Genomic DNA, 56,264 nt, shown 5'->3' on the forward strand with positions numbered 1-56,264 from the left:
AACATGCCCTCGTGCTCGACCATCCCGGTGACCATCGAGTACTCCGTGCCCTCGGTCTGCAAATCGTGCACGACCGTGCCATCGAAATCGACCGCGAGCACCCACACCGTCCGCGGCGGCTTCGGACGCGCCCACGCGGGCAGCGACCACACCACACGGCGCAGCGCGCCGGGGCGGGGGAGTAGGCGGTCCAGCAAGGCATCTCGCGGCGCGGGCAACGTGATCCAGACCAAGCCGTCGCTGCCGAGCGCCATATTGTCCGGAAATCCCGGCAGGTTCTCGATCAGCCGATCGTGCGTACCGGCTCGCGGCCCGGTCAGCCAGTAGCGGGTCACCCGATACGCGCCGGTCTCGGCCACCAGCACGCACGAGCGATCGGGGGCGAGCACCACGCCGTTGGCGAATTGCAGTCCGCCCAGGAGGGTTTCGACCTTTCCGGAAAGGTCGCGCCGGAACAGGCGGCCGGTGCCGGAATGTTCCAGCAGGTCACCCATCCACTGGTCCAGCGGATAACGGGCCGAGGACGCGGAGAAGTAGATGGTGCCGTCGAGATCGCGAACCACGTTGCTGGCGAACGCGAGTCGCTCGCCGTCCACCTCGTCGACCAGCACCTCGAGTGTGCCGTCCGGGTCCAAGCGCAGCAGCCCGCGCGCGAAATCGCAGATCAGCAGGGAGCCATCGGCATCGGCGTGCAGCCCGAGCGGGCGGCCGCCGGTGTTCGCCAGTTCGCGCACCGATCCGTCGACGGGGTCGACGCTCACGATCGCGCCGTTCGCGAGTCCCGCGATCACCTTCCCGTCCGGCGTGCGCACCACGTCCTCGGGTCCCTCGCCGGGGAGTTCGATGCGGGTGACCGGCGGTAGCGGGGGAGTGCTGCGCTTCGCGCGGGCCCGTTCCGGGGCGGGTGGGGGCGTCCAGCGGTGCGGTTGCATGGTCCAGCCTGCGAGCATGCGGTCAGCGTATCCGTGGGTGGGGTTGGTCTCGGCGAAAACCGACGGCAGAAAATTTAACATCCCGCTATGTAGATATGCGCATCTAACCATGTTTCCTATAGAACCCCAACGCCCGGCGAGCCGGGCGAAGCAAAGACAGGGGGAGGGAAGCGGCACGCCATGCCGGGAAACGATGGGGTGCGATTGGTGCCTTGCGGTGGTGGGCTGCGGCGCGGCAGGTGCTTACCGGGAACATCGCTGTGGTTCTGCTGGCGCAGCCGCGGCCCGGCGGCATCCCGTGAGCTGCTAGTGGATCGGTGAACTCGCAGGGGAGACGCTAGGAGGGCGGAACAGTTCCGGTGCGGACATGAGGTCGGCGAGCGCAGCGAAGCCGAGCTGATTGCGTTCGGCATCGGCGCTCGGTGGTGGCTGTCGGGCTCGTGAACAGGGGAGTGGCGCAACGTCTTGCGAGGCAGCGCACGCGACGGCTGAAGAGTTGAGACCGTCGAGGGGGGCGCTCGCATTCGATGGGGCTTCGGCGGACCTCGGCCGCATGTGGCCAATCGCTCCTTCATTGGGAATCCCGATATCGAGATATGCATATCTAACTACCTACCAACTCTCAACTAGCTGACACTTCTCACGATCTACCGATGAAAGAAGCACAGACAAGGGGAGAGGAGGTGGGCCGACGCAGTGGCCCACCTCGTCCGCTACGGAGTCGTGGTGAAGACGTGCCACAGCACGCCGAGTGTGGCAACGGCGAACAGCGGTGTGAGGATCCAGGTTTCGACCTTGTTCCCGGTTCGTTCGATGATCGGCAGGCAGGTGCGGAGCTTGAAGGGCCAGAAGAGGCGGCAGCCGCGGTCGGTGAGGCAGTCGCCGATGAGGTGGGCGAAGGCGCCGAGGCCGACGCAGAACGGCAGCCAGGCGGGTCGATCGCTGATCCAGTGGTCCATGGCGAAGGTGCCCGCCGTGGCGAGCACGACGATGGTGCCCCAGGATCGGATCCCGTCGCCCGGCGGGTACAGGTGCAGCGCGCGCACCGCCAGGGCAAGCAGGAAGAACACGAGCGCGAGAGTGAATCCCCGGCCGATCCAATGCATTCCGGCCCACGTGCCGTACGCGGCCGCGATCACGAACGCGAACGAATGCGTGGCTTGCCGGTGTCCACCGGCGACTTTCGATATGACTTTGCAGAGGAAATAGGTGAGCGGGCCGAGCACATGCGCGATCGTTCCTTTGGGGTGATCGGCATCGGGGAGCAGCGCCGCGCCCGCCGTGAGAAAGACGCCGAGAACGACGTCCACCGGCCCCAATCGGGCCTCGCTGCTCTGCAATACCGGATAGGTCAACGCCGCGAGAGGCAGCGTCGCCGCCGCCACCGACCAGGCGAACGCGCCGCTGGTCGCATGTGAATGTCCAAGCACTACTTCGAGATTAGTTGAACACCCGACCATTCGACATAATCCCAGCCTTGCGGATTATGTCAACCACTCCGTGCCGCTCTCGAATCGCTTCGGGGGAGTTGGCCTCTGGTCGCCGAGCGGTCCGAACTGGCCGTGCGTGCCGATCGCTGTGGCGCGAGATGGCCGACGCGCTGCCCGGTCGCCGTAGAAGTCGACCATGTTCTCACCGCGGAACAGGGGACCGGCGGGTATGCCCCTCAGGGCGCGGCGATGTGACTCCTCGCATGCGTTCCCCATCTATACGCCACCGTATTTCATGGCTAGCCTCAGCTATACGCAGCCGTATACAAGAACAGGGCCCGGGCGTCGCGGCCAGGCGAACGCATGTCGCGAGGCCGCAGCTGCGGAGTGGAGTCACACGGTTCCACGCACGGAGAAGGGAGTTCGCATGATCAAGTGGGCAGGCTGGCTCATTGTGTTGTTTCCAGGAGTCGGGCACACGGTGGGTGCGCTCGTGGAGACGGCCCCGGACTACGCCACGGACTGGTTCAACGGAGAGGGGTGGAAGGTCGATGCCACCGCGATGAACTATGCCGAGGCCACGTTGTGGTACACCGTATTCAGCTTCGGCGTGCCCTTCCTCCTGATCGGCCTGATGGTGCTGTGGCTGGACCGTCGAGGCATCACGCCGCCAGCGTTCCTCGCGTGGGTTGTGGCTGGTTGGACCCTGGTCACCGTCGCGGTCGGCGGCCCGTCACCCTTGCTGGTCCTCTTGATCGCCGCTGGCCTATTGCTGGTCGGCTCCCGACGCGCCGCCCGTCGCGACAGCCGAATCAGTGCCGCAGCGTCGTGATGGCGATGTCGAGGAATTCGCGCAGGAGCTTGTCGTGGTGGTCCACGGCGACGACCAGGCATGTCTCAGCCCCGGGGGCGTCGGTGACGGGGCGGTGGACGAGGCCCGGGCGGACGTAGGCGCGCGCCACACTCACAGGGACGAGCGCCAGACCGTGCCCGGAGGCGATGAGCTCGAACTTCTCTTCCAGTGACAACGTCCGCCTGTTCCGGATGTCGAGCATCCGCTCACCATCGAGATCGGCCAGGGTGAGTTCCCGGCGCGACGCGAGCGGATGGGCCGCGGGCATACAGGCAACCCTAGGTTCGTGACCGACGGGGATGGCGCGCATGCCGGATTCATCGAACGGTCTTCGCAGGTAACCGATCTGAGCTCGTCCGTCGCGCAGCGGCGCGTCCGGCTCCCACCGGCGCGCCGGGACGACATCGGTCTCGACCTCCGGGTGACGCCTCACGAATTCCCGGATCGCCTCCGACACACGCAATCCGGGGGAGAAGGCGACCACCAGCCGTCGCACGCCGCGGTCGACATCGTGTACGCGCCGCACTGCCGCGTCGACCGCCGCGAGGATCCCCTGCGCCTCCTCGTAGAGCTGCTTCCCGGCGGCGGTCAGTTCCACGTTGCGGGTGGTTCGCACGAGCAGTGCGCAATCCAATTCTTGCTCGAAAGCCTTGATCTGACGGCTCAGTACTGGCTGGGCGATGTAGAGCTTTTCCGCCGCCCGGCCGAAGTGCCGGTGCTCTGCCACTGCGGCGAAGTAGCGGAGCTTGCGCAGATCCAGATCCATACCTTCACGGTATCAATCTGCGGAAAGGGTCTTGGACGCGGCGATGAACTGTCACGAGACTCGAAGCATGATCGTAATCACCGCTCCCACAGGTCACATCGGCAGCAGACTGCTGGACATCCTGCTCGAAACACCCCATCGCAGTGAGGAATTGCGCGTCGTTGTGCGCGATCCCGGAAAGCTCCCCGAGGCGATCCGCTCCCGCGTCGATATCGTCACCGGATCGCACGGCGACGCCGATGTCGTGGACCGGGCCTTCGCCGGCGCGGACGCGGTCTTCTGGCTGGTTCCGCCCGACCTCTACGCGCCGGATCTGGACGCCGCGTTCTCGGGGTTCACGCGCGCCGCCGTGAAAGCGTTCACCACCCACGACGTCGGCCGCGTCGTTGGTGTCTCGGCGCTCGGGCGTGGTACTCCCGTCGCGGGTCGCGCCGGGCAGGTGACGGCATCGCTGGCCATGGACGAGCTCATCGCGAGTTCGGGCGTGGCCTATCGGGCGCTGGCGAACCCGTCGTTCATGGACAACCTGCTGTGGCAGGCGATTTCGATCCGCGACGACGGCGTTTTCACCGGCACCGCCGCCGCCGACAGCAAGGCGCCGATGGTAGCCACCCGCGATATCGCCGCGGCGGCCGCCCGCCTGCTGCTCGACCGATCCTGGTCGGGGAGTGGCGAGGTCGCGTTGCTGGGACCGGAGGATCTGGCGCCGAACGACATGGCGCACACCATGTCCGAGGTGCTCGGCCGCCCCATCCGCTATCAGCGACAGTCTCTCGACGACTTCCGCACCGCACTGACCGCGCGAGGCGTCAGCGATCCGATCGCGACCGCCTACGTCGACATGATGCGCGCCAAGGAGAACGGCCTCGATCACGGCGTGCCGCGCACCGACGCGACCGCGAGCCCGACGAGCTTCCGCGAGTGGTGCGAGCAGATTCTGGCGCCAGCGGTCCGGGCATGAGCACCAAGGCCGTCCGCGTCGTCGGGGTGTCGCGCAACGTCAGTCTCGCCGTGTTCGCCTAATGCGCGACGTGGCTGGCACGTCATTGCCTCCCGAGGGGACGGACGATGGTGCGTCGTTCGCGACATCGCCGGGGATGCGGGCCAGGCCCGAGTCGCGGGGAGTGCATGCGAAACCCTTACTTGACATAATGTCGATTATCGGTGCGAGAACGGCGCCGCTGGAAGGGGTTGGATCTGCTTGCGGCGCTGCCAGTTTGCGTGCTGTGGCGCTGCGTCGGCCTAGTCGGGATCCTTCGTTCGGCGACCACGCTCGCGGGTTCCCGTGCTGCGCGGAACGCCGACGCGGTGTCCCCTTGGCCGCAGATTTCGCTGTCGGAAATTTTCCGGCGTTCCTCGGATTTCATCCGAATATCTAGGGTTTGGCCAAGATTCGACTTGGCGCCACTTCCCCGCGCTGGGACGATCACCAAGCAAAACGTCACTGTGACGTATCACTTGGTGAACTTCCAGGCCTACCCATCTCGGCCTGACGTGCCAGGGATCTTCGTGCTCGGTGGGCCGACCGGTCGGCGAGGTAACAGGCCGGTGCCGAACAGCGCGGCGATCGCGAGCAGAGCGGTCACGGCGAATGCCACCTGCAAGGCCTCGAGACGGGCGGCGGAGTTGACCGCGAGGATGGCGTCACCTGTGGTGTCGCCGACTCCTGCAGTGTCGAGAGCGTCCGTCAACTGGGTGTTGGACAGGAACGGCACTCCGTCAGCCAAATCCGTCGTGGCCTGCTCCTGTACGGAAGCCGGAATTGCTGGATTGTTCTCGATGCCTTCGATCACGGACGACGTGAGCGTGGCGATCAGGACCGACCCGATCAGTGCGGTGCCCAGGGACGCACCGAGAGTGCTTGCGGTGTTCTGCAGTCCCCCGACCTCGGCACTCTCCGAATCGGGAACGGCGGATACCGTGACGGCCCCGAGTTGAGAAGCCAAGGCGCCCAAGCCCACTCCCATCAACAGCATCGGAATCGACACGACACCCGCATGGGCGCCCGGGTCCATACCGGCAGCGAGGATGAGAATGCCGACGATCATCGCGCCCAGACCCACGCGAACGACGCGGCGTGGATTGGCACGCGGCAAGAGCCGAGGGATGCCCGCGGCGGCAAGAACCAGCGCAATCGACAGTGGCAGGATCCGCACCCCGGTCTCGAGCGCGCTGAGCTCGAGCACCACCGACAGAAACAGCGGCACGGAGAAGAACACCCCGGCCTGCACCGCGAACTGCGCGAAGAACATGCTCAGGCCCCCGGCGAGCTGTCGGTTCGCCAGCAGGTCCGGATCAACCAGCGCGTCGCGTCCGTGCTTCGTCAAATAGATTTGCCGCCGCCAGAACAAGTACAACAGCAGTAGGCCACCGATCAGTAGCCAGATGACTGGCGACAAGCCCAGCACGGCAGGGCCTTCTGCCTCTGTACGTACCCAGCCCCATTCGCTGGACCGCAGCACACCGTAGACGACCATGCCGAGCCCGATCACGGAGAGGACGGATCCGACGAGATCCAGCCGGACACGTTCCGCGGGAGCGTCCTCGACCCGGCGCAGAACGAGCAGAATCAGCACGACGACGACCACCTCGCCGAAGAAGACGTACCGCCACGATGCGAACGTGGTCACGGCACCGCCGAGAAGAGGGCCTACCGCGACTGCCATCGCTCCCGCCGCCGCCACCAGTCCGTAGGCGGCGGACCGGCGTTCGGGAGGAAAGTTGCCCGCGACGAGGGCGACGATCGCGGGCATGATCAGTGCGGCGCCGATGCCTTCGAGCAGCGACCAACCCACTAGGAGGATCGGCAGGTTCGGTGCCAGCCCGGTGGTGAACGAGCCCACGCCGTAGATCACGAGGCCGACCCCGAAAGCCCGGCGCCGACCGAGAATGGTGCCCACTCGGCCGCCCGTGATCATCAGTGACGCCATCACCAGGGTGTACAGGGTGATGGCGGTCTGGATTCCGGTGATCGTGGTGCCGACGTCCTGGGCGACAGTAGCCATCGACACATTCATCACGGAGCTGTCGAGAGTCATCAGGAACTGGCCCGACGCCAGCACCATGAGTACGAGGGTGGTGCTGGATCTTTCTGTCGGCACCGGTGCCATGAGGCGCTCCTTCACTGGCAATGTGGATGGCGTCGGCTGACGGTCTCACCGCACTCGGCGTCATCGTCCCATATGAGCGCGGTCAGGTCCGTCGAGCGACGAGTTCGGCCGCGCGCCGCATGGAACGGAATAGCTCTTTCGGGGCGCGGTAGGTTCGTTGTCGTGTACGTGAAGATTTGCGGACTGACTTCCGTTGCCGCGGTGGACGCGGCGGTCGAAGCCGGAGCCGACGCGATCGGTGTGGTGATGAATCGGACCAGCCCCCGGCGGCTGGAGTTCGGCGCGGCTGCCGAGATCGTGGCGGCGGCCTTTGGCCGGGTCGACACGGTCCTGGTCGTCAATGACATGTCCGCCGTGGAGGCCGCGGAAACCGCCGCGAAGCTCGGTGTGACGGTGTTGCAGTTGCATGGTGCGTACACGCGCGACGACTTCACCGATGCGTTGGCGATCGTCCCGCGAGTCTGGCGGGCGACGTCACTGAAGGCGGACCCCGATCTCACCGTTGGCGCGTTCGGTGAGGAGGCGCTTCTTCTCGACGCGCCGAAGCCGGGGTCCGGTGAACGATGGGACCTCTCGGAGCTCGAGGCTCGCAAACCCGAGGGCAAGTGGATGCTCGCGGGCGGGCTGAGCCCCGACAACGTCGTCGAGGCGATTCGCTCGGTTCAGCCGTGGGGCGTTGATGTGTCGAGCGGTGTCGAGGCGAGCCCTGGCGTCAAGGACCTGCGGAAGGTTCGTGACTTCCTCGCCGCGGCACGCAGTACCAGCGAGGACTGACTGCGCCGGCGCGCTCTGGGCAACACCGGGGGTGGGTGCACGCGCCCCCTTGGGGGTCTATTTGCCGAACATTTGCTCCTCGACGATGGGAGTACCCATCCCCGATCGCCCACGCGAGGAAGAACCGGCGCTATGTCCATTGTTCTCGATCAGGCACTGCTCACCCGCACGGCTGTGCACGCGCGTCAGCACACGATGCTGTCGGCGCCGCCGACGGCCGTACCCGTCATCGAGGCGATTGCGACCGGCGCGCCCAGCCTGGTCCTCGACCAATCGGAGGCAGCGGACTGGATGGCTGGACAGTTCACCGATCCGGAGCAGCGAACCCGGGTCAGGCGCATCTTCGGCAAGACCATGATCGACAGCCGGCGATTCGCGGTCGACCCGCTGGATCCTCGACTTCACGCGCCTGGTGGCGAAACGAGGAAGATCCAGGATCGCATGCGCCTGTTCTACCGCCATGCCGTTCCATTGGCGATCGATGTGGCTCGGCGCGCGCTCGATGGTGTCGACCCGGCTGATCTCGGCCTTTTGGTGTTCGCCACGAGCACCGGTGTTATCGCGCCCGGCGTGGATGTCGCGGTCGTCGAAGATCTCGGACTGCCTCGGTCGGTCGCTCGCCTGGTGGTCAACTTCATGGGCTGTGCGGCGGCGATGAACGGAATTCGCACTGCCTCGGACTTCGTGCGGGCCAACCCGGACAAGAAGGCGATGGTCCTGTGTATCGAGCTGAACTCGGTGCATGCCGTCCCCGTCGAAGACATCGACGACGCGGTGACTCACAGCCTGTTCGGCGACGGGTGCGGTGCGGTCGTCATCGGGGCACGGCGAGGGGCGGAGCAGGCCGAATCCGGGACGATCGTCATCCGGGACAAATTCACTCACCTGTTCGAGGGAACCGACGACGGCATCGCGGTCGGCGTCAACCACGACGGCATCAGCTGTGAGCTGTCCGAGAACGTACCCGAGTACATCTACAACGGCGTCGCTCCCGTCGTCGGAGACGTTCTGCGCCGCAATGGATTGCGGCGGCAGGACATCGATGTGTGGGCGATCCATCCGGGCGGGCCGAAGATCCTGCTCGAATCCGCGCGATCGCTCGGCCTGCCGCCGGAAGCCGCGTCGACGAGCTGGGATGTGCTGAGTGAGTACGGGAACATGTCGAGCGTCTCGCTGATCTTCGTGCTGGAGCGGATCGCCGGTCAGGCAGTGACGACCAAGCCGATTTCGACGGGCGTCGCGTTCTCGTTCGCGCCAGGAGTCACGATGGAGGGATTTCTCTTCGACGTCGTTCGCCGCTGATCATGCTGTCTTTGTCGCAGACCCGCACCGGCCGATGACCGCACCGGCCGATGACCCAGCCCGCTGAGCGCAGGCCCCGCCCGACGTGCACGCCCGAGAATCCGGGTCTCGAAAATGTTTGCGCGAGGGCTAGATTGGTGTGCGACCGAATGCGGAATGTGGTGACGATCATGGCGACTGTGCAGAACGCGAACAAGGAACTGGTGCGCGAGATCTTCGATCGGATGGCCCGCGGCGATATGCGCGCGCTCGGCGAGGCGATGGCCGACGATTTCGCGTGGATCTTTCCCGGCGGCTGGTCCTGGGCGGGTACCTGGGCGCCGAAATCGGTTGTGCTGCACGAGATGTTGCGGCCGTTGATGGCGCAGTTCAGCAGCTATCGGCTGGAGGCGGACAGTATCGTCGGCGACGGCGATCGTGTCGTGGTGCAGGCGCGCGGCCACGGCATCACCACGCGAGGCGAGACGTACGAGCAGACCTACTGCATGATCTTCCGCGTCGCTGACGGGCGTCTGGCCGAGGTCGTCGAATACTGCAACACCGCCTTGGTCGAGCGAGTGCTCGAGCCGATTGGTCCCCCGCCGGGCGCGGTAGGTGGCGAGTGAAGTCGGCGCGACTCCCCCGCTGGGCGATTCGATTCGGGACGGGCCGATTTCCCATGTCTGCGGTCCGAAACAACGTCCGCGACCTGTTCGAAGCTCGTGGAAACCGGACACATCGAACCGTGAGTATCTTTTTCACACAACAAACCCCCGGTGACCGGGCGATGTGGCGGCAAGCCTTGTCCCCGTCACCGCGTCGGCGGACCATCGAGGAGAGTCACGGTTGTAAGTCGTTATCGTCTCTCAGCAAAGGAACCATGGAAATGCTCGCCAAGGCTGCCGCGGCGCTCGCCGCGATTGTGATCCCGTTGTCCGTCTGCACCATCGCCGCGCCCACCGCGTCGGCCGCGCCCTCGCCCGAGACCACCCCCGCACTCGGCCCGGTGGTCGTCTGCCTCAACATTCCGCTCGGATCGGTGTCGCTGAGCTTCTGCATCTGAGCCGACTTCTTCGGATGAGACCTGGCTTCCTGGGTGGCCAGGTCTAGGACAATGGGAAGATGCACCCGCACGGGATGCCGCCCGGCTCGGGAAAGGGTCTGAGCAGAGCCGAACTGCTCGCTGCGATATCGCTGGCGATCGACCTCGGTCTGGGTCAGCCGATGGAACACATGCTTCGCTCGTCCTTGATCGCGGCACGGATCGCCGAGCGGATGAGTCTCGACCCGCAACAGCGGGCGACGGTGTACTACGCCAATCTGGTCGGGTGGATCGGTTGTCACGCCGACTCCCACGAGCTCTCGGCGCTCTTCGGCGACGACATCGCCTTCCGGGCCGACACCTACACGGTGGACATGACCGGCCTCGCGTTTCTGCGGCTGATGACGAGTCATGTCGGACGGGGACTGCCGGGCTGGGAGCGCGGCATCCGTGCCACGTCCTTTCTGGTCACCGCCCGCAGCCAAGTCGCCACACTGATCCAGTCCCATTGCAGTTCCGCCGGCGTTCTCTCCGATCGGATGGGTCTGGACGAGCAGGTCGCGAAGGCGCTGGCCCACGCCTTCGAACGCTGGGACGGCCGGGGGTTGCCCAACGGTTCCCGCGGAGACGATATCCCGGTCGAGATCCACATCGCGCACGTCGCGGACGTCGTCGAGGTACACCTGCGCACGGGCGGGCTCGAGCACGCCAAGGATGTCGTCCGTTCTCGGCGCGGCAGTCAGTTCAGCCCAGCCGTGGCGGCGGTGTTCGAGCGCGACGCGGCGGCGATCGTGGACGGGTTGCTCGAAATCGACGTCTGGACAGCGGCGTTGGCCCGAGCGCCGGATCGTGACCGAACCTTGACGGCCGAGGAGAGCGACGAGTTGCTCGAGGCCATGGCCGATTTCGCCGATCTCAAATCTCCGTTCACTCTGGGGCATTCGCGTGGCGTCGCGAACCTGGTGGCCGGGGCGGCCCGGCATCTGGGCATGTCGCCGTCGGACATCACCCATCTCTACCGTGCCGGTCTGGTGCACGGCCTCGGCAAAATGGGCGTGTCCAACCGGATCTGGGAGAAGAAGGGGCCGCTCACCACGGCCGAATGGGAACGGGTACGGATGTATCCGGATCTGACCGGCCGGATACTGAGTCGGGTCAACGGCTTGGAGCCGGTGGTGCCCCTCGCGATGAAGCACCGGGAACGGATCGACGGGTCCGGCTTTCCCCGGGGGATCGCCGGCGCGGAGTTGACCGCGCAGGACCGGCTGCTCGCCACGGCGGACGCTTATCAGCGATTGCTCGAGCCGCGTCCCTACCGGGCGTCGCTCGATCCTCGCGGCGCTGCCGATCGGATACGAGAGCAGGCGCGCGCCGGACGCCTCGACGCCGAGTCGACTGCGGCCGTGCTCGCGGTGGCCGGTTCGCGGAACTCGCGGCGCACGCCCTGGCCGGCCGGGCTGACCGACCGAGAGGTCGAGATCCTGCGACTCGTCGCGCAGGGCCGATCGAACAGAGAAATCGCCGCCGAACTGTTCATCGCCGAGAAGACGGCGCGCAACCACGTCGAACGGGTCTACGCCAAACTCGGCGTGAACAACCGCACGCAGGCCAGTCTCGCCGCGATCGACCGGGGGCTGGCGGGCTTCCCGGTCCATACGGCCGTCGGACAGTGAAACATCCGCTGCCCCAGGTACTTCAGCGGGATGCGCCGGGCCGGGACCGCCGATCCAAGACCCATATCGTGGCCAGCACGAGGCCGACGGCGAACGAGGCGAGCGCGAGGAGACTGGCGCCGGTGCCTCCGTGGAAGGTGTCGCCGTAGGCGGACATGGCAGGCAGCGTGGCGGTGTAGCGCTCGAGATACAGGTCGCGACCCAGCGCTTCGAATGCGTGACGGTTGGACAGGCCCAGACTCATCAAGCGTCCCGGGAGGGCCATTTCGTCGACGGGGACTATGGCGCCACCGAACAACACCTGAGGGAAGCAGAGCATCGGCAAGGCGAGGGCGGCCTGCGCGGCGTTGGAGACCGCGGCCGAGGCGAGCAATCCGAGGGCCAGTGCCGAGGTCGCCTCGATCACGATCGTCACGAACAGCAAGGCGGAGACGTCCCAGCCGACGGCGGGGAGCCGACCGAGCGCCCGCAGCACACCGAGCAGCACCGCGCTCACTCCGGCAAGCACCGGAAGCAGCGCTGTCACCTTGGACGCCACGTAGGCGCCCACGCTGAGTCCGGCCAGGCGCTCGCGCCGGAAGACGGCCATCTCCCCGACGATCTGGAGCAGGCCGTAGGTAAGGCCGAAGAAGAAGCCCGCGAACGCGATCCAGAACACGATCTGGGCCGGGCCGAGGTCGGCCGTGTTGCGCGGATCGAACGCGTCTCGCTGGAACAGCGTCGCCATCATCGCCGTGACGAGCACCGGTGAGCCGAGCAGGACCGCCAGGGTCAGCCGGTTGCGAAGGAGAACATCGACATTGCGTCGGCTGAGTAGCCACCATTGCCGGACCATGTCCGTGCGCTCGACGTCGGAACGGGTGGCGGGGATGGGCGGGAGAGCCGAGCCAGGCCGGTTCCCACCGCTGTCCGCGAATCGCTGCGCCCAGATCTGTGGGGTGTCCTCGTGAGCCAGCCGCTCGTACACCTCGGCGAGATCCTCGACGTCGAAGTAGCGCCGAGCCTCGGTCGGGCTGCCGGTGAAGGCCAGGTGACCGTCGCGCGCCAGGAACACCACCCGGTCACAGCGGTCGATGCCGGTCGGCTCATGCGTCGTGAGGACGACGGTGACCCCGCGCTGGCTGAGTCGGCGCAGCAGACGCATCACATCGGCCGCGGTCGACGGATCGAGCCCGGAGGTGGGTTCGTCGAGGAAGAACAGGTGTGGCCTGGTCAGCAGCTCGACGGCGATACTGGCCCGCTTGCGTTGGCCGCCGGAGAGCGCGCGGACCGGCACCTCGGCCCGATCGGCCAGGTCGAGGTCACGCATCGTCTCTTCGACCACCCGGTCCGCCTCGGCCGCCGAGGTGCCCGCGGGCAGCCGCAGCCGCGCCGCGTAGCGAAGCGTGCGGCGCAGGGGCATCTCGAGGTGGATGATGTCCTCCTGGGGCACGTAGCCGATACGGGAATCGGCGCTGACCCGGACCCCGCGGACGACGCCGTCGTGCCGAACCTCCCCGGCAGAGGGTGGTCGCAGTCCCGCGAGGATCTCCAGCAAGGTGCTCTTTCCCGCGCCGCTGCCGCCGGCGATGGCGACCAACTCGCCTGGTTCGACCGACAACGACAGCTTCTGGAGAATCTGTCGCGCCCCGACACGACGGCTTACGTCGACCGCATCGACTCGCCCGCCGACCGGCGTTCCCACTGAAGTGGGTGTATCGAACCGCTCGACGGTCGCCGATTCGAATGTCGATTCGGTCATGACCGGTGATCTCTGTGCTTCCCGAACTCGCTTCGTCATGCCCTGATCATCGGTCCGCCGCCACCGTGGTCGCATGAGGCGTTTGCCTCAAATCGCGTCCACGCAGCGCACGGTCACGGAACCCGGACATGGCCCGGGTTCCGGAGACCGACCTGGAAAAGACCCGCGATGTCAGCGGGTGGCGATGATGGCCGAGCCGTGGCCGAACAGGCCCTGGTTCACCGCGATACCCGCGCGGGCATTGTCCACCTGGCGGCCGTCGGCCTGGCCGCGCAGCTGCCAGGTGAGCTCACAGACTTGGGCGATGGCCTGCGCGGGGATCGCCTCACCGAAACAGGCCAGGCCGCCGCTGGGGTTCACCGGCACACGTCCGCCCAAGGTCGTCGCGCCGCTGCGCAACAGTGCCTCCGCGCCGCCCGTCTCGCAGAGCCCGATGTCCTCGTACCAGTCCAGCTCCAGTGCGGTGGACAGGTCGTAGACCTCCGCGAGGGACAGATCGGCGGGACCGAGCCCGGCCTCCTCGTACGCGGCGTGGGCGAGGGCGGAACGGAACGGGCGGGGCGGTGCCTCGACGGCCACCGCGGAGTCCGTCGCGAAATCCGGCAGGTCGAGAACGGTTTTCGGGAACGTCGGCGTGACGGTCGACAGCGCCCGGATGCGGACCGGGTCGGCGACGCCGTGCCGGCGCGCGTACTCCATCGAGGTCAACACCAGTGCGGCCCCGCCGTCGCTGGTCGCGCAGATGTCGAGCAGCCGCAACGGGTCCGAGACGATCGCCGAGGCGGCGACCTCCTCGACCGAAACCTCCTTGCGATAGCGGGCATGCGGGTTGTTCAGGCCGTGCCTGGCGTTCTTCACCTTGACCGCGGCGAAATCGTCGAGCGTGGCGCCGTGCAGCGCCATGCGGCGGCGGGCGTACAGCGCGAAATAGATGGGATTGGTAGCGCCGAGCAGGTGGAAACGCAACCAGTCCGGATCATCGCGTCGCTCACCGCCGACGGGCTGGAAGAAGCCTTTCGGGGCGGCATCCGCGCCCACCACCAGTGCCACGTCGCACAATCCCGCCAGGATCTGGGCGCGTGCGTTGGCGATGGCTTGCGCACCGGAGGCGCAGGCGGCGTAGCTGCTCGAGATCCGCGCACCCGACCACCCCAGCGCCTGAGCGAAAGTCGCGCCCGAGACGAAACCGGGGTATCCATTGCGGATGGTGTCCGCGCCGGCGATATAGCCGACGTCGAGGTGGTTCACTCCGGCATCGGCCAGCGCCGCGCGGGCGGCGACCAGCCCGTATTCGACGAAGTTGCGCCCCCACTTGCCCCATTGGTGCATGCCCGCACCGAGGACGGCGATGTCGCGATCGTTCGTGTCAGTCATCGATCGGCCTCCACATCCACACCGTGTGCTCCGCTTCCTCGTCGGCGTACAGCGTGCCGAGGGTCAATTCGACCGGCATGCCGACGGCCAGGTCGTCCACCGTGAGGCCGCGCACGACCTGCCCGAGAATCACCATCTGCTCGGCCTCGAGTTCCACTGCCGCAACGACATACGGCTCGAATGGATCGGGCGAGACATAGGGCGCCGGAGGTTTGTACCGAGCGTCCGCGTACGACCAGATCCGCCCGCGTCTGGAAAACAGATGCTCGACGAGCTCGGAGCCATCCTTCGGACCGGGACACTGCGGGTTGCGGCAGGCCAGCGTGTTCCGCGGGAAATACGGGGTGGCGCAAACCTCGCAGCGACTTCCCTTCAGGCGCACCACGCCGTCGTCCGCAGTGAACCAGTCTGGCACGGCGGGCCGTTGTTCTTTCTGCACAGCCCGACCGTATAGGAACACGTTCTACTTTGGGGTCGAATTCCGCTCCGGCGATCCGCCGGCGGAGGTACGGTCGGTCTGGCTCGAGGACGTCCCGACACCTCGAGTCGATCTGGAGTACCGCAACGCGATGGGCGCCAAAGCCATTGATCCACAGGCAATCCGCAACGTCACCCTCGTCGGCGACCCCGACGAGACCGTCCGGGTGGCCCACCTTCTGCGCCGCCGCTGCGGACAGCCCGGCTCCGGCGCCCGGGTCACGGTCGGTTGGACGACGGGCCGCGTCGAGCACACGATCCGTATCGCCGCGCTGACAAGCCATGCGCCCGTCGCGGAGCTGGAGCGGTCCATCCGGGTAGCCGACGGTGTGATCGCGGTCGTGAACGCCGCCGCGCACCCCACCTCGCGCCTCGAGACGATGTTGCGGGTCGCCGACGACTACCAGGTCGCGCGCCTGTGCTTGATCAACGGACTCGACCACCCCGCCGCGGATTTCGACCGCTGCGTCCGCACGATCGCCGACACCCGCGGCGCGGTCCCACTGGCGCTGCAGATCCCCCTCGGCGCCCACCCCCCGTTCGAAGGCGTCATCGACCTGCTCTCGCTGTGGGCACTCGAACCACTGGCCGCCGAACTCTACGGCGGCCAGTGGGCAGTCGGCGAGCGGTGGTACGGCGAGCTCGTGAAAACGGTGATCGAACAAGCCCCTTCGGATCCGAACGTCTTCCCTGACATCCCGTTCGACTGGTTGCATCACCGCATCCGCTCCCTCACCCGCATCGGTGAGGTCGTACCCGTCCTGTGCGGTGCGGCGCCCACGAGCGATGACAGCGCCACGCTCCTGGACGCCATCGCCCGCTACCTGCCCTCCCCCATAGATGTCTGCCAACCCGAACACGCCCTCGACTATTGACGCACTCGCGCCGGATCGGTGCTCGCAGGTCACCGGAATCCGACCTGGGCAGGAGACCGAATTCCGACCGTAAGTGGATCTACGGCGGCGGGGGTGCGCGGTAGCCTGGGGCCAGCGACCGGCGGAAGGTGTCGAAAACCCATGAGCGCTACCACCATTGCCCGGCAGTGCACGTTGTGCGAAGCCCACTGCGGAATCCTGGTCACCGTCGAGGACGAGCGGGTCACGCGGATCGAAGGGAATCCCGAAGACGTGCTGTCGAAGGGATACATCTGCCCCAAGGCGACGGCGATGGGTGGGTTGCACCACGACCCGGACCGTTTGCGCGCCCCGGTGCGGCGGGTCGGCGCGTCGTTCGAGCCGATCGGCTGGGACGAGGCGTTCGCCGAGATCGGCAGGCGGCTGCGAGCGGTGCGCGCCGAGCACGGACCCAGCGCGATCGGCATGTACCTCGGCAATCCCGCGGCGCACAGCTCGTCGGTGCTCTACGGCGCACTGCTGCGGGCGGTGCTGTTGACCCGCAACTTCTACACCGCGTCCTCGATCGACCAGTTCCCGCAGGAATTCGCCGCGTGGCGGATGTTCGGGTCGAATGTGCTGATGCCGGTGACCGATATCGACCGCACCGACCGGCTGGTGATCCTCGGCGCGAATCCCGCGGTGTCCAACGGGTCGATCACCACCATGCCGGGGGCGAAACTGCGGATCAAGGAAGTGCGCAAGCGCGGCGGCACGGTCGTGGTGATCGACCCGCGGCGCACCGAGACCGCCCGCCTGGCCGACGAGCACGTGGCCGTGGCCCCCGGCGGTGACGTGTATCTGCTGCTGGGCATGCTGCACGTGCTGGTCACCGAGGGGCTGTGCGATCAGGTCTCGGTTCGTGCGCAGTGCTCGGGGTGGCCGGAGTTGAAGTCCCTGGTGGCCGGGGTGACGCCGGAGGCGATGGCGCCGCACGCCGGAGTGGACGCCGAGACGATCCGCAGTCTGGCCCGCGAGCACGCGAGCGCGCCGTCCGCGGTGCTGTACGCGCGGATCGGGGTCTGTCAGCAGGTGACGGGCACGCTCACGCATTGGCTGGTGAACACGATCAACGCCGTCACCGGGAATCTGGACCGGCCCGGTGGGCAGATGTTCGCCACCCCGCCGATCGACGCCGCGCGGTACGCGAAGTATCTGCCGATGGGCTACGGGGCCTGGACGGATCGCTCCGGCGCCTACAAGTCGTTCCGTTCGGAGTTGCCCGTGGCGGCGTTGGCGGACGAGATCCTCACCGAAGGTCGCGGCCGGATCCGGGCGATGATCACCTACGCGGGTAATCCGGTGTTGTCCACACCGCAAGGCGGGCGGCTGGACGCGGCGCTGGAATCGCTGGATTTCTATGTGGCCGTGGACATGTACGTCACCGAGACCACCCGCCACGCCGACATCATTCTGCCGCCGATCTCCCCGCTCGAGCGCGAGGACCTCAACATCCTGTTCCCGGTGTTCAGCGTCCGCAACAACGTGCGCTACGACGCGCGGGTGTTCGAGCCGCCCGCCGACGGGTTGGAGGATTGGCAGATCATGGCCCGGCTGGTCACCGAACTGCTTCCGCTGCCCGTGCGCGGGGTGACCGGGCGCGCGGTGAACGCGGTGTTCGAGCAGTTCAGTCCGGTGCGGCTGGCGTCGGCGGCGATGGCGGCGGGCCCCTACGGTGTGCTGCGGCAGGGGCTGGCCGGGTTGACCCTCGGAAAGGTGCGGGCGGCGGCAGGCGGAATCGATCTGGGACCGCTGCGGCCGCGGCTGCGGACACTGATCGGTACCCGGGACAAGAAGGTGCGTTTGGCGCCGCCGGACTTCGTGGCGGCCGCGCGCCAACTGGTCGAGGACGCGGCGCGCGGCCGGTCGCTGACGGCGCCGTCGGACGGTTTCGATTTGAAGCTGATCGGTCGACGGCATCTGCGCAGCAACAACTCCTGGCTGCACAACGTGCCGTCGATGGTGAAGGGCAAGGACCGCTGCACGGCGCTGATGCACCCCGACGACGCGGCCGAACGCGGGCTCCGCGACGGGGCGCCGGTGACGGTGACCTCCGCGACCGGCTCGATCGTGGTCACACTCGAGGTGAGCGACGATATCCGGCCCGGCGCGGTCGCCATCCCGCACGGGTGGGGACACCGCGAGCCCGGCGTCGGCTGGACGGTCGCGGCGTCGCTGCCCGGCGCGAACGTGAACCTGCTGCACGACCCTTCGTCGATCGACCCGTTCTCGGGTGCGTCGGCGGTCAACAACACCTGGGTCCGCGTGGAACCCGCACCGATCGCGCCCTCCGATGCCCCGGAATCCGAGAAGCTCGCGGAGTCCGCACCGATGACCTGAGTCGTCGAGCGCGAAACCTGCTCGCCACCAACGTCTTCCGACGGCGGCGGCCACGCGTCCACATCCACTCGTGGAGATGCCCGAAGAGATGGCGTGCGCTGGTGGCCGAGCGCCCCAACCGCGGTGGTACCGCCGATGGCCGGTACCACCAGGGTCGGGGCGGTGGTGAATCTGCTGGCGACCGCTCATCGAGGAGGGGCGGAACCTGTCGTCGACGAGCGGAATCCTGGCCGACAGCTCCTATGGTCTGCTGCGGGCCTGACGGATCGGCCTCACCTCAGGTGCCGGGCGAAGAACCGGTTCGCCTCGTCGCCCGCGAACCGCGGGACGCCGGTGTGCCCGCCCATATTGGCGTGCAGCGTCTTCTCTTTGGAGCCGAAGGCGTCGAACAGGTCCAGCGCCATGTGCCGGTCGTTTCCTTCGTCGTCCCATTGCAGCAGGACATGCAGCGGAATGGTGACCTGACGGGCCTCCTCGAACATGGCGCGGGGCACGAAACTCCCCGCGAACAGAACGGCGGCCGAGATGCGCGGCTCGACCACCGCCAGCCGGACGCCGATGGAGATCACCCCTCCCGAATACCCGACCGGGCCACCGATCTCGGGCAGCGCGAGAAGGGCGTCCAGGGCGGCCCGCCATTCCGGGACCGCCTTGTCGACCAGTGGGAGGACGAGCCGGTCGACGATCTCGTCATCGACCGGCTCGCCAGCAGTCACCGCCCGGCGCAGGTCGGCGCGGGCCTGCTCGGCGGCGGGCGAACGGGGCCGGTCACCGCTGCCGGGGAGCTCGATGGTGGCCGTGGCGAAGCCCTCCGCCGCGGCGTGCCGTGCCCGGGCCACCAGCCGGGGGTACATCATGGGCAGTCCGCCGGGGTGGCCGAGCAGGATCAGCGGCGCCGGTTCGGATGCTGATACAGACGTCCACAGAATGCCGGGGATCTCGCCGAGGGTGAACGCGCGCTCCAGGACGCTGTCGTCGAGGCGCTGTTCGGAAACGAATTGCACGGTAGTGCCTTTCGGGAGTGCTGTTGAACGGCGCTCCCGGACGACCTATCGCCCGACCGTGACTCCAGAGGGGAGCACCCATGTCGATACTGCGTTCACGGGTACCACCTCCTCGTTGTCTCTCACGGCCTTCGGAAAGTAGCAGCGGTCGCCATAGTTCGCCAACAGGTTTTCGCGAAGGCCCCGGCGAGCGCGCCCGAGTGGCCAGGTCAGCTGTTCGCCGGACCGATCGAGTCGAGGAAGCGCCTGTGCCACTGCGACGTAGCCGCACGCTCGGGGCGAGTGCGGTGAAACCTTGTGCGCCTCAGGCTGGTTCGATGCGGGCGGGGACGTGTTTGTGCCAGGGTGTGCCCGCGATGGCGTCGCGCAGGGTGACATCGGTGAGTTCGTTGAGTGCGACGCCGGTGCGGGTGCCGTCGGGCAGGTCGAGGCCGAAACCGTTGGGCAGGGAGACGTGGCCGGGTTGCATGCGGTCGGTGAGTTCGACGGTGGTGACGGCGCTGCCGCGGCGGGTGGTGACGCGAGCGCGGTCGTTGGCGCCCAGGCCGAGGCGGGTGGCGTCTTCGGGGTTCATGCGCAGTGCGCCGTCGGGATCGCGCCGACGCCACGTGTCGTCGCGGAAGATGGTGTTGGCGGTGAAGGAGCGCCGCTCCCCCGCGGCCAGCACGAACGGATAGTCGGTGCTGGTGTGGGTGGCGGCAGTGGTGTCCAGTGCGCGCAGGGCGTGCAGCAGTTCGGGGATGGCGAGGGGGATGCGTTTGCCGGGGTGCGGGACGTAGTCCCAGGCGTCGGCGTAGTCGTCGACGGTGAAGGTGACACCGGAGCGTCCGGCGAGGATGGCGTCGAAGAGGGCGTCGGCGTCGCGGTGTCCGGCGCGGCGCATGGCGGCGGGATGGACGCGGGCGACGCGCTGGGCCAACGCCCACAGCACCGCGGCGGCGCGCGCGCCGCCGGGCAGGGTGGGGCCGAGGGTTTCGTAGAGCAGATACGGCGCCAAGCCCGCGGTGTTCTTGTCGATGGCCACCAGCGCCGCGAAGGCCAGCGCGTAGGGGCGCCGGCCGAGGCGGGCGGCGGTGCGCAACAGCGCGAGCCGGGTGCGCGAGACCGCGCCGAGTTCGCGCAGCAGCCGCGCGTAGATCTCGGGTTCGGGCAGCGTGCCCGGTAGCGGGTCGAGCAGCGGCGCGCGCAAATGGAACGTGTTGTGCGGGAATTCGAGAGTGAAGAAGGTGGCTTCCCACTTCTCGAACTGACTGGCCGCGGGCAGCACGTAATCGGCGTGGCGGGCGGTCTCGGTGAGCGCGACATCGATGACGACCACCAGATCCAGCGCGTCGAGCGCGGCGCGGAAGGAGGTCGAATCGGCAAGGGAATGCGCGGGATTGGCGGACTCGACGATCATCGCGCGGAAGCGGTCGGGATGGTCGGTGAGTATCTCCTCGGCGATGGAGTTGCACGGCAGCATGCCGCCGAGGACGGGCGCGCCGGTGACGGGGCTGCGGCGGATGTCGCGGCTGTAGCCGGCCAGCGGGACCAGCCACGAGTGCGGTTGCATCGCGCCCGGTGCGGCGAAATTGCCGGTGAGCAGCCACAGCAGTTTGTTCAGATACGAGATGAGGGTGCTGTTGGGGCTTTGCTGCACGCCGAGGTCTTCGTAGGTGGCGACGCTGGCGGCGGTGCCGATGCGGTGGGCGGCGGTGCGCAGCAGCTCGACCGGGACGCCGCAGCGGTCGGCGTAGTCGGCGATGTCGACATCGCGCAGCGCGGCCACGACATCCTCGGCCTGGCTGGTGTGCGCGGAGAGGAAGTCGTGATCGAGCAGATCGTCGCGGACCAGGATGGCCAGCAGCGCCGCCAGACACCACGCGTCGGTTCCTGGGCGGACCTGGAGGTGGATGTCGGCGAGGTCGGCGGTTTCGGTGCGCACCGGGTCGATGACGATCATGCTGCGCGCGGGATCCTTGGCGATCTGCTGCAGGATGGTGCGGGCGCGCGGCACGCCGTGGGATTGCCAGGGGTTCTTGCCGAGGAACACCGACACTTCGGCGTGTTCGAAGTCGCCGGTGGTGTGGCCGCCGGTCAGGTGGGCGTCGACCCAGCCCTCGCCGGTCTTCTCCTGGGCGAGCGCGGTGGAGCGGTAGCGGCTGCCCAGGGCGCGGCGCAGGGCTCCGCTGTAGGCGCCGCCGAGGTGGTTGCCTTGGCCGCCGCCGCCGTAATAGAAGATCTTGTCGCCGCCGTGCCGGGCACGTACCTCTTCGAGCCGGGAAGCGACCTCGGAAATCGCGGTGTCCCAGTCGATTTCGGTGAAGGTGCCGTCGGGTTCGCGGCGCAGCGGGCTGGTCAGGCGGGCGCCGCCGTTCTGATAGTGGTCCAGGCGCAGCGCCTTGTTGCAGGTGTAGCCGGCGGAGGCGACGTGGTCTTTGTCGCCGCGGATCTTGGCGAAACGGCGACCGTCGAGCTGGATGAGCAGACCGCAGTTGTTCTCGCACAGAATGCAGGCGGTCTTGTGCCACGCTTCGGTGGCCGCAGGGGTGGGTTTCGTCATTTGCTCACCTGGTCTACGCGGGTGCCGTCGACCCATGGTCCGGGGTCGGCGAGGAAGGGTGTGTCGGCGAGGCGGTCGAGGTCCTCGAAGAAGGCTTCGGTGGTGCGGGCGGCCGCGGCGGTGGTGCCGACGGAGACGAAGCCTGCCTGTTCGGCGTCGAGACCGCGGGACAGAGATCTGTCGGTGCCGAAGTAGACGGCACGCTTGAGCTCGGCGACGACGATGGGGTTGCGGGCGGCCAGCCGGGCCGCGGTCGCCTGCGCGGCGGCGAGGAGTTCGTCGGCGGCCACCACCCGGTGCACCACACCGAGGCGCAGGGCTTCCTCGGCGGTGAACGGTGTGCCTTCGAGGATGATCTCGATGGCTTTGGCGGCGCCGAGCAGACGCGTCAGGCGTTGGGTCGCACCGCCGCCGGGGATGAGGTTGGCCAGTGTTTCGATCTGCCCGAGGCGCACGTGGTCGGCATCGGCGGCGTAGCGAAGGTCGCAGGCCAGCGCGATCTCGTGGCCGCCGCCGAGCGCGGGACCGTTGACAGCGGCGAGGTAGGCGACGCCGGAGCGGTTCATCCGCAGGGTGGTGCGTTTCCATCGATAACCCCAAACCAGCCCCGCGCCGAGCCCCCCGCCGCGGCGTTCGACGAGTTCCGCGACACCGGGAAGGCGCAGCGCGGCCGCGCTGGCGCGCAGGAACGGCGCCGCGACGCGGGCAGGAACGAACGGGTGCGGCATGTCGATCATGCCGGCCAGCGCGGCGGGGTCGGCGTGGGTGAGGAAACGACCGGGCAGACCGCCGGTGAGTACGACCGCACCGACGGTGTCGTCGGCATCGACGGCGGCGGTGAAGGTGTCCAGATCGCGCACCACCGCCGGGGTCACGAAGTTCCACGGCGGGGCGACGATTCGCGCGGTGAGGACCCGCCCGTCTCGCTCTAGTTCGATGGTGTCCAGTTGCAGGTCGTCGGCGGACATCGGCGGCTCCTTCGGTGCGCGGCTGCGGTCGGAACGCGAGAGAAAGCGTCAGTGAACACGTTTCGGGGTCGCATCGTCCCGATACCCGACTATGGAGTACACCATAATGGGTGTGTCAAGCCTCCAAGCGTCGCCGCCATGTGTCTGCGTTGCCTGCGTGATCAGCGGGACCGGAGGTGGGAGCCGTCGTTGACCGAAATCCAACCTCTAGGGGTATAGCGGCGTGGGCCCGGCAGGGGTTGACTTGTTCGCATACTCAGCGCGGAGGTCCAAGGTCGAGAAAGGAACAGTCATGTCCGGCAAGACCAAACAGGCCCGCAAATCGGGTACCGAGCCAACCGAGACCGCACCTTCGGTGGCTGAATCGGCGGGAGAACCCTCGGCAACCGAATCGAATATCGGACCCGCCGCGAACGGAGGAGTGCGTGTCCCGATTCCGACGGTCGGAGTGCGGATGGCGCGAGTCCCGCTTCCGCCCGGATCGCGCACGGCGGCCAACGGTGTCTCGTCGGTGACCACGGCGGTGCTGCATCGAGTGCCGGATCGGGAGTCGATGCTCTACTACGGCGGGCTCGGCGCGGCGGCCGCCACCGGACTGGTGTCGTGGCCGGTGGCCACGGCGATCGGGGTCGGTGTCTGGGTCGCGGAGCACGCCCGCAACGCCGCGTCCGCCAGCCGGTAACACCACGTCGAACAGCGAGAGCACGCTGCGGCCTGCGTCGGCCGCGCGGCATGTCCGCGGCCGCTGAACCCGCGCGACGGAAGTCGGTGCGGGAGGTGGTGTCGGCCGTCAGGGTGCGGTGTGCCTCCGGAAATGGCATGGCCGTGCGCGCACGGTTCTCCTATGTTCGGATTCGTGATCTCCGCTTCGCTACGCCCAGCCATGACCGCCGACGAACCCTTCCTCTGGGAAATGCTCTACGAGGCATCGCACGCCGCCGATCAGGGACTGACCGTGGCCGACCTGGAAACCATTCCCGCGCTGTCGCGTTACGTCGACGGCTGGGGCGCCGACGGCGATCTCGGCGTCATCGGCGGCCCGGCCGAATCCCCCTGCGGCGCGGCGTGGTTGCGCTTGCTGACCGGCACGGACGCCGGATACGGCTACGTCGACGACGCCACTCCCGAACTCGCGATCGCCGTCGCACCGCGGGCGCGCGGCACCGGGCTCGGCACGGCGATGCTCGAACAGCTCGTCACCGCCGCCGCCGGACGCTATCCGGCGATGAGTCTCAGCGTGCGCGAGGAGAATCCGGCACGACGGTTGTATCAGCGCTTGGGCTTCGTCGATGTCGACGGCTCGCGCATCGTCAACCGGGCGGGCACCACCAGCATCACCATGGTGCTGCCACTGCGCTGAGGACCCCGCGGTTGCTCGCGGCGCTGGAAGTGCGCGGAGCTCCGTTTCACCGCGAGCAGACCGCCCTCCAGCGCTGCCGCCGACGTCCTCGAACAGCAGCGACCGGGGGCAAGCATCGGCGAACAGCAGCGACCGGGGGCAAGCATCGGCGAACAGCAGCGACCGGGCGCACCGGTCGAGTAGCAGCGACCGGTGCTGCACGGGATCAGCTCGAGTGTCGTTCCGGCGTCCTCACCGTTTGGCGCGCTGCGCATCGGCCAATGTCGCCGCGATCTTGTCCGCGCCCGCGAGCCGCTGCACCCGCGCGGACAAGCCGGGCGCGATGCCCGCGAGCAGCGCGCCGATGCGCACCTGGGCCGGGGCTACGTCGATCTCGCCGACATTGCGTTCCACGGCGCGACGCACCGCGGCCGCCACCTGATCGGGCGAGGAGGTGCCGGTGCCGAAGGCCGGGGGAACGCCCGCGTCGGCGAACATGCCCGCGTCGCGGACGAAGCCGGGGAACACCGTCGAGACGCCGACGCCGTGCGGGGCCAGATCCTGGCGCAGCGCTTGGGCGAAGCCGCGCAGCCCGAATTTGGTGGCGTTGTAGAGGGAGACCCGGGGTGAGGCGATCTTGCCCGAGATGGAGGAGATGAACACCAGATGCCCGCGTCCCTGGGCGACGAAGGGTTCGGCCAGCAGGCGGGCGGTGATGATCGGGGCGCGCAGGTTCACATCGAGTGCGCGGTCGATCTGCTCGAGGGAGTAGTCGGTGAGCAGCCCGCTGGCGGGCACGGCCGCGTTCGCGATGACGATGTCGAGCGGGCCCGCCGCCGCGAGCAGCGCCGCGACCCCGTCGGGGTCGGCCAGATCGGCGGGCACGGCGCGGGCGCCGGTCTGGGCGGCCAGCGGGGCCAGCACGTCGACGCGGCGGCCGGTGAGCACCAGCTCGGCGCCGCGTTCGGCGAACGCGTGGGCGATGGCGTGCCCGATGCCGCCGGTGGCGCCCGTGATCAGAACTCGTGAACCTGCGATCTTCATCGGCTGTACCGTCCCCTGTCGCCGCGGTGCGGAGAACGCGGGTCTGTCCCGCTTCTGGGAGCACGGTAGCGAGCCGAGCGGGTCGAACACATCCACGCGCGGTCGGATCTCCGACTCCGACCGTGGTAGGGGTCGCCGGGTCAGTGCGTGGAGGTCGGGTAAAGCGCGCGCAGCTCGCCGACCGCGTCGTCGAGGGGTTCGATGCTGCGCTGGACCCGGCACAGCGCGATGGCGCCTTCGAAGGAGGCGACGGTGAGCACCGCCAGGCGTCGGGCCCGGTCGGCGGGGACGTCGTGGCGGGTCAGCACGTCGGTGAGCGCGGCGTGCCAGCGCTCGAAGACGGCGGCCGCGGCGCGCGCGAATTCTGGTGTCTCGTCGTTGGTTTCGACGGCGACCGCGAAGATCGGGCACCCCGCGCGGAACTGGCTCTCGCGCAGCGTGGTGCGCCACATCTCGGCGAACTTCTCCAGCGCGTCGACCGGGTCGCTGTCGCGGGTGAGGCGCTCGATGTAGCCGGACATGATCTCACCGGCGGTGGTGACGGCGTCGTTGACGAGCTGGGTACGTCCGCCGGGGAAATGGTGATACACCGAGCCGCGCGGTGCGCCGGTGCTGGCCAGCACCCGGTCCACGCTGGTCGCGCTGGCGCCGTGCACGCGCAGCGAGTCGATGGCCCCCTCGATCATCCGCTGTCGCGCGTTGGGCAGGCGGGTACGAGGGGAACCGTCGGTGCTGGATCGGCGTGCCACGCCCTCATTCTATGGGGTTGCCCATAGTGAAGGTGTGGCGGTCAGCGCACCCGGCTGCGGTGGAATTCCAGGAACGCCTCCAAGGTCCGTTGCGGCGCCTCGACCTGCGGGTAGTGGCCGATGTCGGGCAACTCCACTACGTCGGGGTCCTCGATCAGTTCGCGGTAGCGTTGAACCATGTGCGCACCCGAGACCGGGTCGCGCAGCCCGTCGATCAACCGCACCGGCACCACGGCTTGCTGCAGCGCGCCGACCCAGCGTTCCCGATGCTTGCGCCGCTCGGCCATGTAGCGAATGATCTTGTGGCCGTTGCGTTTACCGTGCCGGGACGACCACAGCAGCCAGAATTGGTGCAGCTCGGCGGCACTGGGGCGGGTGTCGGGTCCGAAGACCGCAGCCAGGCTGCGCTTGAACGCGGTCTCACCGCCGAGAACCCCGACCATCGGTCCCAGCGGTCCGGCCAGCAGCCGCTGCACCCAGCGGGCGCGGTGGGTTTCGGGGAACAGTCCCCCGTTGAGCAGGCACACCGATTCGATGGTCAGCGAGTCGTCGCCGATGGCGCGGCGTTCGGCGTCGCGGGCCAGTAGTTCCTGGGCGACGGTGTCGCCGTAGTCGTGGGCCAGCACGTGGAAACGGTGCACGCTCTGTTCGCGCAGCAGTTGTTCGTGCAGGTCGGCTTGGTCGGCGATGCTGTAGTCGTAGGTGCGCGGCTTGGCCGACCAGCCGAAGCCGATCATGTCGGCGGCGAGGACCCGCGCGAACCGCTCACCGAGCCCGGGCCACACGGGATGCCAGTCCCAGGACGCGGTCGGGAAGCCGTGGATGCACAGCAGGACCCCCTCGGGTCCGCCGCCGCCCTCGGTCCAGAAGATCTGATGCCCGTTATGGGTGAACCGGTGTCCGTTGGCACGCCAATTCGCAAACTCCTCCATACCCGATAAGCATTGCCGGTGCGCGGGCGCGCGGCAGCGATTCCGGGGAATCGGCCTCGCGACCGCGTCGTCCACGGCGCGAACGCGGCGATGGTGGCGTTTTGGGAGAATGCGATGGTGCATGTCGCGATCGGCCTGGTGGTTCTCGTCGCGTCGGCGGCCGCGTTGGCGGCGCTGGCGCGGCGGTTCGGCGTCTCAGAACCGTTGGTGCTGACCCTGGCCGGGGTGGCGGCCTCGTATCTGCCGTTCGTTCCCGCGGCGCACCTGGAACCGGAGGTGGTGCTGCTCGGTTTGCTGCCGCCGCTGCTCTACACCGCGGCGATCCGGACATCACTGGTGGATTTCCGCGCCAATATCGGCACCATCGCCTCGCTGTCGGTGGGTTTGGTGCTGTTCAGCACGTTCGCGGTGGCCGCGGTCGTGTGGTGGCTGCTTCCGGTGCCCTTCGCGGTGGCGGTCGCCCTCGGCGCGGTGGTCGCCCCGCCCGACGCGGTCGCCGCGACGGCGGTGGCGCGCCGGATCGGGATGCCGCGGCGCATCGTCACCATCCTCGAAGACGAGTCGCTGTTCAACGACGCGACCGCGCTGGTGGCGTTGCGGACCGCGATCGCGGCCTCGGCGGGCACGGTGTCGGTGTGGCAGGCGGGCGGTGATTTCCTGCTCGCCGCGGGCGGCGGCGCGCTGGTCGGCATCGCCGTCGCCGCCCTGCTCGCACTGCTGCGGCGGCGCATCACCGACCCGGTGCTCGACACCACGCTGTCGTTCCTCGCGCCGTTCGCGGCATATCTGCCCGCCGAACAGATACACGCCTCCGGGGTGATCGCGGTCGTGACTTGCGGGATGATTCTCGGCCACGGTGCGCCGGTGTGGCAGTCGGCGGCCTCGCGCATCGCCGAACGCACCAACTGGCGCACCATCCAGTTCATCCTGGAAAGCTCGGTGTTCCTCATCATCGGTCTGCAGGTGCGCGCGATCGTGGAGGATGCGTGGAGCAGCGGGCTCGACCACACCACCCTGGTGATCTCGGCGATCGCGGTGTTGCTCGCGGTGATGGTGGCGCGGCCGCTGTGGATCTTCCCGTGGTCGCTGCTGTTCCAGCGGCTCGGACGCTCGACCGTTCCGCTGAGCTATCCGACGGTGGTGTCGTGGGCGGGCATGCGTGGCGTGGTGACCTTGGCCGCGGTCCTGCTGTTACCCGAAGACACCCCGCAGCTGCCGGTGCTGAAGCTGCTGGCCCTGGTCGTGGTGGCGGGAACGCTGCTGTTGCAAGGCACCTCGCTGTCGTGGCTGGTGCGGCGCCTGCATCTGCGCGGTCCCAGCCGCTCGGAGGACGCGCTACAGAAAGCGAACCTGCTGACCCAGGCGGGCGCGGCCGGAATGGCGGCGCTGGACGCCGCAGCCGGACCCGACACCCCGCGGCAAGTCGTGCAATCGCTGCGCGATCGGCTGACCTGGCGCACCAACGCCGCCTGGGAACGGCTGGGCCGCGCCGAGTCCGAACAGCGCACTCCCACCGCCGAATACCGCAGGCTGCGCCTCGAGATGCTGCGCGCCGAACGCGAAACCGTACTGCGGGTGCGGGATTCGGGCGGCATGGACTACGAGATCCTCCAGCACGTGCTGGCACGGCTCGATCTCGAGGAATCGATGATCGACCGGTTCGACGAAACCGAGGAAGAACGCCGCGAACCCCTCGCCGCGCCCGCCGCGGCCGCCGACTGCGACCATCTGCGGGCCGCGCCGCTGCTGCGCGAACCCACCGAACCCGATCAGTGCGCCGAATGCGTCGCCGAAGGCCAGAGCTGGGTACACCTGCGAATGTGTCTGACGTGCGGGCACATCGCCTGCTGCGACTCCTCGCCGGGCAACCACGCCACCGAACACCACGCCGCCACCGGGCACCCGGTGATGCGCAGCGTGGAACCCGGCGAAGCCTGGCGCTGGTGCTACGTCGACGAACTGCTGGGCTGAGCACCCACCGGCGCCGGACGGCGCGCGTGCGAGTAGATCAGGCGGGCGTACTCGGTGAGCAGCCGCCGCAGTGACAGATTCTCCCCGCCCGCCGCGATCTGCTGGTAGCCGATCAGCATCGCCATGCCGAGCGAGGTGACCACGGCGGCGGTCTCGTCGTCGCCGACCACGCCGTTGATCACCTTCTGCACGGTGCGCCGCCGCGACTCGTCGACCCGCTTGACCGCCAGATTCACCGATTCGTCGTTGGCGGCCCACGCCCGGATCGCGGCCTCGGCCGCGTGATGCAGACCCGCCGCCAGATCCGACATCGCGCGCACGTCGTCGTCGGGATCGCCCTGATTGAACTTCAACGTGCGCAGGATCAACACCTGCCGGTTCTCCCAGTGCTCGAGCAGCGCGTCGACGAAACCCTGCCAGCTGCCGAAGTGGTGATAGAACGAGCCGCTGGTGACCCCGAGCCGACGGCACAGCAGCCCGATGTTGAGACCCTTGAACCCGAGTTCGGCCAGCACCTCCAGAGCGGTGTCGAAGTACTGCTCCTTGGTGACCACTCGTGACATGCGGATGCCGTTCTGCTCGTGCGGGCAAGGGGGAGGGCCCGAACAGTACCGCATCGCTTCGCGCGCGCGGGCGGGCACAAGCGAATCCGCTAGGTGACGCGCGGTAGCTGTTACCGCGCGAAATATGCAGTGCCCGTGGCGAACCGAATCCGGGTTGCATAACAGAGCAATTGCTCTGTTATAGTCGGCGCCATGCCACGACCCCGCACCCACGACCCCGGCGCCGTGCTCGACGCCGCGGAATCGCTGGCCGTCCGCGGCGGTCCGGCCGCGGTCACCATCCGCGCCGTCGCCGCCGCCACGGGGGTGTCCAACGGCGCGCTGTACCACACGTTCGGGTCGCGATCCGGAGTGTTGGGGCGCGCGTGGTTGCGGGCCGCGCGGCGGTTTCTCGCGGTGCAGAACGAGTTGATCGAGGCGGCCTCCGGATCGGAAGGCGATTCGAGCACCGGCGCAGGCGAATCGAAAAGTGCTGCCTATCAATTGGATTCGTCGGCCGAGGCCGTGTGGGACGACGCGATCGTGGCCGCCGCCGAGGCGCCGAGCGTGTTCGCCGAGCGATTCCCCGACTCCTCGCGCCTGCTGCTCACCGTCTCGCGCGAGCAGCTGCTCGGTGAAGACCTGCCCGAGGACGTGGCCGCCGAAGTTCGCGCCGCCGAACGCGCGCTGATCGACCTGCTGGTGGGGCTCGCGCAGCGCCGATGGGGCCGCCGCGACCGCCGCGCGGTCGAGGTGCTCACCACCTGCCTGGTCGACCTGCCGACCGCCATCCTGATCCGCCGCGAGCGGATCGCCGAACCCTTTGCCCGCGAACAACTTCGGGCTGCCGTCCGCGCCGTGCTCGCAGTCGGACCGCCCCCCTGATCCGCAAGTCCCGACCACTCTCGACGAAGGAACCCGCTATGCCCACACTGGAATACCACGACAAGATCGCTGTCCTCGACCTCGGCGGCGACGAGAACCGCTTCTCCCCCGACTTCCTCGACGAAGTGAACGCCCACCTCGACACCGTCCTCGCCGACGGCGCCCAGGGCCTGCTCACCACCGCGAGCGGCAAGTTCTACTCCAACGGACTCGACCTGGACTGGCTCGGCGCCAACGCCGACCGCGCCCAGTGGTACGTCGGACGCGTGCAAGCGCTGTTCGCGCGAGTGCTCACCCTGCCCGTGCCCACCGCGGCCGCACTGCCCGGACACGCCTTCGGCGCGGGCGCCATGCTCGCCATCGCCCACGACTACCGCGTCATGCGCGCCGACCGCGGCTACTTCTGCTTCCCCGAAGTCGACATCCGCATCCCCTTCACCCCCGGCATGGCCGCCCTCATCCAAGCCAAACTGACCCCCAAGAGCGCGGTCGCCGCCATGACCACCGGCCGCCGCTACGGCGGCGAGGCCGCGGCCGAAGCCGACATCGTCGACGCGGCCGCCCCGGAAGGACAGGTCACCGCCGCGGCGCTGGAAATGCTGCTTCCCTTGGGCGGCAAGGACTCCGGCACACTCGGCGCGATCAAGAACACCATGTTCGCACCGGCCGTCACCGCGCTGACCGCGCCGTAGACCCGCCGAGTGCACCGGCGGCCGACTCAGCGCGGCGGGGCGTTCTGGCTATCCGCCAAGTGGGTCTCGAAGAACGCGAAGATGCGTCGCCAGGCGTCGGCGGCCGCATCGGCGTTGTGACCCAGGCCGGTGACGCGCAGCAGCCGGTCGCCGGGGAAGGTGTTCGCGAAGCCGTGCGTGACTCCCGGATAGGTCTTGATGTCGTGGGCGACGCCGAAATCGGTGAGCGCGCGCTCGAGCTTGGCGGGTGCGCCGACCAGCGATGGATCGAGGCGGGCGTAGCTGGCCACCACCGGGCAGATGCCGTCGAGCAAGCTGCGGTAATCGCCGTACAGGCCCGGATAGAACGGAGCCGCGGCATCGAAACCGCGCGGCGCCGTCAGCAAGGCGAACCCGCCGCCCATACAGAAACCGATCACGGCCGTGCGCCCGGTGCACGCCGGATCGGGCACCAGGCGGTCGCGGGCGGCGAGAATGTCGCGCACCGGGACCACGTCGGCATCGGTTTTGCCGCCGGTGAACCACAGCGCCCGCATCACCGCCCGCATGCAGCGCGCGCGACCTCGCGAGAACAGATCCGGGGCGATCGCGAGGTAGCCGTGCTCGGCGAGCATCGCGACGTGTCCCTCGAGGTCCGTACCGAGGCCGAGGACATCGTGGACGACGACAACGCCAGGCCAGGGACCCGCACCCGCCGGGCGGGCCAGCAGCGCGGGCAGCGGGCCGTCCGGTGCGGATAGCTCGACGGTGTCCATGATCGGAAATGTACGCCGCGCGGGGCGTGCTCGAGCCGCCTTCGGCGCAGTGCCCGATCACGGCGGCGGTCCGTTCGCGGTCCAGCTCAGCCGGACCGCGGTGACGAGTGTGGCCCACTACAGAAGGGGCGTAACTGGTCGAGAGCGAATCGCTGTTTCTGGCGTACCCACACCGCGGGTCAGTTCGGTTCCACCTCGAGATGCCGGGTGTCACCGAGGCTGGTGACCGCACGGTTGTGGAAGAAGTCGTCCTCGGTGAGCACCGTGATGCTGCCCGGCGCGGCGCGGAAGGCGACGTAGTCCGCCGAGTCGATCGGCATCCCGATCCAGGCCGCGAGCACGAATGTCAGTGCGCCCCCGTGTGTTACGACGACCTGCTGTTCACACGGGTCGTCCACGATCGCACCCATTGCCGCGTAGATACGTTGGGCGAGTTGTAATTTCGTCTCCGCGCCCGCGATTCCCTCGTCGTGGCGCAGACGTTCGCCCACGGCGGGCGGCGGGACGAATCGCCGGTCCAGCCACTCCTGCGGCCTGCCGCCCGCTTCGCCGTAGGACTTCTCGCGCAGTCTCTCGTCGAAGATCGGCGTCACGTCGAGCGCCTTGCCGATCGCTTCGGCCGTCCGCGCGGTACGCAGCAGATCCGAGGAGTGCACCCGCACCTCGGCGTCCTCGGCTATCCGCGCGCGCAGCGACTCGGCGATGGCCGCCGCGGCGCGCTCGCCTGCCGTGGTGAGCTGCGAGTCGTACCATCCGCCGACCAGTCGGTCGACGTGATGGGTCGCCTCCGGGTGGGTGACGACATAGATGTGGCGCATCGAATCTCCTTCTCGGGTGGGACCGCAGCGGCGCACACAGCGAATCGACGGGATCCCCTCCGACTTTCACAGTATCGGCGCGAACTCGAAGAACGTCGGCCCGCCGGACGACGTTCGGCGGGCGGCGCTTTCCGCCTCGACATGAACAAGCGCCTCAACCCGGAGAATTGGAGCGAGACGATTCGCCTTGTTATGGTGACCACGCCCACACCTCCCTGCCCACCACCATCGTGACCACCTTCCTGACACCACAACAGCGCGCCGACCGCACCGCCGCCGCCGTCGCGGCAGCCGTCGGGGCCGGGTGTGAGTTGGGGCTGACCGTCACCGAGCCCACGGTGCTGCACGACGTCTTTTCGGTCGTCGTCCACTTGGCCCCCTCGCCGGTCGTGGCCCGAATTCCCACCGTCCTACCCCGCCCGGACGACCTGGCCGCCCTCGCGCGCCGCCAGCGGGACGAGCTGGATGTCACACGGTGGCTGGCCGACCAGAAAATCCCCGTGATCGCGCCCAGCCCGCTCGTGCAGCGCGAACCCGTGCAGCGCGACGGGTTCTCGATGACGTTCTGGCCGTTCGTCGAGGAGGCCCGGGACAAGGAACCCGACTACGTCGCGAACGCCGAGAGCGTCGCCGACCTGCACGCGGCACTGCGCGCCTACCCGGGCCGCCTGGAGTTCCTGTCCGCGGCCGACCCGGAGTTCATCGCGGACAGCCTCGCCCGGCTCGACCAGCATCCCGACCTGATCGGAGCGGCCGAACTCGACCGGGCCCGCCGCGAATGGCAGTTCCTCGAACCCCTCGTACGCTCACGCAGCGCCTTCGAGGCTCGGTTCCCCGGCATCGACCTCCAACCCATCCACGGTGACTCCCCGCCCGCGAACATCTTCCACGCGGTGGACGGCGACCGCTACGCCGACTTCGAACTGGTCACCCTAGGGCCCGTCGAGTGGGACCTGGCCGCTCTCGGCCCCGAGCACGAAGCCGCCTACAACCGCGGCGCACGACGCAACGGGACGAGGCCACTCGACGAGGAGGTCCTCGCCTTCGTCAACGCCCTGGGCATGCTGCGAGTCATCGCCACCCTCACCCTGGTCCCGCAGCTTCCCGAACTGATGGAGTACCTCGAGCCCGCGGTCGACCACTGGCAGACGACGCCCTTCGCCGCTGGCATGAGCGGCTGATATCAACCGACTGATAACCGGTGACGCCACCGCTGGCTCCGCGCAAATCAATTTGCTAAAGATATGCTGTATCGGTGGTGTCCGCGCCGTCGCCGATGCTGGCCCTCTCCGGACGACCGCCCGGAAATCCGGACGGTTGGGCCTTCGAGATGAAATGGGACGGCATGCGCGCCGTCGCCGCGGTGGCCGAAGGCGACTGTCAGCTCTACAGCCGAAACCGCAAACAGGTCACCCGCTCGTTCCCTGAAATCGCCGCCGCCGTCGCCGCGGCGGTCGGCGAGCATCAGGCCACGATCGACGGGGAGATCGTGGCGCCGGAAGCCGCGAGCGGCGCGCCGTCGTTCTCCCGGCTCCAGCGCCGCATGCACGTCCGCGTGCCATCGGCGCAGCTGATCAGGGATGTTCCGGTGCTGTACATGATCTTCGACCTGCTCGCCCTCGACGGCCACGCCACCACCGCCCTGCCGTACCGGCAGCGGCGGGAGTTGCTCGCCCAGCTCGACATCGCCCGCCCGCCGATCCAGTTGTCGCCCTACTGGACCGACATCGAGCCCGAGGCGCTGTCGGCGGCCGCGGCGGAGAACGGGCTCGAGGGTCTGGTCGCCAAACGCCTCGACTCCACGTATCAACCGGGTGAACGGTCGCGCAACTGGATCAAGATGCCGTTCCGGAAAACCACCGAAGCAGTCATCGCCGGATGGTTGCCCGGAAATGGCCCGTTCGCCAACGCATTCGGGTCGTTGATTCTCGGCGCGCACGATTCGGCGGGACGGCTGGTACATATCGGCAATGTCGGGACCGGATGGAAAATCGCGGAGCGGCGCAGTCTACGCACCCGCTTGGACAAACTCGCCCGCCCCGATACACCTTTCGACGTACCGCCGCCGCGCGCGATCGCCGTGCTAGCGCACTGGGTCGAGCCCGAGTTGGTCGCCGATATCGAATACCGGGAAGCCACCCCCGAGGGACTACGGCATCCCAGCTGGCGGGGTATCCGCATCGACAAATCCCCCGACGAGATCGAAGTGCCTTTGTAGGATCGTTCCGCATGTCGATTGGTACGCGTTCGCGCACAACGCAACAGCGCGCTGCTCGAACTGGCCGGCGAGGTTCTCTGGCCGATCCTGGCGCAGACCACCGGCATGCACATCACCACCGCGGTGCGCTGGAGCACGCTCGCCGCCCGCGTCTGGACGAGAACGGGAATGGTTCCCATCGCTGTGCCCGTCACCAGGGCACTGCTCCGGCGTCGTCGAAGAATCTGCCAGTCGGTCCGTCATCGGGCAGGGTCGCGAGGTGAATCGCGATCGCCGCCCCCTGTTGTGGTGTACGGACGCCTCGGAAGCCATTGAGGTCGGTGGCGGTGAAACCGGGGCACCCGGAGTTGATCAGGATGTTGGTGTCGCTCAGTTCCTTGGCGTATTGGATGGTGACGGCGTTCAGGAAGGTCTTCGATGCCGAGTACGCAGCGAAAACCGGGCCCATGTCGATGCCGGGCGTGGTCTGCAGGGCGAGCGAGCCCACGCTGCTGGACATGTTGACGATTCGCGGTGACACCGAGCCGCGCAGCATGGGCAGCATCGCGTTGGTGACCCGGATGACGCCGATCACGTTGGTTTCCATGACAGCTCGCACAGTCGCGGGATCGACCGTCGTGGGTGTCTGTGGCATACCGCCGGTGATCGCGGCATTGTTGACCAGGACGTCGAGCCCTCCGGCATGGTCGGCGATCAGCTGGGCCGCGGCGACGACACTCGCGTCGTCGTCGACGTCGAGCGGCACGCCGAACGCGTCGGTCCCGGCCGCGCGCAGCTTTTCCACCGCGGTGTCGCGGCGTTGTCGATGCCTAGCGCCCACACCGATTCGCCAGCCAAGGGCGCCCAGGCCCGCCGCGATCTCGTATCCGATTCCTTTGTTCGCGCCGGTCACCAGCGCGATCATCGATTCACTCATGCCGTTGATCATGTTGTGGACTCGGGTGGGGCGTCCAAGACCGATCGGGTGGGTGGCGATACCGCACGGGTATTGGTCGTGGTGAGCGCCGGATACGATCACCACATGGTGGAGACGCGGGAGTTGCGATACTTCGTCGCGGTCGCCGAGGAATTGCACTTCGGGCGGGCGGCACAACGGCTCGCGATGGCGCAACCACCGCTGTCGCGGGCGATCCAGCAGCTCGAACGGCGACTCGGAGTCGTTCTGCTGCACCGCAATGCTCGCGCGATCAGGTTGACCGAGGCCGGGTCGGTGTTGCTGCGGGAGGCCCGGAACGCTCTCGAAGCGGTCGAAGCCGCCGAGCGCCGCACTCGCCGCGCCGCTGCCGACCTGCCCGGTGTCGTGCTGGCCACCAAGGCGGGAGCCTCCAGCGAACTGTTGTCGAAGCTGCTGGACGCCTACGCTGCCGATCCCCGCGCTGTCGCAGTCGAGGTGCTGCTATGCGGACCCGGCGAACCGGAAAGACTGCTACGTGACGGGTGTGCCGACGTTGCTCTGCTCCACCGGCCCTACGACACGACGACCGGCTTCGATACCGAGGACCTGCACACCGAACAGCAGGTCGTGGTCCTGCCCGCGGGGCATCCCCTCGCCAACCGACCTCATATGTCGATGGCCGAGGTCAACGCCCTGACCGACCTGCCCCTGCCGCGCTGGCCCCGACGGGATGGAAGCTATCCGGACGGCCCCGGCCCGCAGGTTCGCGACCATACCCAGTTGGCCCAGCTGATCACCCTCGGACGGGCATGCGCGGTCGTGCCCGAGTCGCTCCGCGCCCAGTTACGCGACGATCACGCCACCGTGCCGGTGCCGGACGCACCGGCCGTCACCACCGTCATCGCGTGGCCACCACACAGTAGATCCAAAGCCATCGCCGACCTTGTCCGTACGGCGATACGCCTCTAGCCGACAACATCCGCGACGAACACTGCAAGTTCGAACACGCCACTCGGGACACCGGATCTCGGCAGCTCGGCGCGGAAGCCGACAAGCTACACGGTGCTAGACGCCGAGTGCGCCCGGATCGACGGATCCGGGCGCTGTGTGGCGGTCGAGCCGAGGTCAGCTCAGGCCGCTGAGTTCCTCGGTGGCCCTGGCTCGCGCTGTCAGCTCGTCGAGGAAACGATCGATGCTGCTCGACCTGGCGAGCGGTGATTCGAGTAGGTCACGGGCTATGGATTCGGCGCGGTCGATGACCGCTGTGGTGAGGTCGTGGGTGAGTTCTTCCTCCAGTTGCCGATGTGCCAGAGCGACGTTGCGCAGGCCTTCTCGGCGCACCCGTTCGACTTCGGCCGCCGCGGTGTCCCGCAGTTCGGTGACGATCCGGTCGGCGTCATCACGCGCCTGGTGGCCGATGCGTGCGACCTCGACCTGGGCGGCCGCGACCGCCTTGGCGAAAGCGCGTTCGGCGGCGGCCAATTCGGTCGCGGCGTCCGCGCTTTCCGTCATCTGTTCCTCGATCGTGCGCTGCGCTTTGCGCATGACCGTCCGAACCTGCGGGGCAACCCATTTCGACAGTGCGCCGAGGATGACGGCGAAGCCGAAGAGCTGGCTGACGAATACGGGCCAGTCCCAGGTGATGTCGTAGACACCGTCGCCGGTGTTCATCGTTGTCCACCTCCGATCACCCGATCCGCAAGGTCGTGCGCAATGGGATCGAGATGCGTGTCGAATCGTGCCGCCGCCGCGGCGGCCTGGGTTCGCAGTTCCGCGGTGGCCGTGGCCACCATCTCCTCGGTTCGATCTCGAGCGCGATCGCGGTGCGCGACCAGGATCGCTCGGCCTTCGTTCCTGGCCTGTTCGCGTAGCCGCGCCGCGTCGGCGTGGGCCTGGGCGAGCGCGGACCGGTAGCGGTCCTCGGCCGCGGCGAACGCTTCCCGGGCCTGTCGCCGGTGGGCGGCGGCTTCGGTCACGCGGGCCTCGCGTTGGTCGAGTACCTCCCGGATCGGTGGTACCACGAACAGCCAGATGACCGCGAACACGATGAGGAAGATCGCCAGCTCGACGAAGAACGTGCCGTTGGGAATCAAGAAGTTCTCGGCCGCGCGGATTTCGGTGTTCATGGCGCTACTTGCCCGGCGCCGCGAACGCGAACAGTGCCATGAACGTCAGATTGATGAAGTACACGGCGTCGACGAGGCTGACCGCCATCAGGTAGTTGCCGCGCAGCTTGCCCTCGGCCTCCGGCTGCCGGGAGATGCCGTTGATCAGCGCCGAGCCCGCCATGCCGTTGCCGTAACCGGCGCCGATCGCGCCGCCGACCATCATCAGTCCACCGGCGACCAATGCCGCCGCCTGAACCACCGTCTCGTGCGTTATGTCGGCCATGTGTCATTCCTTTCCTCGAATGATCCAACATTTGTGTGCGGTGCGGGATGTGCGCCTGCCGCTCAATGCTTTTCGTGTTCGACGGCGGTGGCCTGCCCGAAGTAGAGGACGGTCAGCAGGGCGAAGATGAAAGCCTGGATGAGTCCTACGAACAGGTCGAACAGCTTCCATGCCGCGTTCGGACCCCAGCTGAGCCAGGCGGGCAGCAGTGCGATCACCGAGATCATCACTCCGCCCGCGAACATGTTGCCGAACAACCGCAGCGCCAACGACAGCGGTTTGGCGATCTCCTCGATGACATTGATGACAACCATCGGACCCCAACCCATATGGCCCTTCAGCAGCTGCTTCACATGTCCGATCGGACCGCGGCGTGCCACGCCGGCGGCCTGGTAGGCGACGAAGACGAACAGGGCGAGCGCGTAGGTGAAATTGACGTCGGCCGCGGGCGGTTTGATCAGCTCACCGGCGCCGTACTGCACCGGCAGCACCGACAACCAGTTCGACAGCAGCACGAAGACGAACAGCGTCACGGCCAGCGGCAGGACGAACGGTGCGATCCGTAGTCCCACAGCGCTTTCCACCTGCGCGCGCATCTGCACGGTGACCGCTTCGAAGAACAACTGCACGCCGCCGGGGACCCCGGAGGTCAGCTTGACGCGCAGGGAGAACGCCAGACCCAGCACGACGGCGGCCGCGACCACGGTCGCGACGATCGTGTCGACGTGAAAATCCATTCCGAACAGGTGCGCGGTTTCGTGGTGTCCCACTTCGACTTTCGTCATCGAGCGCTCCGCAGAGTCGGTGCGGCCGCCCAGAACGCGGCGCCGATTTGAAAGGTCACCAGGCCGTACAGAATGCCCAGTCCGTCCGGGCGTGTCAGGACACCGGCGACCAGCGCGAGCACCGTGACGGCGAACAGCCGGATCCCGGTGACGGCCGCCAAAGGCCCTTTGCCGGAAGTGTTCTCACTCACGAGCGCGGCCACGCCCAGGCGGGTGAGATACGCGTTGGCCAATCCCAAACCTATTCCGGCGCAAATGAATACACCCAACAGCAGCCGATCCTGCATCCCGGCGGCGGCGAGAATCGTGATCCCGGCCGCGGTTGAGACGATGATCGGGCCGCGGTCACCGTTGACCGTCATGTGCCCTCCCTCGGCGATGAATGGCGGTGGAAGGCAATGCCTTCCGCGTCACAAGGTCATTCTTGCTTACTACGCCCCGTAGTACAAGAGAAGCGGGCAAATCGGGCATATCGGTCGTGCGATGGCGAGACCGGCGACCCGGGCCGCGAACTCTTGATGGCATGAACATATCACGTAAGTTGGTACATGCATACCATCAACGGTTGCGGTTCGAGTGCTGTGCGCGCAGAGGGATCGCACTGGCGCCGCGCCGAAATCGACGTTCCCGGTGGCGCAATTTGCACGGGTGCGATTCGGCGTCAGCGCCAGAAACGTTGCCACCAACGGCGCTTCGGACGGGCGGACGATTCCGCCACCACGCCCTGCGCCGATGACCCCACCTGTTGCTCCGAAGGTTCGCGCGCGCGTTGCGTCGAGCTGGTCGCGCGTCGAGCCGAGGTTGCAGACGCGCGGCGCGCCGAATCCGTACTTCCGCTCGACGCGGACGCCTTCTCCTCCCGCCACCGCCGCACCACCGTGTCGGCGTCGATCGGCCCCACCGGCACGTGTGGCGGCGTCGGTACCCGCACATAGCGGACCACCCGCTGATTCAGTTCGGCGACCGCGGCGCGCACCTCACGCTCGGTGTCCAGTTCGGCGACCGTCTCGTGAATTCGCTCCAGATCCCGGCGCAGAACCAGCGATTCCGGCAACATGCCGTCGGCTCGAATCCCCTCGCGCCGCAGATAACTCCGCAACCACCAGTTCTCGTCCACCTGGGTGCCGACCCCCGGGATCGGCTGACCCGCCCCGTGCAGATTGTCGAATTCCCCGCGCTCGGTGGCCTCGCGGACCTGCTTGTCGATCCACGATTCGAAGGTCTGATCCGGCGGTTTGCGCTCGGTCATGTCCTCCAGCCTACCGACGGTTCGGCGACGTCGTTCACGCCGACCGCGCTGGCGGGTAAGCGCCTGTCCGCGAACAGGTTTCGGAAAAAGCCAGCGCGCAGCACCCCGCCCGACCTACCGTCGGAGCACAGTGCCGGGCGTCGTGAGTGAGACCGAAATGACCGAACCGAACACCTCTTGTGCCGCATTCCAGCGCGTCGCCGCGATCGATCCGGACGCGGTAGCCGTCCGCTCGATCGGCGGCGAGCAGAGCCTGACGTGGCGTGCGTATTCCGAACAGGTCCGAGCCGTCGCGGGCGGGCTGAGCGCGCTCGGCGTGGGGCGCGGTGACACCGTGGCCCTGATGATGGGCAATCGCGTCGAGTTCTATCCGCTCGAAGTCGGCGCACAGCACACCGGCGCCACGTCGTTCTCGGTGTACAACACCCTCGCGCCGGACCAGTTGCACCATGTGTTCACCAATGCGGGCAACCGGGTGGTGATCTGCGAGGAACAGTACGTCGAGCGGGTCCGTGGCTGCGGCGCGCCGATCGAGACCATCGTGTGCGTCGACGGCGCGCCCCAGGGAACCATCGGTGTCGACGAGCTCATGGCCTCGGCCGCTGCGGATTTCGATTTCGAGGCGACCTGGCGTGCCGTGCGCCCGTACGACATCGTCACCCTCTGCTACACCTCGGGCACCACTGGCAATCCCAAGGGCGTGGAGATCACCCACGAGAATCTGCTGTTCGAAGCCCGCGCGTTCGCCTCGGTGCTGCCGGTCGAATTCGGCGACCGTCAAACCTCCTACTTGCCGACCGCGCACATGGCCGACCGGTTCACCGCGCTGTACCTGCAGGAGGTGTTCGGCACGCAGATCACCGCCGTCCCCGATCGCGCGCAGCTGCCCGCCGCGCTGCTCGACGTGCGCCCCACCATCTGGGGCGCGGTGCCGCGGGTGTGGGAGAAGTTCAAGGCGGCGATCGAGTTCTCCGTCGCCAACGAGCCCGATCCCACCACCAAGGCCGCCTTGCAGTGGGCTCTCGACACCGCCCGCCGTAAGGCCGAGGCCCGGCTGCGCGAGGAGCCCCTCGATCCCGCTCTCGCCGAGGAGTGGGCGCGCGCCGATGCCGCGGTGCTGTCGAAGCTGCGCGCGAAACTCGGTCTGGATCAGGTGAAGTGGGCGATATCGGGCGCCGCGCCGGTGCCGCCGGAGACGCTCGGGTTCTTCTTCGGGCTGGGTATCCCGATCTCCGAGGTGTGGGGGATGTCGGAGCTGACCTGCGTGGCCAGCGTGAGCCCGCCGGAGCAGGCGCGGTTGGGCACCGTCGGCAAGCTGCTGCCCGGGCTGGAGGGCTCCGTCGCCGAGGACGGTGAGTTCCTGGTGCGTGGACCGCTGGTGATGCGCGGCTATCGCAAGGAACTCGACGAGACCGTCGCGGCGCTCGATGACGACGGCTGGCTGCACACCGGCGACATCATCACCGTCGACGAGGACGGTTACCTGAAGGTGGTCGACCGCAAGAAGGAGTTGATCATCAACTCGGCGGGCAAGAACATGTCGCCTGCCAATATCGAGAACGCCATCAAGGCCGCCACCCCGCTGGTCGGCTCGCTGGCGGTGATCGGGGATCGGCGGCCGTTCACCACCGCGCTCATCGTGCTCGACGCCGAATCCGCGGCGCCCTATGCCGCTCAGCACGGGCTGCCGGATTCCTCGGCCGCCGCACTCGCCGCCGACCCCGGAGTGATCACGGCGATCGCGCGCGGGGTGGCGGCTGGCAATGCGGCGTTGTCGCGAGTCGAGCAGGTCAAGCGGTTCACGATCCTGCCGGTCTTCTGGGAGCCGGGCGGCGACGAGATCACCCTGACGATGAAACTGCGCCGCAAGCCCATCGCCGAGAAGTACGCGGCCGAGATCGAGGAACTCTACGCGGACCGACCGGATGGTTCGGTTCACGAGCCGATCGAGGCGCTGGACACCGCGGTGCGCTAGGGCCCGAGCCGACCGGTCTGGACGGTTACCCACACTGTTGTATTAGCGATCCCACAGATCTAATTTAGGTAATACGAAAACTCTGTGGGTAAGGCGTGCGGTGGTGCAGCGTGACCTGATGGGGGAGCCTTCGCGCCGCGGCTTTCTGGCCGGCGGCGGCGCGCTGCTGGGCCTGGGTGGCGCGGCGGTGGCGGCGCGCGCGGGTCTGTCCGAGGCGCGACCGCGCTCGGAACAGACCGGCCACGGTACGCACGGGGCGGTCGCCCACGGCGGCGGGGTCAGCGGGCCCACTTTCCGCATCGGTTCGGCGGTCGACCACCACGGCAACGGATTCGACCCGACCGAGATCCTGCGCGACTTCGACTACGGCACGGTCACCGAAGCCGCCGACGGTCGCACCGTGCGGGAGTGGGAGATCGCCTCCACCGACAAGGAACTCGAGGTCGCGCCCGGCGTGCAGTTCCCGGCGTGGGTGTTCAACGGCCGCATCCCGGGACCGACGCTGCGCTGCACCGAGGGCGACCTGCTGCGCATCACCTTCACCAACGGCTCGCAACACCCGCACACCATGCATTTCCACGGCATCCATCCCGCGGAGATGGACGGCACCCCCGGCCTCGGCGCCGGACTCATCGCGCCCGGGCAGAGCACCGTCTACGAATTCGACGCCATCCCCTTCGGCGTGCACCTCTACCACTGCCACGTCGGGCCGCTGGCCGAGCACATCGCCCGCGGCATGTACGGGACGTTCATCGTCGACCCGCCGCGGCCGCGTCCGGCCGCCGACGAGCTGGTCATGGTGCAGCACGGCTACAACACCACCTTCGACGCCGAAGGCAACCAGCTCTACGCCGTCAACGGCATCCCGTTCCACTACATGCACGAACCGGTGCGCGTGCAACGCGGTGAACTCGTGCGCATCTACCTGGTCAACGTGCTCGAGTACGACCCGGTCAACAGCTTCCACATCCACGGCAACTTCTTCGACTACTACCCCACCGGCACCCGGCTGCAACCCGCCGACTACACCGACACGATCGTCCAGGGCCAAGGCCAGCGCGGCATCTGCGAACTGCGGTTCCCGTACGCGGGGAAGTTCATGTTCCACGCGCACAAATCCGAGTTCGCCGAACTGGGGTGGATGGGATTCTTCGAGGTGACCTGATGAGCGAGCGCACCGAAACTGCCGCATCGCAGAAGTCCGAGGCTCCCGGATGGTTGTCGACCGTGGCGGTGGTTCTGCTGCTCGGCTTGGCGCTGGCGGCACTGGCCGTAGTGGGTGGGCGTTCGCTGCCCGAGCGGATCGGTCCACCGGTGGAAGAGATCGCGGTCGAACAGGTTCGGATGTCGCCGGGCCGCATCGATCTCACCGTGCGCAACGCCGGACCCGATCCGGTGCGGGTGGCGCAGGTGTTCGTCAACGACGCGTTCGTCGACGTCCGCGGCGGCGAGGAACCGATCGGACCCCGCCGCAGCACCGTGCTCACGCTGGACTATCCCTGGCAGGAAGGTCAGCCGTATCTGGTCTCCATGCTGACCTCCACCGGACTGGTCGTCGAACACGAGATCGCCGCGGCCGTCGAGACACCCACCGGCGGGCGCGACCTGTTCGCGGTGATGGCGCTGCTCGGCGCCTACGTGGGCATCATCCCGGTCGTTCTCGGCATGCTGCTGCTTCCCGTGCTGCGGCGAATCGGCAAGGGCGGCATCCGTTTCCTGCTCGCGGTGACCGTCGGGCTGCTGCTGTTCCTCGCCGTCGACGCCGTCTTCGAAGGGTTCGAGCTCGGCGAGCGTTCCGGCGGCGCGTTCGGCGGCATCAGCCTGCTCGCGCTCGGGGCGATTCTCGCCTTCCTCGCGCTCACCTTCGTCGACCGCTGGCTCACCCGCCGCGCCGACGCCTCGGACGGACGCGGCGGCACCCGGCTGGCGCTGATGATCGCCATCGGCATCGGACTGCACAACCTCGGCGAGGGCCTGGCCATCGGATCCGCCTACGCGCTGGGCGAACTCGCGCTCGGCGCGGCGCTGGTCATCGGGTTCGCGTTGCACAACACCACCGAAGGATTGGCGATCGTCAGCCCGCTACTGACAGCGGCCCGTCCGGGGGTGCTGCGACTGCTCGGGCTCGGGCTCATCGCGGGCGCACCGGCGATCCTCGGCGCGGTGCTCGGCGCGGGCGTCAACAATGCCGAACTGTCGCTGCTGTTGCTCGGTCTGGGCATCGGTGCGATCGCGCAGGTCGTCGTGCAGATCGCGCCCGCACTGCGCACCGCGGACGATCGCGACACCGGAACCGTGGCAGCGATGGACCCCACCGCGACCCTGGGTGTCGCTGTCGGCGTAGCGGCGATATACGCGACAGGTCTACTCGTATTGCCCTGAGCACCCAACGATTCCGAGCCAACTGGCACACAGGTTTTGCACGCCGCACATAGGCATCGTCTGTGTGCGGCGTGCGAAAGGTATGTGGAACGCGGCCGCGGTTCAGAGTGTGAAGGTGAGGCGGTCGGGGCTGAGGTAGTCGGTGGGGTCGTGCATGGTGCGTAACTCTGGGCGTCGCCCGGAAGCCAAGCGGGCGAGTTCGGTGCGCAGCGGGGCGTCGTAGGTGGCGGCGCTGGCCGTCAGGCCCGGCAGCCAATTGTCGTGGTGGGACGGGACGAACAGCGCCGGGCCCAGCGCCTCGACGTACTTGCGGGGATCGCGCAGGCCGTTGGTGATCTGGTTGTAGCCCTGCACCGCGCCGATGTGCACGTCCGTGGACGGCAACCCCGCGAGCACGTCGAACACCTCGGGCGCCTTCTCGGTGAGCGGGCCCGCGGAATCGTGCCAAGTGAGCGTGAAACCGGGGACGCGGAATTGGTAGAGCAGCACACCGCCCTCTGGATCCAGTAAGCGCGGCAACGTCTGGCGCAGATCGGTGAGCGTCGGATGGTGGCGCAGGATCGGTCCCAGTTCCGGACGCGGAAAGAACCGCCGCGCCTCGTCGGCCGGATCCTGCGGGGTGCGAGCCGAATGCAAGTGCCGGACCGCGGTGACCGCGACCCCACCGACGGTGACCTCGTGGCGCTGCCCGATGGGCGTGTGGGCGTCACCGAGCGCCTCCGACGGAAACGTGGCCTCGGGCACCTGGGCGCGGATGGCGGCGCAGTGCTCGGCCGTGCCGTAGACCGTCGCGCCGCTGGCCTCGGCGATCGCGCCCGCGTCACCGGCGTGGTCGAAATGGCCGTGACCGATGAAGATCGCCGCCGGACGCAAGTCCGCCAACTCCTGCGTCGTCGCGGGCACATAGCCGGAACTGGTCACCCGGGGTACCCACGCGTCGAGCAGGAACACCGAACCGCCCAGCGCAAGCGCGTAAGTCGTGCAGCCGACCCATGACAGCACCACGCGATCGGCCGGTACCGCACCCGTCTCGGGATCGGCCGCCGCACCGAAGAACCGCCGCCGCGCCGCCGTCGTCCGCGCGTCCCCCGCCTCGCCCACCGGTTCCAATCGCATCGGCCGCCCCCACGCCCCGCGGAACCCAGCGATCAGCGAACCAGGATGCAGATTGCACATCCGTGCACCAGATCACGGAAACCCGGCATCTGGCAACCCCTCAGGGTCCGTCCCGCCGCGTCCGGGAACGCGGCGGGCGTCGTGTGAGTCCATGATCGAAGCGGCGAGACCGGCTGTGACCCGGGGGTACTGGCGGGTGACCGGCCCGGGGCGAAGGTTATCGCCCACCGAATCCGTGGTGGTTTGCAGACGACCGGGCGGTGTAGCGGACGACCCGTGGCGGCACCGGCGGCGCGCAGCCCTTACAGCTCGACGCCGAGCAGCGCGTCGACGGCCGTGGCGACCAAGCCGGGCGCCGCGGTGTCGGGGCCGCCGTATTCGAGCGCCTGCGCGACCCAGTTGTCCACGGCGGCAAGGGCTTTGGGGGTGTCGAGGTCGTCGGCGAGGTGCTGGCGCAGGCGGGCCACCGTGTCCTCGGCGACGGGGCCGGAAGCCAGGGCGGTGGCGCTGCGCCAGCGGGCCAGGCGCGCCTGGGCGTCGGTGAGGACCTCGTCGGTCCACATGCGGTCCTGGCGGTAGTGTCCGGCGAGCAGGCCGAGGCGGATGGCGGCCGGGTCGACACCGGAGTTGCGCAGCTTGGAGACCAGCACCAGGTTGCCCTTGGACTTCGACATCTTCTCGCCGTCCAGGCCGATCAGCCCGGCGTGCACGTAGTGGCGGGCGAAACGGCGGCCCGCGATCAGGGATTCGGCGTGCGCGGCGGAGTACTCGTGGTGCGGGTAGATCAGGTCACTGCCGCCGCCCTGGATGTCGAACTCCGGGCCGAGGCGGTTGAGCGCGATCGCCGAACACTCGATGTGCCAGCCAGGCCGGCCCGCACCGAACGGGGCGGGCCAGGACGGCTCGTCGGGACGGGCCGCGCGCCACAGCAGCGCGTCGATGGTGTCGCGCTTGCCGGGGCGGTCCGGATCGCCGCCGCGTTCGGCGAACAGCCGCTCCATGGTCGCGCGGTCGTAGCCGGACTCGTAGCCGAACTGTTCGTTGGCATCGGCGCGGAAGTAGATGTCGGGGTACTCCGCGTCCTCGACGACGTACGCCGCACCCGAGGCGAGCAATTTCTGGACGAACTCGACGACCTCGTCCACCGACTCGATGGCGCCCACGTACTCGCGCGGCGGCACGATCCGCAGCGCCCGCATGTCCGAGCGGAACAGGTCGATCTCGCGGGTGCCGAGATCGCGCCAGTCCAGGCCGTCGCGGGCGGCGCGCTCGAACAGCGGGTCGTCGACGTCGGTGACGTTCTGCACGTAGTGCACGTCGTGGCCCGCGTCGCGCCACAGCCGGTTGACCAGGTCGAAGGTCAGGTAGGTCGCGGCGTGTCCGAGGTGGGTGGCGTCGTAGGGGGTGATCCCGCAGACGTACATGGTGGCGGTGGCGCCGGGGGTGACCGGCCGCACCCGCGCGTCGGCGGTGTCGTACAACCGCAACGGTGGCCCTGCTCCGGGGACGGTCGGTAGGGCGGTATCGGACCAGGACTGCATGATTCGAGGGTAAAGGTGTGGCCGAGTTCATCGCCGCTCGCCCCGGCCGCGCGGGCACCCCGAGCGCCACACGACCCTATCGGGACCAGCCAAAACGAGACCGCTACCAGAAGTCAATGGTTTCGCTCTCGCGGAAAAGAACATCCGACGAATCATGCGGGCTCCGGTTCACGCCCAAACCTGCAGACGACTTCGCCGCATCAGAGCCTCGCGCAGTTGGCGAGAAACCGCGGCGACCTATACGAACGCTCTGCCGCGCCCATCCACTCGCGTCGCCGCGGAGCCGAAGACGAACGGATGCGGTTCGGACTCGGCGAGGAAGTCGCCGGGGAACCCGCGCTCGAACGGCGCCGCGGCCTCCAACCGGCGCACCGCGTCCTCGGGCAGGGTCAGCTGGGCGGCGGCCAGATTCTCGCTGAGTTGCTCGACGCTGCTCGCCCCGACCAGCGGCAACACGGCGGGCGACTTGTGCCGGGTCCAGGCCAGCGCCACCTGCGCGGGTCGCGCCCCGAGCTCGGCGGCGACCTCGGCGACCGCGTCGGCGGCGGCACGCTCGCGGTCGGTGAACGCGGCCGGGTCGACCCGTCTGCCGGTCGAGCCCGTCAGTATCCCTGCGGCCAGCGGCCGCCACGCGGTGACGCTCATCCCGAACGCCTCCGCCATCGGCAGCAGTTCGCGCTCGATATCGCGCTGGAGCAGGTTGTAGGGCACCTGGAGCCCCGCGAACGGCGTGCGATCCCGCCACTGCGCCAGAGTGTTGGCGCGCGCGACCACCCAGGCGGGCGCGTCCGAGATTCCGAGGTAGCGCACCTTGCCCGCGGTCACCGCGTCGTCGAGGGCGCGCACGGTCTCCTCCAGCGGGGTGTGCCGGTCCCACACGTGCACCCAGAAGATGTCGACGTAGTCGGTCCGCAACCGCCGCAGGCTGCGCTCCAGCGAGAGCATCAGGTTCTTGCGGTGGTTGCCCGCGCCGTTCACGTCGTCGGGGTCGCGGCTGAGGGTGTATTTGGTGCCGAGCACGAATCGGTCGCGTCGTTTGTCGAGAATCTCGCCGAGAATCTCCTCGCTGTCGCCGTAGGCGGAGGCCGTGTCGAGTGCGTTGCCACCCGCGTCGGCGAAGGCGTCGACGATGTCCCGCGCCTGTTGTGTTTCGTCGAAAAGCATTGTGCCTAGGACGATTTCGGAGATTCGTAGGCCGGTGTTGCCGAACAGTCGGTAGCGAAGCATGGGACGAGTCTCACGCGGTAGGCGCGCGGTAGGGAGGCCCTGGCAGGGTCACCCTCGCGAACCGCCGAACCTGTCGGTGCCGACCGCTACCGTGGCCGGGGTGACGGTACTCGGCGCTATCGCACTTCCCCAGCTCCCGCCCGAACGGCTGCCCGAGGTCGCCGTGGCCGCCGAACAGAGCGGCTTGGCCGAATTGTGGCTGTGGGAGGACTGTTTCTGGGCCGCGGGTAGCGCGTGCGCGGCCACCGTGCTCGCCCACACCGAACGACTGCGCGTCGGGATCGGGGTGCTGCCGGTGCCGCTGCGCAACGTGGCGCTCACCGCGATGGAGATCGCGGCGCTGCTGCGAATGCACCCTGGTCGGTTGATCCCCGGCATCGGGCACGGCGTGCAGGACTGGATGGGGAAGGTCGGCGCCCGCGTCGACTCCCCGCTGACCCTGCTGCGCGAACAGCTCACCGCGCTGCGCGCCCTGCTGGACGGGCAAACGGTCGACGCCGCGGGCGCCTACGTCCGCCTGGATCGAGTCGCGCTGGACTGGCCGCCGCGCACGCCCCCGCCGCTCGCCGCGGGCGCGAGCGGACCGCGAACGCTGCGGCTGTCCGGCGAACTGGCCGACGCCACTGTCCTCACCAGCGCCACCACGCCGGAGGGCATCCGCGCCGCCCGCGAACTCATCGACGAAGGACGTGCGAAAGCCGGACGCACCGACCCGCACCGCGTGATCGTCTACCTACTCGCCGCCACCGGACCCGACGCGGCCGAACGCCTCGCCGCCACCCGTCGACGCACCGGTCTGCCCGACAGCGTCGGAGTCGTCGGCGACGCTCAGGCCATCGCCGACGCGGTTCACCGATGGTCCGCGGCAGGCGCCGACACCGTCGTCCTAGAACCCACCCCCGACGAGCCGGACCCGCTCGCCTTCATCCGTTTCGCGGGCGAACGGGTGCGCCCGCTGGTGGAGTGAACGCCGCCGCGCCGGAAGCCGACCTCAGAACGCCGGCCAGGGAATCGGCCGCGACGTCCGCGGCACCGGCATCACCGGCTGATCCAGCAACTCCTTCGTCCGGCCCGCGAGCGCGTCGATCTCCGCGTCGGTGATGTGCGCGGCGAGCGCGTCGGCGAGTTCGCCGGGCAGGGCGGCCGCGAAGGCGGTGATGTCGGCGACCAGGTCGTCGCCGATCGGCCGACCGGCCCAACCCCACAGCACCGTGCGCAACTTGTGCTCACTGTGCAGGCAGATGCCGTGGTCGACGCCGTACACCTGACCGTCGACGCCTTCCAACGCGTGTCCGCCCTTGCGGTCGGCGTTGTTGAGCAGCACGTCGAGCACCGCCATGCGCCGCAGACGCGGGTCGTCGGCGTGAATGAGGGACACCTCGTTGCCCTCCCCGTCCAGCGCGCGCAACACCTCGCAGAAACCGGCGGGCACCGCGCCCGGCGGGCACAGGTCGACCAGATCGAGGCGATTGCCGCGCTCGGTGTGGTTGTCGACCGCGTCCACCCAGCGCTGCACCATGCCGGGACCGTACGGACCCTCACGCAGGATCGTCTCCGGGATCACGCCCCAGCCGAGAGCGTCGGAGATCAGATACGACGCCACCTCGCGCCCGGCGAGGGTGCCATCCGGGAAATCCCACAGCGGCCGCTCCCCGCGCACCGGCTTGTACACCACGCGCAGCGGATGACCATCGACATCCGAGTCGACCACATCGCAGACCAGCGTCACGTTGCTCGCGGTGCGTATCCGCCCGATCACATTCAGCTCACCGCTGGCGAACCTTTCGTCGACCCGCGCCACATCACTCCTCTAGCTCGGCCGCGCCGAAGATGTCCCCGCGCTTGTAGCCGTTGGTTCGCACACACATGTGCCCGCGCGAGGAGAGCGGCTCCCCGCACAGCGGGCACGGCGGCCGGCCCGCCGCGATCACCCGCGCCGAACGCAGCGCGAACTCGCGGGCCTGGATCGGTGTCAGGAACACCCGGACGGCGTCGGGGCCCTCCTCGGTGTCGTCGAGCACCACCGACTCGTCCACCTCGGTCTCGGTGATGGCGAGCAACTCCACCACGACGGCGCCCGCGTCGGCGTCCCAGCCCAGACCCATGGTGCCGACCCGGAATTCGGCGTCGATCGGCGTCACGAGCGGATCGGTGTCGGCCACGTCGTCGGCCTGCGGCGGCACCTGGGCGCCGAAACGGCGCGCCACCTCGTCCAGCAACAGTCCCATACGGTCGGCGAGCACCTTCACCTGCTGCTTCTCCAGCAGTACGCTCACCACGCGCGGCTGCTGCACCGCTTGCAGGTAGAAGGCGCGATCGCCCGGCTCACCGACGGTCCCGGCGACGAAACGATCGGGGGTGCGAAATACATGGATTGCTCGTGCCATCTGCACCTCCTGATGCGTGACCCTGATCGACTACCCGCGGCGCCCGGACTCCCGCAACACCGTCTACTCGTTTACAAGGAATCTCAAAGCTACGCATTCCCATTATCCGCACTAGCAGTACCGCCTAGCTCGCCGCCGGGAACCGGTCCGGACGTATCGGGGCGATCGTTGTCCGCGTCGCTGTCTCGCGGTCGCGGTCTGATCGCCTCCAACGCGCTCAGGTCCGAACCGGTGTCGTTGAGCCGCCACACGTAGGGGGCGTGCGGGGTGTAGCGGACGACGCTGATCGACGCCGGTTCCACCACGATCCGCTGAAAGCCGTCCAGGTGGATGCCCAGCGCGTCGGCGAGCACGGACTTGATCACGTCACCGTGCGTGCACGCCACCCACAGCACATCCTGGCCGTGCCGCTCGGCGAAGACGCGATCGTGCTCGCGGATCGCGGCGACCGCGCGGTGCTGCACCTGGGCGAGTCCTTCGCCGCCGGGGAACACCGCGCCGGAGGCATGCCGCTGCACGACCTTCCACAGCGGTTCGGTGAGCAGCTCGGCGATCGGCCTGCCGGTCCACTCGCCGTAGTCGACCTCGATGAGCTGGTCGTCGTACTCCGGTTCCAGCCCGAGCTTGTCGGCGAGCGGGCCGACCGTGCGCTGGCAGCGCAGCAGCGGTGAGTGCACGATGTGCTGGATCGGCAGCCCGCCCAGTCGTTCGGCGACCGCGCGGGCCTGATCGGCGCCGTGTTCGGTGAGGTCGACTCCGGCGCTGCGGCCGGCGAGAGTGCGGGCGGTGTTCGAGGTCGACACGCCGTGCCGCAGCAGGATCACCGTCATGCGGCCAGCCTAGTGGGCACAGCCGGACGGGGTCCGTCCGAAAACCCGCGCGTGGCCGCAGCGAAGGCGGCTGTACGCCCGAGGATCATGTCGCCGACACCACCCCGCCCGCGAGCAGACCCATGATCACCAGGCCGAGCACGATGCGGTAGCCGACGAACCAGTTGAACGAGTGCTTCGACACGAACTTCAGCAGCCACGCCACCGAGGCGTAACCGACGACGAACGACAAGAGCGTGGCGACCAGCAGCTGCGGGCCCGAGGCGTTGAGTCCCTCACCCGCGGGGGCGAACGCGTCGGGCAGGCTGAACAGGCCGGACGCGGTCACGGCGGGAATGGCGAGCAGGAAGGAGAACCGCACGGCGGCCTCGCGCTCGAGCCCGAGGAACAGGCCCGCCGAGGAGGTGGCGCCGGAGCGAGACACACCGGGGATCAGCGCCAAGCACTGGGCGAAACCCATCACCAGTCCGTCACGGGTGGTGAGCTGTTCGATCGGTCGCCGCTTGGCGCCGTAGTACTCGGCGGCGGCGATCACCAGTGCGAAGGCGATCAGCATGAACGACACCAGCCAGAGGTTGCGCGCGCCGGTGCGGATCTCGTCTTTCAGCACGTAGCCGATGACCCCGATCGGGATGGTGGCGATGATCACATACCAGCCGATGCGGTAGTCGAGTTCGCGCTGCCGATCTTCGGCCAGACCATAGGGAACGCCGTCTCCGGTGATGACCGGGAGTTTCGTGGTGACCTGGTCGGTGATCGGCACCGTCTCCCTGGACTTGGCGCTGACCTTCTCGGCCATGGTGGTGAACCAGGCGACGACGATGCGCCAGATGTCCTTGGCGAAATACACCAGCACGGCCGCTTCGGTGCCCAGCTGGGTGACCGCGGTGAACGAGGCGCCCGCGTCCTCGCCGAAGAACACCGAGGAAACGATGCGCAAGTGCGCCGAGGAGGAAACCGGCAGGAATTCCGTCAGACCCTGCACCAGTCCGAGTACCAGCGCCTGTATCCAGGTCATCGACTCGCCCACGCAACCTCCTCTTCCGTTGCCCGAAACCGCCGTTCCGACTGGGCAATTGGTCCAGCGACGACACCGTTCGCCGGAAAAGCGGCGCCGCAATACCGCAGCGACAGTACATGTCGCCCGGTGAAGCGGTGATTCCGGCCGCTGCCCGGCGCCGCGCGGCGGCCACCGCGAGCGGCCCCCAGCATTTACGCTTGGCGCCGTGATGAAAGCGCGGATCCGGTGATGGAACAGCGGACGGTCGGACGCAGCGGCCTACGGGTGTCCCGGATAGGACTGGCGACCCACACCTGGGGCCTGCAGACGGACGCCGACGACGCGGCGGGGCAGCTGGTGGCCTTCGCCGAAGCGGGCGGCACCCTGGTCGACACCTCCCCCGCGTACGCGGGCGGCGCGGCGCAGCGGATCCTGGCCGATCTACTCGGCGACCTGGTCTCGCGCGACGAGCTGGTGCTGAGCGGTTGCGCGGGCGTGCTGCCGCGCACCGAACCGGCCCAGACCGCCGTGCCGGGTCCGGCGCCGCGCACCGAGATCGACGCGTCGCGGCGCGGACTGCTGCGCCAGCTCGACCGCACCCTGCTCGAACTGGGCACCGATTACCTCGACATCTGGCATGTCGCCGCCTGGGATCCCGGCACCCCGCTCGACGAGATCGCGGCCACCCTCGACCACGCGGTGCGCTCCGGCAAGGTCCGCTACGCGGGCGTGCGCGGGTTCAATCCGTGGCAGCTGGCCAGTCTGGCCGCCATCGCGCCGATCTCCGTCGCGCACACGCCCTATTCGCTGCTCGCGCGCCGTGCCGAAAACGAATTCGTCCCCGCCGCGCAGCATCACGGCGTCGGCGTGATCGCGTCCGCGCCGCTGGCAGGCGGCATCCTGACCGGCAAATACCGCGACGGCGTTCCCGCGGACTCGCGCGGCGCGGACGAAGCGACCGCCGCCGAGATCCGCCACCGCCTCGACGAACGCGCGACCCGGGTGGTCGACGCGCTGGTCACCGCCGCCGACGGGCTCGGCACCTCGCCGCTCGCGGTCGCGCTGGCCTGGATCCGGGACCGGCCGGGCATCGCCAGCATGATCGTCGGCGCCCGCGACATCGGACAGCTCACCGGCGTGATGGCCGCCGAGACCCTCGAATTGCCACGCGCGATCGCGGCCGCACTGGACGACGTCAGCGCGCGCACGGAATGACGCGGACATTAGGCTTGCCTTCATGAGGCTCGTCGACCGTGCTCGTCCCGGAGTGGTTCGCTCCCTCCTCGCCGCCCTCGCTTTGACACTGATCGCCGGAACCGCGGCATGCGGCAACGACAGCGAAGCGACCGGTTCCGGACAGCGCGGGCCGAGCACCGCCACGGTGGGCAATCTGGATCCGGTGCCGATCGGTCCCGCCCCCACACCGGTGCTGCCGGTGACGGTGCGCTCCTTCGACGGCACGGAGGTGACGGTCACCTCGGCCGACCGCATCATCGCCGCCGACCGCTACGGCACCCTCGCCCAGACCGTCTGGGCGCTCGGCCTCGGACCCAACCTCATCGGGCGCAGCACCTCGGCGGCGTTTCCCGCGGTGCTGGACCTGCCGAACGTGACCGGCGGCAGCGGCTCGCTGAACGTGGAATCCATTCTGGCGCTGCGGCCCACCGTGTTTCTCACCGACACCACCAGCGCCGCGCCCGCGGTGCGCGAGCAGCTGCGCGCGGCCGGGGTGACCGTCGTCTACTTCGATCCGCAGCGAACCATGGACGGTGTGGCGCCGCAGATCGAGGCCGTCGCCGCCGCACTCGGCGTCCCCGAGCGCGGTCGGGAGCTCGCCGAGCGCACCCGCGACGAGATCGCCGCCGCCTCCGCCGCGGTCCCCGCCAAGGACAAGCCGTTGCGCATCGCGTTCCTGTACTTGCGCAGCACCGCCATCACCATGATGGCCGGGCCGGGTTCCGGTGCCGACTCGCTGATCACCGCCATCGGCGGCGAGGACGCGGGCACCGTCGCCCAACTCACCGAACCGTTCACCGCCATCACCAGCGAAGCGATGATCGGCGCCGCGCCCGACGTCCTGCTCGTCATGACCGACGGGCTGAACTCAGTCGGCGGAGTGGACGGCCTGCTGAAGGTGCCCGGCATCGCGCAGACACCGGCCGGGAAGAACAAGCGCGTGGTCGACATGTCCGACGCGGTGCTGCTCAGCTTCGGACCGAATACCGGGCGCGTGGTCGCGGCGCTCAACGAGGCCGTCTACGGCTCCGCGCCCGCATGAGCGAACGCAGTGAGCGAATCATGTGCCAGCGCGCATCGCGCATGCCGGAGCCGAGCGCCAGCGAGGCGCAGGCATGAGCGACCCGGCTCGCACATCTTCGGGAACTTCGGCCAACGGGGTCGGCCCCGCGCAGGAGAACGGCGCGGGCGGGCTCGACGGAGGTCCACAGCGGCCGGAGATCACGACCGGCGCGAGCTCGGCACCGGTCGAACCACCCGCGAACACCGCCGACGCTCATGGCACACCGATCACTACGGGCACGCGTTCGATCTCCCGGATCACCGTCGCCTTCGCGGTCGCGATCGCGGCGCTGGTGGTGCTGGCACTCGCCTCGGCCGCCATCGGACAGGTGCCGACCTCGCCCGCCGAAGTCGCGGGCAGTGTCTTGCACCGGATCGGTCTGGATTGGGGCCCGTTGCCCGCCCATCCGTCCGGTGACGTGACGCTGTGGGAGGTGCGTTTCCCGCGCGTCGTGCTGGCCATGCTGGTCGGGGCCGCGCTGGCGACAGCGGGTGCGTTGTTGCAGGGCGTGTTCGCCAATCCGCTGGCCGAGCCGGGCGTCATCGGCGTCTCGGCGGGCGCCGCGGTCGGCGCGGGCACCGTGATCGTGGTGGGCGGGGCGTTCGTCGCCGCGTGGTCGGTGGCCGCCGCGGCGTTCGTCGCCGGGCTGTTCACCACGCTGCTGGTGTATCTGCTCGCGCGATCCAACGGCCGCACCGAAGTGGTGACCCTCGTGCTCACCGGCGTCGCCATCAACGCCTTCGCCGGTGGTCTGATCGCGTTCCTGCTGTTCGTCGCCTCACCCGCGGCCCGCGATCAGATCGTGTTCTGGCAGCTGGGCAGTCTCAACGGCGCGAACTGGGACTCGGTGGCGGTCGTCGCGCCGCTCGCCGCGCTCGGTGTGTTCGCGGCGATCGTGGTGGCGCCGCGCCTGGATCTGCTCGCGCTCGGTGAGTCCGCGGCTCGCCACCTCGGCGTCGACGTGGAACGGCTGCGGCGCAATGTGATCGTCATCGTGGCGGTGCTCGCCACCGCGGGCGTCGCGTTCACCGGGATCATCTTG

General features: G+C 68.5%; 54 protein-coding genes (2 of these 54 only partly in view). 24 read left to right on the forward strand and 30 right to left on the reverse strand.

Annotated elements, in window-relative coordinates; all coding sequences use genetic code 11:
- Together T333_RS29510 and T333_RS29515 are read right to left on the reverse strand one after the other, a co-directional pair.
- On the reverse strand, positions 1-950 hold the 5' portion of the coding sequence (locus T333_RS29510; RefSeq protein WP_496426540.1) for an SMP-30/gluconolactonase/LRE family protein. It extends 55 nt beyond the left edge of the window; only the first 950 of its 1,005 coding nucleotides appear in the window; the start codon lies at positions 948-950; its stop codon lies beyond the left edge, outside the window.
- A 695-nt stretch (positions 951-1,645) separates the two neighbouring features.
- On the reverse strand, positions 1,646-2,362 hold the full coding sequence (locus tag T333_RS29515) for a metal-dependent hydrolase (protein WP_355001298.1): 717 nt from the start codon (positions 2,360-2,362) through the stop codon (positions 1,646-1,648).
- 427 nt (positions 2,363-2,789) lie between these two features.
- On the opposite strand from T333_RS29515, the gene T333_RS29520 reads away from it, so the two are divergent.
- Positions 2,790-3,194 (forward strand): DUF6463 family protein, encoded by a 405-nt coding sequence (locus T333_RS29520; protein WP_355001299.1) that lies wholly within the window; start codon positions 2,790-2,792, stop codon positions 3,192-3,194.
- Here T333_RS29520 and T333_RS29525 read toward each other — a convergent pair.
- Positions 3,175-3,981, reverse strand: a complete 807-nt coding sequence (locus tag T333_RS29525) for a LysR family transcriptional regulator (protein WP_496426541.1) — start codon at positions 3,979-3,981, stop codon at positions 3,175-3,177. The genes T333_RS29520 and T333_RS29525 overlap by 20 nt on opposite strands.
- Before the next feature lie 67 nt (positions 3,982-4,048).
- On the opposite strand from T333_RS29525, the gene T333_RS29530 reads away from it, so the two are divergent.
- Entirely contained in the window at positions 4,049-4,942 is an 894-nt protein-coding gene (locus tag T333_RS29530; protein ID WP_496426542.1) for an NAD(P)H-binding protein, read from the forward strand.
- 514 nt (positions 4,943-5,456) lie between these two features.
- Here the strand turns inward: T333_RS29530 and T333_RS29535 are convergent.
- Complete coding sequence (locus T333_RS29535) at positions 5,457-7,091, reverse strand: MFS transporter (protein ID WP_496426543.1); 1,635 nt, start codon at positions 7,089-7,091, stop codon at positions 5,457-5,459.
- Between the two features lie 168 nt (positions 7,092-7,259).
- Here T333_RS29535 and T333_RS29540 point away from each other — a divergent pair, with 168 nt between their 5' ends.
- From T333_RS29540 to T333_RS29560, 5 genes are all read left to right on the forward strand, one after another.
- Complete coding sequence (locus T333_RS29540; protein WP_496426639.1) at positions 7,260-7,865, forward strand: phosphoribosylanthranilate isomerase; 606 nt, start codon at positions 7,260-7,262, stop codon at positions 7,863-7,865.
- A gap of 195 nt (positions 7,866-8,060) precedes the next feature.
- Entirely contained in the window at positions 8,061-9,167 is a 1,107-nt protein-coding gene (locus T333_RS29545) for a type III polyketide synthase (protein ID WP_496426640.1), read from the forward strand.
- A gap of 170 nt (positions 9,168-9,337) precedes the next feature.
- Complete coding sequence (locus T333_RS29550) at positions 9,338-9,772, forward strand: nuclear transport factor 2 family protein (RefSeq protein ID WP_496426544.1); 435 nt, start codon at positions 9,338-9,340, stop codon at positions 9,770-9,772.
- Positions 9,773-10,032: 260 nt separating this feature from the next.
- Positions 10,033-10,209: a hypothetical protein gene (locus T333_RS29555; protein WP_496426545.1), complete on the forward strand. Its 177-nt coding sequence runs from the start codon at positions 10,033-10,035 to the stop codon at positions 10,207-10,209.
- 59 nt (positions 10,210-10,268) lie between these two features.
- Positions 10,269-11,861 (forward strand): HD domain-containing phosphohydrolase, encoded by a 1,593-nt coding sequence (locus T333_RS29560; RefSeq protein WP_496426546.1) that lies wholly within the window; start codon positions 10,269-10,271, stop codon positions 11,859-11,861.
- Between the two features lie 22 nt (positions 11,862-11,883).
- Here T333_RS29560 and T333_RS29565 read toward each other — a convergent pair whose 3' ends face one another.
- From T333_RS29565 to T333_RS29575, 3 genes are all read right to left on the reverse strand, one after another.
- Positions 11,884-13,677, reverse strand: coding sequence for an ATP-binding cassette domain-containing protein (locus T333_RS29565; RefSeq protein WP_496426547.1), 1,794 nt, complete (start codon positions 13,675-13,677; stop codon positions 11,884-11,886).
- A gap of 96 nt (positions 13,678-13,773) precedes the next feature.
- Positions 13,774-14,976 carry a lipid-transfer protein gene (locus tag T333_RS29570; RefSeq protein WP_355001307.1) on the reverse strand — a complete coding sequence of 401 codons (1,203 nt, stop codon included), beginning with the start codon at positions 14,974-14,976 and terminating at the stop codon, positions 13,774-13,776.
- Positions 14,969-15,361: a Zn-ribbon domain-containing OB-fold protein gene (locus T333_RS29575; RefSeq protein WP_355001308.1), complete on the reverse strand. Its 393-nt coding sequence runs from the start codon at positions 15,359-15,361 to the stop codon at positions 14,969-14,971. Before T333_RS29575 ends, T333_RS29570 begins: the two co-directional genes overlap by 8 nt.
- A 184-nt stretch (positions 15,362-15,545) precedes the next feature.
- Here T333_RS29575 and T333_RS29580 point away from each other — a divergent pair, with 184 nt between their 5' ends.
- Together T333_RS29580 and T333_RS29585 are read left to right on the forward strand one after the other, a co-directional pair.
- Positions 15,546-16,328 (forward strand): GTP-binding protein, encoded by a 783-nt coding sequence (locus T333_RS29580; protein ID WP_496426548.1) that lies wholly within the window; start codon positions 15,546-15,548, stop codon positions 16,326-16,328.
- A gap of 141 nt (positions 16,329-16,469) precedes the next feature.
- Positions 16,470-18,686: a molybdopterin oxidoreductase family protein gene (locus tag T333_RS29585; RefSeq protein WP_496426549.1), complete on the forward strand. Its 2,217-nt coding sequence runs from the start codon at positions 16,470-16,472 to the stop codon at positions 18,684-18,686.
- A 272-nt stretch (positions 18,687-18,958) separates the two neighbouring features.
- Here T333_RS29585 and T333_RS29590 read toward each other — a convergent pair whose 3' ends face one another.
- The 3 genes from T333_RS29590 to T333_RS29600 all read right to left on the reverse strand — a co-directional run bounded on the left by T333_RS29590 (position 18,959) and on the right by T333_RS29600 (position 23,200).
- Positions 18,959-19,690 carry a dienelactone hydrolase family protein gene (locus T333_RS29590; protein WP_496426550.1) on the reverse strand — a complete coding sequence of 244 codons (732 nt, stop codon included), beginning with the start codon at positions 19,688-19,690 and terminating at the stop codon, positions 18,959-18,961.
- Between the two features lie 304 nt (positions 19,691-19,994).
- Positions 19,995-22,232: a molybdopterin-dependent oxidoreductase gene (locus T333_RS29595; RefSeq protein ID WP_496426551.1), complete on the reverse strand. Its 2,238-nt coding sequence runs from the start codon at positions 22,230-22,232 to the stop codon at positions 19,995-19,997.
- Positions 22,229-23,200 (reverse strand): enoyl-CoA hydratase/isomerase family protein, encoded by a 972-nt coding sequence (locus T333_RS29600; protein WP_496426552.1) that lies wholly within the window; start codon positions 23,198-23,200, stop codon positions 22,229-22,231. Before T333_RS29600 ends, T333_RS29595 begins: the two co-directional genes overlap by 4 nt.
- A 454-nt stretch (positions 23,201-23,654) precedes the next feature.
- On the opposite strand from T333_RS29600, the gene T333_RS29605 reads away from it, so the two are divergent.
- Both T333_RS29605 and T333_RS29610 read left to right on the forward strand, forming a co-directional pair.
- Entirely contained in the window at positions 23,655-23,882 is a 228-nt protein-coding gene (locus T333_RS29605) for a hypothetical protein (protein WP_355001334.1), read from the forward strand.
- Positions 23,883-24,056: 174 nt separating this feature from the next.
- Positions 24,057-24,560: a GNAT family N-acetyltransferase gene (locus T333_RS29610; RefSeq protein ID WP_355001335.1), complete on the forward strand. Its 504-nt coding sequence runs from the start codon at positions 24,057-24,059 to the stop codon at positions 24,558-24,560.
- A gap of 231 nt (positions 24,561-24,791) precedes the next feature.
- On the opposite strand, the gene T333_RS29615 is transcribed toward T333_RS29610, so the two are convergent.
- The 3 genes from T333_RS29615 to T333_RS29625 form a co-directional block, all read right to left on the reverse strand.
- Entirely contained in the window at positions 24,792-25,583 is a 792-nt protein-coding gene (locus tag T333_RS29615) for an SDR family NAD(P)-dependent oxidoreductase (RefSeq protein ID WP_355001336.1), read from the reverse strand.
- A 140-nt stretch (positions 25,584-25,723) separates the two neighbouring features.
- Positions 25,724-26,332, reverse strand: a complete 609-nt coding sequence (locus T333_RS29620) for a TetR/AcrR family transcriptional regulator (RefSeq protein ID WP_496426553.1) — start codon at positions 26,330-26,332, stop codon at positions 25,724-25,726.
- A 41-nt stretch (positions 26,333-26,373) separates the two neighbouring features.
- Positions 26,374-27,264 carry an alpha/beta fold hydrolase gene (locus tag T333_RS29625; RefSeq protein ID WP_496426554.1) on the reverse strand — a complete coding sequence of 297 codons (891 nt, stop codon included), beginning with the start codon at positions 27,262-27,264 and terminating at the stop codon, positions 26,374-26,376.
- Between the two features lie 114 nt (positions 27,265-27,378).
- Between T333_RS29625 and T333_RS29630 the strand changes: the two genes are divergently transcribed.
- Positions 27,379-29,235: a Na+/H+ antiporter gene (locus tag T333_RS29630; protein ID WP_496426555.1), complete on the forward strand. Its 1,857-nt coding sequence runs from the start codon at positions 27,379-27,381 to the stop codon at positions 29,233-29,235.
- On the opposite strand, the gene T333_RS29635 is transcribed toward T333_RS29630, so the two are convergent.
- Positions 29,211-29,798, reverse strand: a complete 588-nt coding sequence (locus T333_RS29635; protein ID WP_355001340.1) for a TetR/AcrR family transcriptional regulator — start codon at positions 29,796-29,798, stop codon at positions 29,211-29,213. The two genes, T333_RS29630 and T333_RS29635, sit on opposite strands and share 25 nt — an antisense overlap.
- Positions 29,799-29,990: 192 nt before the next feature.
- On the opposite strand from T333_RS29635, the gene T333_RS29640 reads away from it, so the two are divergent.
- Both T333_RS29640 and T333_RS29645 read left to right on the forward strand, forming a co-directional pair.
- Positions 29,991-30,662, forward strand: coding sequence for a TetR/AcrR family transcriptional regulator (locus tag T333_RS29640; RefSeq protein WP_496426556.1), 672 nt, complete (start codon positions 29,991-29,993; stop codon positions 30,660-30,662).
- Between the two features lie 38 nt (positions 30,663-30,700).
- Positions 30,701-31,354, forward strand: a complete 654-nt coding sequence (locus T333_RS29645; protein ID WP_496426557.1) for an enoyl-CoA hydratase-related protein — start codon at positions 30,701-30,703, stop codon at positions 31,352-31,354.
- Positions 31,355-31,380: 26 nt separating this feature from the next.
- Here T333_RS29645 and T333_RS29650 read toward each other — a convergent pair whose 3' ends face one another.
- Both T333_RS29650 and T333_RS29655 read right to left on the reverse strand, forming a co-directional pair.
- Positions 31,381-32,109: a dienelactone hydrolase family protein gene (locus T333_RS29650; protein ID WP_496426558.1), complete on the reverse strand. Its 729-nt coding sequence runs from the start codon at positions 32,107-32,109 to the stop codon at positions 31,381-31,383.
- Positions 32,110-32,288: 179 nt separating this feature from the next.
- The gene (locus tag T333_RS29655) at positions 32,289-32,927 is read right to left on the reverse strand and encodes a histidine phosphatase family protein (protein WP_355001344.1); all 639 of its coding nucleotides are present in this window, start codon (positions 32,925-32,927) and stop codon (positions 32,289-32,291) included.
- A 230-nt stretch (positions 32,928-33,157) separates the two neighbouring features.
- Here T333_RS29655 and T333_RS29660 point away from each other — a divergent pair, with 230 nt between their 5' ends.
- On the forward strand, positions 33,158-34,108 hold the full coding sequence (locus T333_RS29660; RefSeq protein WP_496426559.1) for an aminoglycoside phosphotransferase/kinase family protein: 951 nt from the start codon (positions 33,158-33,160) through the stop codon (positions 34,106-34,108).
- Positions 34,109-34,182: 74 nt separating this feature from the next.
- A complete protein-coding gene (gene ligD, locus T333_RS29665) occupies positions 34,183-35,145 on the forward strand; it encodes a non-homologous end-joining DNA ligase (protein ID WP_496426560.1) in 963 nt (320 codons plus the stop codon).
- Positions 35,146-35,335: 190 nt separating this feature from the next.
- On the opposite strand, the gene T333_RS29670 is transcribed toward ligD, so the two are convergent.
- Positions 35,336-36,061, reverse strand: coding sequence for an SDR family NAD(P)-dependent oxidoreductase (locus T333_RS29670; protein ID WP_496426561.1), 726 nt, complete (start codon positions 36,059-36,061; stop codon positions 35,336-35,338).
- A gap of 105 nt (positions 36,062-36,166) precedes the next feature.
- Between T333_RS29670 and T333_RS29675 the strand changes: the two genes are divergently transcribed.
- Positions 36,167-37,009, forward strand: coding sequence for a LysR family transcriptional regulator (locus tag T333_RS29675; protein ID WP_496426562.1), 843 nt, complete (start codon positions 36,167-36,169; stop codon positions 37,007-37,009).
- A 156-nt stretch (positions 37,010-37,165) separates the two neighbouring features.
- Here the strand turns inward: T333_RS29675 and T333_RS29680 are convergent, their stop codons facing one another.
- The 6 genes from T333_RS29680 to T333_RS29705 form a co-directional block, all read right to left on the reverse strand.
- A complete protein-coding gene (locus T333_RS29680; protein ID WP_496426563.1) occupies positions 37,166-37,711 on the reverse strand; it encodes a F0F1 ATP synthase subunit B family protein in 546 nt (181 codons plus the stop codon).
- Entirely contained in the window at positions 37,708-38,166 is a 459-nt protein-coding gene (locus T333_RS29685) for a F0F1 ATP synthase subunit B family protein (RefSeq protein WP_496426564.1), read from the reverse strand. Before T333_RS29685 ends, T333_RS29680 begins: the two co-directional genes overlap by 4 nt.
- 4 nt (positions 38,167-38,170) lie before the next feature.
- Entirely contained in the window at positions 38,171-38,431 is a 261-nt protein-coding gene (gene atpE, locus T333_RS29690) for an ATP synthase F0 subunit C (protein ID WP_067783390.1), read from the reverse strand.
- Positions 38,432-38,493: 62 nt separating this feature from the next.
- Positions 38,494-39,216: a F0F1 ATP synthase subunit A gene (gene atpB / locus T333_RS29695; RefSeq protein ID WP_355001349.1), complete on the reverse strand. Its 723-nt coding sequence runs from the start codon at positions 39,214-39,216 to the stop codon at positions 38,494-38,496.
- Positions 39,213-39,578 (reverse strand): hypothetical protein, encoded by a 366-nt coding sequence (locus T333_RS29700; protein ID WP_355001350.1) that lies wholly within the window; start codon positions 39,576-39,578, stop codon positions 39,213-39,215. The genes atpB and T333_RS29700 overlap by 4 nt, the downstream gene beginning before the upstream one ends.
- Before the next feature lie 299 nt (positions 39,579-39,877).
- Positions 39,878-40,465, reverse strand: a complete 588-nt coding sequence (locus T333_RS29705) for a DnaJ family domain-containing protein (protein WP_496426565.1) — start codon at positions 40,463-40,465, stop codon at positions 39,878-39,880.
- 157 nt (positions 40,466-40,622) lie between these two features.
- On the opposite strand from T333_RS29705, the gene fadD11 reads away from it, so the two are divergent.
- From fadD11 to T333_RS29720, 3 genes are all read left to right on the forward strand, one after another.
- Entirely contained in the window at positions 40,623-42,440 is a 1,818-nt protein-coding gene (gene fadD11 / locus T333_RS29710; RefSeq protein WP_496426566.1) for a fatty acid--CoA ligase FadD11, read from the forward strand.
- A gap of 118 nt (positions 42,441-42,558) precedes the next feature.
- Positions 42,559-43,605, forward strand: coding sequence for a multicopper oxidase domain-containing protein (locus T333_RS29715; protein ID WP_496426567.1), 1,047 nt, complete (start codon positions 42,559-42,561; stop codon positions 43,603-43,605).
- The gene (locus tag T333_RS29720) at positions 43,605-44,822 is read left to right on the forward strand and encodes a ZIP family metal transporter (protein ID WP_496426568.1); all 1,218 of its coding nucleotides are present in this window, start codon (positions 43,605-43,607) and stop codon (positions 44,820-44,822) included. The genes T333_RS29715 and T333_RS29720 overlap by 1 nt, the downstream gene beginning before the upstream one ends.
- A 102-nt stretch (positions 44,823-44,924) precedes the next feature.
- Here T333_RS29720 and T333_RS29725 read toward each other — a convergent pair whose 3' ends face one another.
- The 3 genes from T333_RS29725 to T333_RS29735 all read right to left on the reverse strand — a co-directional run bounded on the left by T333_RS29725 (position 44,925) and on the right by T333_RS29735 (position 48,706).
- Positions 44,925-45,938, reverse strand: coding sequence for an MBL fold metallo-hydrolase (locus tag T333_RS29725; RefSeq protein ID WP_496426569.1), 1,014 nt, complete (start codon positions 45,936-45,938; stop codon positions 44,925-44,927).
- 302 nt (positions 45,939-46,240) lie between these two features.
- On the reverse strand, positions 46,241-47,479 hold the full coding sequence (gene mshC / locus T333_RS29730) for a cysteine--1-D-myo-inosityl 2-amino-2-deoxy-alpha-D-glucopyranoside ligase (RefSeq protein WP_355001355.1): 1,239 nt from the start codon (positions 47,477-47,479) through the stop codon (positions 46,241-46,243).
- Positions 47,480-47,716: 237 nt separating this feature from the next.
- Complete coding sequence (locus T333_RS29735) at positions 47,717-48,706, reverse strand: aldo/keto reductase (RefSeq protein ID WP_496426570.1); 990 nt, start codon at positions 48,704-48,706, stop codon at positions 47,717-47,719.
- Between the two features lie 100 nt (positions 48,707-48,806).
- On the opposite strand from T333_RS29735, the gene T333_RS29740 reads away from it, so the two are divergent.
- Positions 48,807-49,673, forward strand: a complete 867-nt coding sequence (locus T333_RS29740; RefSeq protein WP_496426571.1) for an LLM class flavin-dependent oxidoreductase — start codon at positions 48,807-48,809, stop codon at positions 49,671-49,673.
- 24 nt (positions 49,674-49,697) lie between these two features.
- On the opposite strand, the gene T333_RS29745 is transcribed toward T333_RS29740, so the two are convergent.
- The 4 genes from T333_RS29745 to T333_RS29760 form a co-directional block, all read right to left on the reverse strand.
- The gene (locus T333_RS29745; protein ID WP_355001358.1) at positions 49,698-50,507 is read right to left on the reverse strand and encodes an SCO1664 family protein; all 810 of its coding nucleotides are present in this window, start codon (positions 50,505-50,507) and stop codon (positions 49,698-49,700) included.
- Position 50,508: 1 nt separating this feature from the next.
- On the reverse strand, positions 50,509-51,093 hold the full coding sequence (locus T333_RS29750; protein ID WP_355001359.1) for a DUF3090 domain-containing protein: 585 nt from the start codon (positions 51,091-51,093) through the stop codon (positions 50,509-50,511).
- 89 nt (positions 51,094-51,182) lie between these two features.
- A complete protein-coding gene (locus T333_RS29755) occupies positions 51,183-51,923 on the reverse strand; it encodes a histidine phosphatase family protein (protein ID WP_355001360.1) in 741 nt (246 codons plus the stop codon).
- Positions 51,924-52,008: 85 nt separating this feature from the next.
- Positions 52,009-52,941 carry an undecaprenyl-diphosphate phosphatase gene (locus T333_RS29760; protein ID WP_496426641.1) on the reverse strand — a complete coding sequence of 311 codons (933 nt, stop codon included), beginning with the start codon at positions 52,939-52,941 and terminating at the stop codon, positions 52,009-52,011.
- Positions 52,942-53,172: 231 nt separating this feature from the next.
- Between T333_RS29760 and T333_RS29765 the strand changes: the two genes are divergently transcribed.
- From T333_RS29765 to T333_RS29775, 3 genes are all read left to right on the forward strand, one after another.
- Complete coding sequence (locus T333_RS29765; protein WP_496426572.1) at positions 53,173-54,138, forward strand: aldo/keto reductase; 966 nt, start codon at positions 53,173-53,175, stop codon at positions 54,136-54,138.
- Between the two features lie 22 nt (positions 54,139-54,160).
- Entirely contained in the window at positions 54,161-55,201 is a 1,041-nt protein-coding gene (locus T333_RS29770; RefSeq protein WP_496426573.1) for a heme/hemin ABC transporter substrate-binding protein, read from the forward strand.
- Between the two features lie 73 nt (positions 55,202-55,274).
- Positions 55,275-56,264, forward strand: partial view of a FecCD family ABC transporter permease gene (locus T333_RS29775; RefSeq protein ID WP_496426574.1) — the 5' portion only. It continues 237 nt past the right edge of the window; only the first 990 of its 1,227 coding nucleotides appear in the window; the start codon lies at positions 55,275-55,277; its stop codon lies beyond the right edge, outside the window.

The sequence above is a fragment of the Nocardia sp. CNS-044 genome, from assembly GCF_059570515.1.

Bases quoted from the DNA above. Each gene is read 5' to 3' on its own strand.
- T333_RS29760 (WP_496426641.1), bottom strand. From the start codon at position 52,941: ATGACCTGGATACAGGCGCTGGTACTCGGACTGGTGCAGGGTCTGACG.
- T333_RS29545 (WP_496426640.1), top strand. From the start codon at position 8,061: ATGCTGTCGGCGCCGCCGACGGCCGTACCCGTCATCGAGGCGATTGCG.
- mshC (WP_355001355.1), bottom strand. From the start codon at position 47,479: ATGCAGTCCTGGTCCGATACCGCCCTACCGACCGTCCCCGGAGCAGGG.
- fadD11 (WP_496426566.1), top strand. From the start codon at position 40,623: ATGACCGAACCGAACACCTCTTGTGCCGCATTCCAGCGCGTCGCCGCG.
- T333_RS29720 (WP_496426568.1), top strand. From the start codon at position 43,605: ATGAGCGAGCGCACCGAAACTGCCGCATCGCAGAAGTCCGAGGCTCCC.
- T333_RS29630 (WP_496426555.1), top strand. From the start codon at position 27,379: ATGGTGCATGTCGCGATCGGCCTGGTGGTTCTCGTCGCGTCGGCGGCC.
- T333_RS29635 (WP_355001340.1), bottom strand. From the start codon at position 29,798: ATGTCACGAGTGGTCACCAAGGAGCAGTACTTCGACACCGCTCTGGAG.
- T333_RS29535 (WP_496426543.1), bottom strand. From the start codon at position 7,091: ATGGCACCGGTGCCGACAGAAAGATCCAGCACCACCCTCGTACTCATG.
- T333_RS29700 (WP_355001350.1), bottom strand. From the start codon at position 39,578: ATGACGGTCAACGGTGACCGCGGCCCGATCATCGTCTCAACCGCGGCC.
- atpB (WP_355001349.1), bottom strand. From the start codon at position 39,216: ATGACGAAAGTCGAAGTGGGACACCACGAAACCGCGCACCTGTTCGGA.
- T333_RS29570 (WP_355001307.1), bottom strand. From the start codon at position 14,976: ATGACTGACACGAACGATCGCGACATCGCCGTCCTCGGTGCGGGCATG.
- T333_RS29580 (WP_496426548.1), top strand. From the start codon at position 15,546: ATGGGCGCCAAAGCCATTGATCCACAGGCAATCCGCAACGTCACCCTC.
- T333_RS29755 (WP_355001360.1), bottom strand. From the start codon at position 51,923: ATGACGGTGATCCTGCTGCGGCACGGCGTGTCGACCTCGAACACCGCC.
- T333_RS29525 (WP_496426541.1), bottom strand. From the start codon at position 3,981: ATGGATCTGGATCTGCGCAAGCTCCGCTACTTCGCCGCAGTGGCAGAG.
- T333_RS29605 (WP_355001334.1), top strand. From the start codon at position 23,655: ATGGCGCGAGTCCCGCTTCCGCCCGGATCGCGCACGGCGGCCAACGGT.
- T333_RS29670 (WP_496426561.1), bottom strand. From the start codon at position 36,061: ATGAGTGAATCGATGATCGCGCTGGTGACCGGCGCGAACAAAGGAATC.
- T333_RS29750 (WP_355001359.1), bottom strand. From the start codon at position 51,093: ATGGCACGAGCAATCCATGTATTTCGCACCCCCGATCGTTTCGTCGCC.
- T333_RS29675 (WP_496426562.1), top strand. From the start codon at position 36,167: ATGGTGGAGACGCGGGAGTTGCGATACTTCGTCGCGGTCGCCGAGGAA.
- T333_RS29770 (WP_496426573.1), top strand. From the start codon at position 54,161: ATGAGGCTCGTCGACCGTGCTCGTCCCGGAGTGGTTCGCTCCCTCCTC.
- T333_RS29595 (WP_496426551.1), bottom strand. From the start codon at position 22,232: ATGACGAAACCCACCCCTGCGGCCACCGAAGCGTGGCACAAGACCGCC.
- T333_RS29600 (WP_496426552.1), bottom strand. From the start codon at position 23,200: ATGTCCGCCGACGACCTGCAACTGGACACCATCGAACTAGAGCGAGAC.
- T333_RS29725 (WP_496426569.1), bottom strand. From the start codon at position 45,938: ATGCGATTGGAACCGGTGGGCGAGGCGGGGGACGCGCGGACGACGGCG.
- T333_RS29585 (WP_496426549.1), top strand. From the start codon at position 16,470: ATGAGCGCTACCACCATTGCCCGGCAGTGCACGTTGTGCGAAGCCCAC.
- atpE (WP_067783390.1), bottom strand. From the start codon at position 38,431: ATGGCCGACATAACGCACGAGACGGTGGTTCAGGCGGCGGCATTGGTC.
- T333_RS29715 (WP_496426567.1), top strand. From the start codon at position 42,559: ATGGGGGAGCCTTCGCGCCGCGGCTTTCTGGCCGGCGGCGGCGCGCTG.
- T333_RS29655 (WP_355001344.1), bottom strand. From the start codon at position 32,927: ATGCGCCACATCTATGTCGTCACCCACCCGGAGGCGACCCATCACGTC.
- T333_RS29565 (WP_496426547.1), bottom strand. From the start codon at position 13,677: ATGCGACCACGGTGGCGGCGGACCGATGATCAGGGCATGACGAAGCGA.
- T333_RS29650 (WP_496426558.1), bottom strand. From the start codon at position 32,109: ATGGACACCGTCGAGCTATCCGCACCGGACGGCCCGCTGCCCGCGCTG.
- T333_RS29735 (WP_496426570.1), bottom strand. From the start codon at position 48,706: ATGCTTCGCTACCGACTGTTCGGCAACACCGGCCTACGAATCTCCGAA.
- T333_RS29530 (WP_496426542.1), top strand. From the start codon at position 4,049: ATGATCGTAATCACCGCTCCCACAGGTCACATCGGCAGCAGACTGCTG.
- T333_RS29680 (WP_496426563.1), bottom strand. From the start codon at position 37,711: ATGAACACCGGCGACGGTGTCTACGACATCACCTGGGACTGGCCCGTA.
- T333_RS29625 (WP_496426554.1), bottom strand. From the start codon at position 27,264: ATGGAGGAGTTTGCGAATTGGCGTGCCAACGGACACCGGTTCACCCAT.
- T333_RS29685 (WP_496426564.1), bottom strand. From the start codon at position 38,166: ATGAACACCGAAATCCGCGCGGCCGAGAACTTCTTGATTCCCAACGGC.
- T333_RS29765 (WP_496426572.1), top strand. From the start codon at position 53,173: ATGGAACAGCGGACGGTCGGACGCAGCGGCCTACGGGTGTCCCGGATA.
- T333_RS29705 (WP_496426565.1), bottom strand. From the start codon at position 40,465: ATGACCGAGCGCAAACCGCCGGATCAGACCTTCGAATCGTGGATCGAC.
- T333_RS29560 (WP_496426546.1), top strand. From the start codon at position 10,269: ATGCACCCGCACGGGATGCCGCCCGGCTCGGGAAAGGGTCTGAGCAGA.
- T333_RS29555 (WP_496426545.1), top strand. From the start codon at position 10,033: ATGCTCGCCAAGGCTGCCGCGGCGCTCGCCGCGATTGTGATCCCGTTG.
- T333_RS29520 (WP_355001299.1), top strand. From the start codon at position 2,790: ATGATCAAGTGGGCAGGCTGGCTCATTGTGTTGTTTCCAGGAGTCGGG.
- T333_RS29645 (WP_496426557.1), top strand. From the start codon at position 30,701: ATGCCCACACTGGAATACCACGACAAGATCGCTGTCCTCGACCTCGGC.
- T333_RS29615 (WP_355001336.1), bottom strand. From the start codon at position 25,583: ATGAAGATCGCAGGTTCACGAGTTCTGATCACGGGCGCCACCGGCGGC.
- T333_RS29640 (WP_496426556.1), top strand. From the start codon at position 29,991: ATGCCACGACCCCGCACCCACGACCCCGGCGCCGTGCTCGACGCCGCG.
- T333_RS29550 (WP_496426544.1), top strand. From the start codon at position 9,338: ATGGCGACTGTGCAGAACGCGAACAAGGAACTGGTGCGCGAGATCTTC.